The organism is Paractinoplanes maris, from assembly GCF_023544465.1.
Classification (GTDB): Bacteria; Actinomycetota; Actinomycetes; order Mycobacteriales; family Micromonosporaceae; genus Actinoplanes; species Actinoplanes maris.
In genome coordinates, this window is record NZ_JALPVL010000006.1 from 576,252 (window position 1) to 617,397 (window position 41,146).

The window sequence follows — 41,146 nt, forward strand, 5'->3', positions numbered from 1 at the left end:
CGGCGGCTGCGGGTGCGGCACGGCGGCCTGTGGCGGCATCGCCGGTGGCATCGCCGGCGGCGGAGGGTGCGGCACGGCCGCCTGCGGCGGCATCGCGCGCGGGTCCATGGTGGGCGGATAGGGCCCGGGTGGCTGTCGCGGTGCGGGCTGAGCTGGGGGATGCGGTTGCGGAGCGTGGGTCTGCGGCTGGGGGCCGGGCTGCGGAGGCGGTACGGCCGCGGCGCCGTGTGCGGGCGGTGCCGGAGCGGCCGGGCGGTAGATCGCGCTGTCGTCCGGCTGCCCGGGATCGGCCCGGCTCACCGGCGGCTGCGCGGGCGCGACCGGGACGGCGGCGGTGGCAGTGGCCCGCGGTGGTGCCGGGGCCGGTGGCTCGGCGGCCGGCGCGGGGCGCTGCGGCGGCTGTGACCAGGGCGAGTCGGGCGAACTGTGCACACCGGACTCTTCGCCGCCGGAGACGGGTGCGGCCGAGGCCGGCTCGTCCGGCACCGGCGCCTGCGGCTCGAGGTTGGGCCAGGCCTGCGTCGGCGGCGGACCCTGACGCGGGGGCACCGGGACGTGCGCGGGCGGCGGCACCGGCACGGTGACGGGAGGCGGCACCGGGATGCGCTCGCCGGGCCGATAGATCCCGGGAGCGCCGTTCGGCGGCGGTGGGGTCTGTGGCAGCTGGATGGGCGGGGGCGCCTCGTGCGGCACCGGTCGCCCGTGGACCGGCGCTTCCAGCTCCTCCGGGGCCCAGAACGGTTCGACATCCCGATCGGGTGGTGCTGGGTTGCCGGCCGCGCCCGGGACGTAGACGCGGTCAGCGCTTTCGTCCTCCACCGATGCCACTGATGCAACCCTCCCCGGATGCCGTGTCGTACCTGCGTCCTCCTTCAGCGTCGCACAGTAGGTCAGCTTGCGTACACCGCCCAGGCGCCGGCCTCGGTCCACCACGAGCGCTTGCGATTCATCGCCCCGCCGACCCCGTCGTCGAGGAACTGGATCTCGCCGTCGCGGGGCAGCACCGACACCGCGCGACCCCGCGCCCGGCGCACCTCGATGCGCACCTTGGAGCCGCGGAAGCGCTGCTTGACGATCGTCGGGACGGCCACCGCGACCTCGACCTGACCGTCCACCGCGTCGCCCTCGGCCAGCAGTCGCATGCCGGCGAACTCGGCGTAACCCGCGCTGTTGCCGATCGCGCAGGCCAGGATCGGGTCGTCGCCGTCGGACAGCACCGCGTCGTCGACCTCGACCCGGCCGCGCCACGGCACCGCGCGCCCGTCGTCGTCCATGCCACCGACCAGGGCACCGTCCACCGTGACCGATCCGCCGTCGTTGCGCAGCAGGTCGAGGCGCCGCACCGGGCCGTTCAGGACGGCCGCGGCCACCTGCTCCGGGGTGCGGGGTAGACCCAGCTGCGCGGCGAGGTCGGTGGTGTTGCCGGCGTCGAGCGGCAGGATGGCCAGCGGCGGCAGGTCCGGGACCGTACGACCGGTCGGCAGATCACCGGGTCGGCGGCTGGGCGGAGGAGCGTACCGCCGGACCAGCCGGCGCACGACGGCGCGCAACTGACCGTCGGTGGCCGAGGCCACCACCAGCCTGGTCTTGCTGTCGGCGTCCGGCCAGGCGAGGCCGTCGGGCCGGGCCGGGCCGTCGAGCCGGGCGAGGACCTCGTCGATCTCCTGGTCGGACGCCGCGGTGATGGTCTCGACCCGGGCCCCGGCCGCGGTGAGCGCGTCGGCGCACCGCAGCACCGGGACCCGCGGCGCACAGGCCGTGGCCGGCGTGCCGCAACCGCCGCACCCGGCACCGCAGGCGTCGCCGCCGGAATCCTGGCCCTCGGCCAGGCTGAGCAGCACGACGTCGTACATCTCAGGCCTCGCTCAGGACCGAGTGCCGCTCGATGACCTGGTCACGCGCCGGGCCGACACCGACCACCGAGATGCGCGCGCGGATGCGCTCCTCGACGAAGACGACGAAGTCCTGCGCCTCCTTGGGCAGGTCCTCGAACGAGCGGGCGCCGGAGATGTCCTGTTTCCAGCCCGGCATCGTCTCGAAGATCGGCAACGCGTGGTGGAAGTCGCTCTGGCTGATCGGCATCTCGTCGTGGCGGACGCCGTTGACCTCGTAGGCCACGCAGACGGGGATCTCGTCGAGGTCGTCGTAATTGTCCAGTTTGGTGAGGACGAAGTCGGTGACCCCGTTGATCCGCTGGGCGTACCGGGCCATCACCAGGTCGAGCCAGCCGATCCGGCGCGGGCGGCCGGTCGTGGTGCCGTACTCGTGCCCGACCTCCCGCAGGTGGTCGCCGAACTTGTCGTGGAGCTCGGTCGGGAACGGTCCCTCGCCGACGCGCGAGGTGAACGCCTTGAGCACCGCCACCACGCGGTCGATCCGGGTCGGCGGGATGCCGGAACCGGTGCACGCGCCCCCGGCCGTCGCGTTCGAGCTGGTCACGAACGGATAGGTGCCGTGGTCGACGTCGAGCAGGGTGGCTTGACCGGCCTCGCAGAGAACAACCTTGCCGGCGTCGATCGCGTCGGACAGCTCGAGCGCGGTGTCGCCGACGTAGGGCCGCAGGCGCTCCACGTAGGACAGCAGCTCGTCGACCACGTCGCCGGGCTTGACCGCCTGCCGGTTGTAGATCTTCGACAGCACCTGATTCTTGAAGGAGAGGGCCGCCTCGACCTTCTGCCGCAGGATCGATTCGTCGAAGAGGTCCTGCACCCGGACGCCGACCCGGTTCATCTTGTCGGCGTAGGTCGGCCCGATGCCCCGGCCGGTCGTGCCGATCCGGCGCGCGCCCAGATAGCGCTCGCTGACCTTGTCGAGCGTGCGGTTGTACGACGCGATCACGTGCGCGTTGGCGCTGATCCGCAACCGGGACGTGTCGATGCCGCGCGCCTCGAGACCGTCGATCTCCTGGAACAACACGGCCAGGTCGATCACCACGCCGTTGCCGATCACCGGGACCACGCCCGGCGTCAGGATGCCGCTCGGCAGCAGGTGAAGAGCGTATTTCTCGCCCTTGATCACCACTGTGTGACCGGCGTTGTTGCCGCCGTTGAACTTCACCACGTAGTCGAGCCGGTCGCCCAGCAGGTCAGTGGCCTTGCCCTTGCCCTCGTCGCCCCATTGGGCGCCGACCAACACGATCACCGGCACGTGCGTGAGCCTTCCGTCGAACAGTCGTACTCGGCAGAGGTCCGGGTACTGCCGAAGTTTACGCGACTGCCCTGCTGTGCGACGGGGGGAAGTGGCTCGCCGGTAGGATCGCCGGTCGTGCGCGTACTTGTGATCGGTTCCGGCGGGCGCGAACACGCCCTCGCCGTCGGCCTGGCCGCCGACCCCACCGTCGACTTTCTCGCCGCCGCTCCCGGCAACCCGGGCATCGCCCAGGTCGCCGAGCTGCACGAGGTGACGGCGACCGACCCGGCGGCGGTGGCGGCGCTGGCCGTCGAGCTGGCCGCCGACCTGGTCGTGGTCGGTCCCGAGGCGCCGCTGGTGGCCGGGGTGGCCGACGCCGTGCGGGCCAAGGGCATCGCCTGCTTCGGCCCGAGCGCGGCCGCCGCCCAGCTGGAGGGCTCGAAGGCGTTCGCCAAGGACGTGATGGCCGCGGCCGGCGTGCCGACCGCCCGGTCCTACGCGTGCACCACGCCGGACGAGGTGAGCCACGCGCTCGACGACCTCGGCGCACCCCACGTGGTCAAGAACGACGGTCTCGCCGCGGGCAAGGGCGTCGTGGTGACCGGCGACCGCTCCGCCGCCGAGCGGCACGCGGCCGACTGCGGCCGGGTCGTGATCGAGGAGTACCTGCCCGGTCCCGAGGTCTCGCTCTTCGTGGTCACCGACGGCACGGCGGCCGTGCCGCTGATGCCGGCGCAGGACTTCAAGCGGCTGGCCGACGGCGACGAGGGTCCCAACACGGGCGGCATGGGCGCGTACGCCCCGCTCGCCTGGGCGCCGGACGACCTGGTGCCCCGGGTGCTGGCCGAGACCGTCGAGCCGACGCTGGCCGAGATGCGCCGGCGGGGCACCCCGTTCGCCGGGCTGCTCTATGTCGGGCTGGCGCTCACCCCCGACGGCCCCAAGGTCATCGAGTTCAACGCGCGCTTCGGCGACCCGGAGACCCAGGTGGTGCTGGCCCTGCTGGAGACGCCGCTGGCCGGCCTGCTGAACGCCGCCGCCACCGGCACGCTGGCCGGCCTGCCGCCCCTGCGCTGGCGCGAGGGCTCGGCGATCACGGTCGTGGTGGCGAGCAAGAACTATCCCGGAACCCCGCGGACGGGTGACGTCATCGAGGGCGCCGAGGTGCCCGGGGTCATCCACGCCGGCACCGCCCGCCGCGACGACGGCGCACTGATCTCCGCCGGTGGCCGCGTGCTCAGCGTGACCGCGACCGGCCCCGACCTGGCCGCGGCCCGCGACGCGGCCTACGCCCTGGTCGCCGGCGTACGCCTCGACGGCGCCCAGTACCGCAAGGACATCGCGCTGGGCGCCGTCGAGGGACGCATCAAGCTTTAGACGCTCAGGCCTTCGGGATGTCGAAGAGCTTGGCCACGTTCGCGGCCAGGCCGAGGTCGCCCTTGGCCTTGATCTTGCCGGTCATGAACATCATCATCGGGTTGCCGTCGCCCGAGACGACCTTGAGGAACGTGACCGGGTCCATGGTCATGGCCAGCTTGGGCTCGCGGACCGGCTGGTTGGTGACCGTGCAGGCGCCGTTCTCGATCACCGTCTCGTAGGTGTCGCTCGCGCCGCCGGCACCACCGGTGATGATCCAGTGGATGACCGCCGTGGTGTTGCCGGCCTTCTCCGGGCGGAACAGGGTGGGCATCCGGTTGAAGACCTCGTCGAGGATCTTGGCGCGTGAGTCGCCGGCCATCACCTCGGCGATCTTCGAATCCGGCGTCGCCTTGACGAGCTGCGCGAACTCCTTCGGGCCGATGGAGGCGAGCGTGTCCGGGTTGAAATCAGTCATCGGTGGACCTTTCGGGATGTGCTCTCTACCTACTCGTCAGTAACTTTAGCGAGCATGCCGCTTCTTGGTGCAGTGTGCCACTCCCCAATAACCATTGGACAGTCGGCTCTCCGCTGCCTAGGCTTCCCAACATGTCTTTGGGAGATGGGGGCGGGCAGGCTGCCATGCGGGCCACGGCCCACCCCGTTCGGCTGCAGATCATGTCGTTGCTGACCGGTGCGCCGATGACCGCGGCCGAGGTCGCCCGCGAGCTCGGTCTCACCCACGCCAACGCGAGCTATCACCTGCGCACGCTCCGGTCAGCCGGGATGATCTTCGTCGCCGGCGAGGAGAAGATCCGGGGTGGCCTCGCCAAGCGTTATCGCTACGATGCCGCTCGCGACGCGGCGTCCGAGACCCCCGAGCAGAAACGGGCGTTGTTCGCGGCGCTCGGCAACGAGCTGGTCCGGCGTACGGCGTCGGGGAAGTTCGCCTCGAAGACCCTGCTCGGCGACGGTGAGTTCTGGGTCGATCCGGACAAGTGGCTCGACCTGCGTCACCGGTTCAAGGCCCTGGTCGCCGAGCTGCACGAGGCGGCCCAGCCGCCGCGCACCCCCGGCACCATCCACACCAGCACCACCGTCGCGATGTTCGAGATGGAGTCCCGTCATGAGTAGCGCCGCCCTCGCGCCGCTCCGCATCCCCGCCTTCCGGCTGCTCATCTCCGGTCGCACGATCAACGCGCTGGGCAACTCCTTCGCGCCGATCGCGCTCGCCTTCGCCGTCCTCGACCTGACCGGCTCGGCCACCGACCTGGGCCTCGTGGTCGGCGCCCGCACGCTGGTGAACGTTCTTTTCCTGCTCTTCGGCGGGGTGCTGGCCGACCGCCTGCCCAAAAATCTGCTGATGGTCGGGGCCAGCCTGGCCGCCTTCGTGACCCAGGCCGTCATCGCCGCCCTGGTGCTGACCGGCACGGCCACCATCCCGCTGCTGATCGTGATCTCGGCGCTCAACGGCATGGTCGGCGCGCTCGCCCTGCCCGCGACGTCGTCGATCCTGCCCCAGATCGTCCCGGCCGACATTCGTCAGCAGGCCAACGGGCTCAACCGGGTGTCGCTCAACACGGCCGCCGTGCTGGGCGCGCCGTTGGCCGGCGTGGTCGTCGCCGCGACCAACCCGGGCTGGGGCATCGCCGTCGACGCGGCCACCTTCCTGGTCAGCGGCGTGCTGTTCGCCTTCCTGCGGGTGCCCCCGCCGGTGCCGGCCGAGCCCGCCCCGGGTGTGACCGGCGACGAGCAGACCCCGGGAGAGGCGGCTGTCGAGCCGGCCCGGCCCAACATCTTCGCCGACCTGCGTACGGGATGGTCCGAGTTCCGCTCGCGCACCTGGCTCTGGGTTGTCGTGGCCGGTTTCTGCGTGCTCAACGCGGCCTGGAGCGGCTCGCTCTTCGTGCTGGGTCCGGTCGTGGCCGACGAGACGATCGGGCGCCGGGCCTGGGGCCTGGTGCTGGCGGCGGAGACCCTCGGCATGATCGTCGGCGCGCTGCTGGCGATGCGGCTGCGCATGCGGCGCATGCTGCTCTTCGGCGTCTTCAGCACGCTGTTCATGTCACTGCCGGTGCTGATCCTCGGTGTCTATCCGCACCTCTGGCTGCTCATCGGTGGCGCACTGGTGGCCGGGCTGATGGTCGAGCAGTTCGGCATCGCGTGGGAGACGACCATGCAGGAGCACATCCCGGCCGACAAGCTGGCCCGGGTGTATTCGTACGACATGGTCGGCTCTTTCGTCGCCATCCCGATCGGCGAGATGGCGGTGGGCCCGTTCTCGCACGTGGTGGGCGTGCGGTCGACCTTGATCGGCGCCACCGTGCTGATGACCCTCGCGGTGATCTTCATGCTGCTGAGCCGTGACGTGCGCACCTTGCCGCACAAGCTGCCGGAGCCGGACACCGGTGCCGTGAAAGAATCGGTGGCGTGACCATCCCGAACGTCCTTGCCGCTCGCTACGCCTCGACCGACCTCGTCGCCCTCTGGTCCCCGGAGGAAAAGATCCGCATGGAGCGCCGGCTCTGGCTGGCCGTCCTGCGGGCCCAGCGCGATCTCGGCGTGGCCGTTCCCGAGGGCGCCGTCGAGGCGTACGAGTCGGTGCTCGACCAGGTCGACCTGGGCTCCATCGCGGCCCGCGAGCGGGTGACCCGCCACGATGTGAAGGCCCGCATCGAGGAGTTCAGCGCGCTGGCCGGCTTCGAGCAGATCCACAAGGGAATGACCTCGCGCGACCTGACCGAGAACGTCGAGCAGCTCCAGATCAAGGCGTCGCTCGAGCTGGTCCGGTCACGGGTGATCGCCACGCTGGCCCGGCTCACCGAGCGCGCGGTGGAGTATTCCGAGCTCGTCATGACCGGCCGCTCGCACAACGTCGCGGCTCAGGCCACCACGCTGGGCAAGCGGTTCGCCTCGGCGGCTGAGGAGCTGCTGATCGCGTACGAGCGTCTCGACGACCTGATCGCCCGGTATCCCCTGCGCGGCATCAAGGGCCCGGTCGGCACCGCCGCCGACCAGCTCGACCTGCTCGACGGTGACTTCGACGCGCTCGGCGCCCTCGAGCAGCGGGTCGCCGGTCACCTGGGCTTCGAGCGGGTGCTCAGCAGCGTCGGCCAGGTCTACCCGCGCTCGCTCGACTTCGACGTGGTCTCGGCGCTGGCCCAGATCGTCGCCGGGCCGTCCTCGCTGGCCACCACGATCCGCCTGATGGTCGGTCAGGAGCTGGTCACCGAGGGCTTCAAGCCGGGCCAGGTCGGCTCGTCGGCGATGCCGCACAAGATGAACACGCGCTCGTCCGAGCGGGTCAACGGTCTGGCCGTGATCGTCCGCGGCTACCTGTCGATGGTCGGCGAGCTGGCCGGCGACCAGTGGAACGAGGGCGACGTCTCGTGTTCGGTCGTCCGCCGGGTCGCGCTGCCCGACGCCTTCTTCGCCACCGACGGCCTGTTCCAGACCTTCCTCACGGTGCTCGACGAGTTCGGTGCCTACCCGGCCGTGATCGCTCGCGAGCTCGACCGGTTCCTGCCCTTCCTGGCCACGACCAAGATCCTCGTCGGAGCGGTGCGCAAGGGCGTCGGCCGTGAGGTCGCGCACGAGGTGATCAAGGAGCACGCCGTCGGCGTCGCCCTGGCCATGCGGGAGAAGGGCGCCGTCGTCAACGATCTCTTCGACCGCCTCGCGGCCGACGGCCGGCTCGGGCTGACCCGCGGTGAGATCGACACCCTGGTCGCCGACCGGGCCGCCTTCGTCGGCGCCGCGCCCTCGCAGGTGCGGGCCGTGGCCGACCGGGTCGCGACCATCGTCGCGGCCCACCCGGACGCCGCGAAGTACTCGCCGGCGCCGATCCTGTAGCTCGCCGCTGGGGCACGGCGGAGACGATTGTCACGCCGCGCCCCGGCGGAACCCGGGTGGTGCGGTGGCGGGGCGACCGCCGCACCTCAGTCGATGGAGATCGATAGGCCGACCGTACGGTGGCCGTGCCGGGCGGCCAAGAATCCAGTTCGCACCTATCACCGTGCGATGACCCGGCAGTGCTTGAAGGCTTCATCGACGCAGTGGCTGAGATCACCCGCGAGTTGCCTGCTCAGCGCCCCCGGGGTCGCGCGCGTGACACCGGCCGACGATTCCGTAGCGTGGTTCACAAGGTAGGCTCCAGGTGCTTACACCTATCAGTCAGGAGTGCCCGTGGCTCGCGTCGTGGTCGACGTCATGCTCAAGCCGGAGATCCTCGATCCGCAGGGCCAGGCGGTTGCCAACGCGCTGCCCCGGCTCGGCGTCAACGATGTCTCGTCTGTCCGCATCGGCCGTCGGATCGAGATCGAGTTCGCCGGCGAGCCCGATCCCGACCGGGCTCGTGAGATCGCCGACAAGCTGCTCGCCAACCCGGTGATCGAGGACTTCACCATCCACGTCGTGGATGACGCCGTGGCGGAGGTTGTCTGAGCATGCGCATCGGTGTGGTCACCTTCCCGGGCTCGCTGGACGACGGGGACGCGGCCCGAGCCGCGCGCATCGCCGGCGCTGACGCCGTCCGTCTCTGGCACGGCGATCCCGACCTGCACGGCGTCGACGCCGTGGTGCTGCCCGGCGGCTTCTCGTACGGCGACGCGCTGCGCTGCGGCGCCATCGCCCGGTTCGCCCCGGTGATGGATTCGATCGTCGACGCGGCCCGGGGCGGTCTGCCGGTTCTCGGCATCTGCAACGGCTTCCAGATCCTCTGCGAGGCGCACCTGCTTCCCGGCGCGCTCACCCGCAACCAGCACCTCCACTTCCGCAACCGCGACCAGTTCCTGAGCGTGGAGTCGGCCGGCACCGCGTGGACCACCAGCTTCACCGCCGGGCAGGAGATCCTGATCCCGGTGAAAAACGGTGAGGGCTGCTACGTCGCCGACGAGCGCACGCTCGACCAGCTCGAGGCCGAGGGCCGCGTGGTCGCGCGTTACCTGCGCGGAAACCCGAACGGCTCGCAGCGCGACATCGCCGCGATCACCAACGAGGCCGGCAACGTCGTCGGCATCATGCCGCATCCCGAACACGCGGTGGAGACGCTGACCGGTCCGTCGCTCGACGGCCTCGGCTTCTTCACCTCCGTCCTGCGGGCCCTTGCCGGGCCGGCGGGAGTGAACGCAGGGGGACACCAGTAATGACGACGCAGCCGGACACGGCTACCAGCGGCGCGGTGTCGCCGCCGGCCGCGCCGAACCAGTCGCCGTCCGCGGCCAAGCCGACCGGCTTCGCCGCGACCGACGTGCTGGTCAACGAGTTCGACGGCGGACCCGACACTGTGCAGCGTGCGCTGAGCACGGCCGACGAGCTGCAGCCGCACACCGAGCTGGGCCTCAAGGACGACGAGTACGACCGGATCCGGCAGATCCTGGGCCGTCGCCCCACCGCCTCCGAGCTCGCGATGTATTCGATCATGTGGAGCGAGCACTGCTCCTACAAGTCGAGCAAGGTGCACCTGCGCCAGTTCGGTGACAAGGCGCCCCGCGACACCCGCATGCTGGCCGGCATCGGTGAGAACGCCGGCGTCGTGCAGATCTCCGACGAGCTGGCGGTCACCTTCAAGGTCGAGTCGCACAACCACCCGAGCTTCGTCGAGCCCTACCAGGGCGCGGCGACCGGCGTCGGCGGCATCGTGCGCGACATCCTGGCCATGGGCGCCCGCCCGATCGCGGTGATGGACCCGCTCCGCTTCGGTGCGGCCGACCACCCCGACACGGCCCGCGTGCTGCCCGGCGTGGTCGCCGGCATCGGCGGCTACGGCAACTGCCTGGGCCTGCCCAACGTCGGCGGCGAGATCGTCTTCGACCCCACCTATCAGGGCAACCCGCTGGTCAACGCGCTGAGCATCGGTGTGCTGCCGGTCGAGCGCCTCCAGCACAAGGAGGCGGCCGGCGTCGGCAACATCGTCGTGCTGCTCGGTGCGCGTACCGGCCGCGACGGCATCGGTGGCGTCTCCGTCCTGGCCTCGGCCACGTTCGACGAGGGGGCCGAGCAGCGCCGCCCGTCGGTGCAGGTCGGCGACCCGTTCATGGAGAAACTGCTGATCGAGAGCTGCCTGGAGCTCTACGACGCCGGCCTCGTCGCGGGCATCCAGGACCTGGGCGGCGCCGGTCTGACCTGTGCGCTCACCGAGACCGCGGCCGCGGCCGGCACCGGCATGCGGGTCTGGCTCGAGCGGGTGCCGCTGCGTGAGGCGTCCATGTCGCCCACCGAGATCCTGGCCAGCGAGTCCCAGGAGCGCATGCTCCTGATCGTCACACCGGAAAATCTGGCCAGTGTGCTCGCCGTCGCCGAGAAGTGGGGCGTGTGGGCCACCGCGATCGGTGAGGTGACCCCGGCCGGTGAGGACGGTTCGCCGGGCCGCCTGGTGATCAGCTGGAACGACCATGTCGTGGTGGACGTGCCCCCGGGCTCGCTCGCCGACGACGGCCCGGTCTACGCCCGGCCGATCCGTGAGCCGGCCGACTTGATACTGCTTCAGGCCGACAAGGCCGAGACGCTGCCCCGCCCGGCGACCGGCGACGAGCTGCGCGAGACGGTTCTGCGCATGATCGCCTCGCCCAACCTGTGCGACAAGACGTGGGTCACCGAGCAGTACGACCGCTACGTGCTCGGCAACACGGTGCTGGCCCAGCCGGAGGACTCCGGCGTGCTGCGCATCGACGAGCGCACCGGTCTCGGTGTCGCGCTGTCGGTCGACGGCAACGGCCGCTACGCCCGCCTCGACCCCTACGAGGGCGCCCGGCTGGCGCTGGCCGAGGCCTACCGGAACGTCGCCGTCACCGGCGCCGAGCCGGTCGCCGTGACCGACTGCCTCAACTTCGGCTCCCCGGAGGACCCGGCCGTGATGTGGCAGTTCGCCGAGGCCGTCCGCGGTCTGGCCGACGGCTGCCAGCAGCTGGGCACCCCGGTGACCGGCGGCAACGTGAGCTTCTACAACCAGACCGGAGCCGCGGCGATCCACCCGACCCCGGTGGTCGGCGTGCTGGGCGTCTTCGACGACGTCGCCCGGCGCATCCCGATGGGCTTCCCGGCCCCGGCCGGTGAGGTCGACCAGATCTTCCTGCTCGGTGACACCGCGTGCGAGCTCTCCGGCTCGGAGTGGGCCTGGGTCACCCACGGCCACCTCGGCGGACGCCCGCCCAAGGTCGACCTCGAGGTCGAGCGCCGGCTGGCCCAGCTGATGGCTCGCGCGTCGCAGGCCGGTCACGTCAGTGCGGCCCACGACCTCTCCGACGGCGGTCTGTCCCAGGCGCTGGTCGAGAGCTGCCTGCGCCGCAACGTCGGCGCCCAGGTCGCGCTGCCGGCCGACGGCAACTCCGCGTTCGTGCAGCTCTTCAGCGAGTCGGCCGGGCGCGCCCTGGTCGTGATCCCGCGCGGGCACGACAAGGCGTTCGTCGCTTTGGCCGCCGAGTTCGGCGTCCCCTGCACCCCGCTCGGCGCCACGTCGGCCGAGCCGGTGCTGGTGGTGCGCGACCAGTTCAGCCTGCCGCTCGACGAGGCTCGCGAGGCCTATGAGGGCACGCTGCCCCGTCTGTTCGGCGGCACGGCCGAGCTGGCCAACCGGCACGGCGACCCGGAGCACGCGGCCGACCCGACGGCGCCGGCCACGCCCGACCGGGGCAACGAGGTGCTGATCACCGCGGCATCCGGCGCGGCCATGGAGTCGGCCGCGCCGATCGAGGCGGACGGCATCCCGGCCGCCGCCGTGGCCGAGGTCAAGGAGCCGTCGGCCGGGCAGGACTGACAGCGACAGCAAAAGAGCCGGCCAGCTTTCGCTGGCCGGCTCTTTCATGTCCTGTGGGTGAGCTCAGTAGTCGTGACCGCCGCGCCGCGGAGCCGGCGCGTCCGGGTGTGGCTGTGCGCCGCTGGGCTGACCGCCACCACGCTGGTCGCGGCCGCCACCCTGGCCGTACTGCTGCTCGTCGTAGCCGGCACGCTCGTCGTAGCCGCCGCCCTGGTACGAGTCGTAGCCACCACGCTGCTCGGCCTGGTAACCGTCGTCGTAGCCGCCACCGTACTGCTGGGTGCCGCCGGCCTGCGGTCCGTAGCCGTTGTTGTCGAGGCCCTCGCCCGCGGCCCCCCACGATCCGTAACCGCCCTGGGCGGGCTGCTCCGGTCCGTAACCGCCGGCCGGGTAGCCGCCGGGCGCCTGTTCGGCGCCGTACTGCTGGGCGCCGTACTGGTTGGCTCCGTACTGCTGAGCGTCGTAGCCGGCGTCGTCGGCCTCGGGCCGATACATGCCGGTGGCCTCGCCGTACGCTCCGTAGTTGTCGGCCGGCGGAGCGGCAGCGCCGGCACCGTAGCCGTCAGCCTCCGGCGCCTGGCCGTACGAGGTCGGTTCGCTGTACTGCTGGGTGCCGCCGTACTGCTGCGTGCCCGCGCCGTACTGCTGGGTGCCGGCCCCGTACTGCGGCTGCGTGCCGCCGTACTGGTTGTCGTCGTCCCAGCCACCGGCCGGGGCGCCGGCGAAACCGCCGTGCTGCGGCAGCGGCACACCGTAGGGGTCGGGGAACTCGTCCTCGACCGCGGGCACCGGGCGCTGAAGCATGGTCGGTGCGTCGGCCATGGACGGCGCGCCGGACCGTGGCATCGGAGCGATCATGGTGGCGTCGTTGCCGCTGCCGACCGGCGCGCCGACGCGAGTGGCGTCGGTGAAACGACCGTGGCTCGGCGGCACGACTCCACCCGGGCCGGGCAGGCCGGTCGGGTCGTCGTCGTCTCCGTCGTTGTCGCCACCGTTGCGGCGGCGCAGCACGACCAGCACGATCGCACCGATGCCGGCCGCGACGAGCAGGACGCCGATGACGATGTAGAGCATCGACACGCCGCCGTCCTCGGTGGAGGCGGCCTGGTCGGTCTCCGGCTGGGTGACCGTTTCCTCGGGCGTCGTCGGCTCCTCGCTCACCTCTTCGGTGGGCGCGGCGCTGGTCGGCGTGGCGCTCGGGGTCGGCGTAGCCGAGGTCGGCACGACCGTGGACTTCAGCGTCAGGGACACCGAGAGGTTCTGCCCGGCCTGGCCGTCCCGCTGGATCTCGACATCTTCGAACCCCTTCTTGCCGGCGCCGATCGTGATGCGGCCGGTCGCGATCGGGTTGCTGTCCGAGGAGGTGAAGGAGAACCGGCCCGAGCCGTCCGAGGAACCCGTGAAGATCCGCCCGGTGCTGTCTTTCATGCCGACCGTGGCGCCGGCGATCGACTTGCCGTCCTGGTCCTTGACGCGGCCCGAGACCTGGCGCACGGTCTGCGGGCGGTCCGGGCCCTTGACGGTGATCTGCTGGCTGTCCCGGCCGGGCTGCTCGTTGGGCACCGAGGCAGTGATCTCGACCGTTACCTGCCGCGTCTCCCCGTCGTTGACCTTCGGTGCGGTGAGTTGCACGGAGAATTCGCGACCGTCGTTGTTGATCGTGGCCACCCGGCCGCAATCGGCACCGCGGCAGTCCATCCCGCCGCCGTTGACGTTGATCGTCGCCGGGGTCGGGCGGCCGCCGTTGTCGTTGCCATCGGCGACCTGGAACTTCATGGTGAGCCGGTCGCCCGAGAGCACCTCGGTCTGCAGGTCGGTGATCTGCACGTCGGGCGGGTCGGCGAGCGCCACCGCGGGGGCGACGAAGACTCCGCCGAGAACCACCGCCAGCAACGCACCGGCCTGGGCCGCCCGGGCTCGTAGGTGCGTTCTCACCATCCACCGCCTTCCGGTCGCACGGTCTCCCGGCCGAACTAGGGTGGCCGGTTACATCCCGCGACTAAAACACCGTCGGCCACTATGCCTTGTCATACGTCCATCGCGCGACCCAGGGCCGCGTGACAATCTTGTGGAAGAGAGTCGTATCGTCCCGACGTGTCCCCTGCGCACAATAAATCCGAGTCGGTCCGGCAAGCGTTGGACGCGCTGGACCGTGGCGTCGAACCCGAGAGATCCGTGCAGCGTGACGCTGTGCGAGCGCTCCTGGCCGAGTTGTCCCGCAAGGCCCCTGGCCGATCGGTGGAGGTCCGGATTCCGCCGTTCGGTGCGATTCAGTGTGTTCCTGGTCCCAGGCACACCCGCGGCACACCGCCCAATGTGGTCGAAGCCGATCCGATCACCTGGCTGCTCGTCGCCACGCAGCGTATGAGCTGGGCCGATGCGGTGCGTGACGGGCGATTGCGGGCCAGCGGCATTCGCACCGACCTGACCGAGTTCCTCCCGTTGACGGGGGAAACAGCCCCATGACCGCCCGGCGTCCCACGCTGTGAGCGCGAGCCCTGCCCCGCCCGCTCGCGTACACTGGTCGGTCGGACGGTCCAGCACTTTTTGGCAGCTCAGATGAGCAGACTGATGAGCTAATCAGCAAGAGGGAGCGACAGGTGCCCCGAGGCGACGGCCGGTTGACCGACGATCTCGACCCCCAGGAGCGTGGCCCCCAGGATGCCTGTGGTGTCTTCGGCGTCTGGGCCCCCGAGGAAGAGGTCGCCAAACTCACCTACTTCGGGCTCTTCGCTCTGCAGCACCGTGGCCAGGAGGCCGCGGGCATCGCCGTGAGCGACGGATCCGGCGTGGTGGTCTACAAGGATCTCGGTCTGGTGTCCCAGGTCTTCGACGAGCCCACGCTGGCCAGCCTGCGTGGCCACCTCGCGATCGGCCACACGCGCTACTCCACCACCGGCGGCTCCAACTGGGAGAACGCGCAGCCCACGATTCGCGCCACCACGGCCGGCACGACGATCGCCCTGGCCCACAACGGCAACCTGGTCAACACGGCCGAGCTGGCCCGCGAGGTCGCCGAGCGGGGTCTCGAGGTCGACAGCGCCACCTCCGACACCTCCCTGGTCACCACGCTGCTGGCCAGCCGCCCCGACCTGTCGGTCGAGGCCGCGGCGCTCGAGGTGCTGCCGGGCCTGCGCGGTGCCTTCAGCTTTGTCTTCATGGACGAGACCACCCTCTATGCCGCGCGTGACGCCCAGGGTGTCCGCCCCCTGGTGCTGGGCCGGATGGAGCGGGGCTGGGTGATTGCCAGTGAGACGGCCGCCCTCGACATCGTCGGCGCCAGCTTCGTGCGCGAGGTCGAGCCGGGCGAGATGATCGCGGTCGACGAGCACGGCCTGCGGTCCACCCGGTTCGCCGCGCCCGAGCCCAAGGGCTGCCTCTTCGAGTACGTGTATCTCGCGCGCCCCGACACCACGATCGCCGGCCGCAACATGTATTCGGCCCGCGTCGAGATCGGCCGCGTGCTGGCCAAGGAGCACCCGGTCGAGGCCGACCTGGTCATCCCGGTGCCCGAGTCGGGCACCCCGGCCGCGATCGGTTACGCCGAGGCCTCCGGCATCACCTTCAGCGCCGGCCTGACCAAGAACGCGTACGTCGGCCGCACCTTCATCCAGCCGTCGCAGACGATCCGCCAGCTCGGCATCCGGCTCAAGCTCAACCCGCTGCGCGAGGTCGTCCGGGGCAAGCGCCTGGTCGTGGTGGACGACTCGATCGTGCGCGGCAACACCCAGCGGGCTCTCGTGCGCATGTTGCGCGAGGCCGGCGCGCTCGAGGTGCACGTGCGCATCTCGTCACCGCCGGTGAAATGGCCGTGCTTCTACGGCATCGACTTCGCCACCCGGGCCGAGCTTCTGGCCAACGGGCTCGACAACGAGGGCATCCGCCGCTCGATCGGCGCCGACAGCTTGGGTTATGTTTCCCTCGACGGTCTCGTGCAGGCGACCGAGCAGCCGAAGTCCCGCCTGTGCATGGCCTGCTTCGACGGTCACTACCCGATCGAGCTGCCGGCCGGCAACCTGATCGGCAAGCACCTGCTCGAGGGTGTGGGCAAGCGGGCCTCGATGCCCTCGGCGACCGACGAGGCGGCCACCGCGGCCGTCGCCGAGCTCGAGACGGAGTACGACGTGCGCGAGCTGGCCGGTCAGGGCGGCGGCGCGTGACTTTGACGAACGAATCGCTAAGGGGAAAACGGTGACGCACGTGTCGGAGCGCAACAGTGCCGGGTCCAACGGCGCTGAGGGCGGCGACCGCAAACCCTGGTCGGCCGGCGGCGGCCGCGGGGTGCGCAAGCGCACGGCCACGTACGCCGACGCGGGTGTCTCGATCGAGGCCGGCGACCGGGCGGTCGAGCTGCTCAAGTCGAAGGTCCGCAAGACGACGCGACCCGAGGTCATCGGCGACCTGGGCGGATTCTCCGGCCTGTTCCGGCTCAACACGGCGAAATACAAGAGCCCGATCCTGGCCTCGTCGACCGACGGTGTCGGCACCAAGCTGGTGATCGCCCAGCAGCTCGACATCCACGACACGATCGGCATCGACCTGGTCGCCATGGTCGTCGACGACCTGGTGGCCTGTGGTGCCGAGCCGCTCTTTCTGCTCGACTACATCGCCTGCGGCGAGGTCGTGCCGGACAAGGTGGCCGAGATCGGAGCGGGCATCGCCGATGGCTGCCGTTACGCCGGCTGCGCGCTGCTCGGTGGCGAGACCGCCGAGCACCCCGGCGTGCTGCGCCCCGACGAGTACGACGTGTCGGCCACCGGCGTCGGCGTGGTGGAGGAGAGCGAGATCCTCGGCCGCGAGCGGGTCGAGCTGGGCGACGCGGTGATCGCGATGCGCTCCTCGGGTCTGCACTCCAACGGCTACTCGCTGGTGCGTCACGTGCTGCTCGGTGCGGGCCGCATGCGCCTCGACTCGGTCGTCGACGACTTCGGCAGCCAGCGCACCCTGGGCGAGGAGCTCCTCACCCCCACCAAGATCTACGCCAAGGACTGCCTGGGCCTGATCGAGGAGACCGACGTCCGCGCGTTCTCGCACGTGACCGGCGGCGGCATTCCCGGCAACCTCAACCGCATCCTGCCCGGTAACGCCGACGCGGTGGTCGACCGCTCGACCTGGCGCCCGCAGCCGATCTTCGACCTCATCCAGGCCAAGGGCCGGATCGAGGACTCCGAGATGGAAGCCACGTTCAACATGGGCGTCGGCATGTTCGCGGTCGTCTCGGCCGATGACGCCGACCGCGCCATGGCCTACCTGACCGGTCGCGGCGTCGAGGCGTGGCAGGTCGGCGAGATCATCGAGGGCACCGGCGAGGTGCAGATGATGGGGCAGTACACCCGCGGCTGAGGCCGGTTCCAGAGAGATCCGCGTGTGTCGATATGCGGCACATGCGGATCTTTTTCGTTTACGCGGCTGGACCCAGGGGCCTAGCCTCTGACGTGAGTTGTTCACGTGTTCGGCGGACGGGGGTGCGGCGTGACGCAGGTCTGGACCGGCATGAGCGGAATTTCGCCCGACCCGACCTATGTCGTGATGCAGCCGACAACTCTGTGCAACCTCGACTGCGCCTACTGCTACCTGCCGTTCCGCGCCGCCGACAAGCGGATGCCGGTCGAGGTGGCCCAGGCGGTCGCCGCCTCGGTCGACGGCTGGGCCCGGGGCGGGCGGTTCTCGGTCGTCTGGCACGGCGGCGAGCCCCTGGCGTCCGGCCGCGAACACCTGACCGCGCTCCTCGAGCCCTTCGGCGCCGGCGTCGAACACCACGTGCAGACCAACGCCACGCTCATCGACGACGCCTGGTGCGACTTCTTCGAGACCCACGACATGCGGGTCAGCGTCAGCGTGGACGGCCCCGAGGCGCGCAACGGCGAGCGGGTCACCCGGGGCGGCAAGCCGGCGTACGACCGGATCATGCGCGGGATCGAGACGCTGCGCCGCCGCGGCATCCCGTTCTCGGCGCTCTGCGTGGTCGGCGACCCGCGGCCCGGCGCCGCCACCGAGCTGTACGACTACTTCCTCGAGCTGGGCTGCGACGTGCTCGGCATCAACGTCGAAGAGCAGGAGGGCGTGAACACCCGGGCCAACGGTCACGCCGCGGCCGACGTCACGGCGTTCTGGGCCGAGCTCGTCACCGCCTGGCGGGCCGACCCGCGGATCCATCTGCGCGAGGTCGAGTGGTCGCTGCGGTACGTGGCGGCGGTGCTCGACGGCACGGCTGACGACCTGCTGCCCCGCCGGCTCGACCCGATCCCCACCGTGGCCCACGACGGCTCGGTGGTGCTGCTCTCGCCCGAGCTGGCCGGCTTCTCCGACCCCCGCTACGGCGACTTCACCAGTGGCAACGTGCTGACCACCCCGCTGGCCGAGATCCTGGCCGGCGCCACGGCGACACCGTGGATCGGCGAGTTCCTGCAAGGCGTGGAGTCCTGCCGTACGACGTGTCCGTATTTCGGTTTCTGCGGTGGAGCCCACGCGGCCAACCGCTACTTCGAGCAGGGCCGGTTCGACACCACCGAGACCGACCACTGCCGGAACAGCAAGATTCGCCTACTGGAGGGAGTGCTGGACCATGCCCGAGATCACGAGCCCTCGGCTGTCCGATGCTGAGGCGTCGGAGGAGCCCGGGATCGATCCGGTGACGGCACGGGTGCGAGACACCCGAGCGGGGCTGGCCGTGCTCCTCGACGAGGCGGAGCAGGCTCGGGGGGCCCGGGCGGAGAGCACGTCGGACGGGTCGGCAGTCTGCGCCTGGAACCACTTCGAGAACATCCCCACGTTCTACAACTGGAACAACCGGCCGCGGTGATATGGCTCCGCTTCGCTCCGCAGGCGATCGCCCCTGGGAGGCTGGTGAGCAGTGAGCCGATTTCCGGCACCGCTGTGCTTATGGCTCCGCTTCGCTCCGCGGCGATCGCCCCTGGGAGGCTGGTGAGCAGTGAGCCGATTTCCGGCACCGCAAAGAGCGCGGCGACGCAAATCGGCTCACTGCTCACCAGCGGGGCGATCGCAGTAGTTACCGATCCTCGTGCTCACGTCAGATGGCGCGGTTGAAGCGGGGCGTCTGCGCCTCGGCCACCGCTCAGGAGCGGGGATCGCAGTAGTTGCCGGTCGCGAGTGCGGTTGTGGTGGGGCGTCTGCGCCTCGGCCATCGCTCAGTGGCGGGTGATCGCGGGAGTTGTTGATCGCGAGTTGCGTCAGGTCGCACTGTTAAGCGGAGCGCCGGCGTCTTGGGTCACTGGTCAACGGCGTAGCCGGTCGCAGTGGTTGCCAGTTTGCTGGCTCGCGGTGGGTGGCGCGGTCGAAGCAGGGCTAGCGGCGTCGGGGGACGCCGTTAGTGGTTCGAAGCCCACGCGAGCAGAGGCCCGCGTGGGCTTCGGTGTTCAACCGTTGATGTTTACCGCACGCAAGTGACCACGACACACGTAAGCACGCGGTCTGCCGCGTGCCCTGTGCGATTCGGGGTCAGCGCCTTGTCGGCGACCAGGAGTCCTGATCGTCGTCAGCGTCGTCCTCGTCATCGTCGACGAACTCATCTTTGTCGTCGTCGAAATGACGGTCGGACTGACCGGCACCCGCCAGTTCGCGCTGCAAGGCGGTGAGGTCGGTGTTCGGGGAGTGATACTTCAACTCCCGGGCCACCTTCGTCTGCTTGGCCTTAGCACGGCCGCGCCCCATGGCTCGACCCCCTCGCACAGAATTCGGGGCAGCCCGAAGGCGGGCCCCGATGACGTTAGGCATCTCTCGTGGGTCTTACGGTACATGGGCGATGCCGTCTTCGGCACCTCGGGTTGCGTGTGACACTGCCGCGCGTCGCGGTTTTCCGTCCCGGAACACGCGGCAGGCACTAAACCGCTCTCTTTTCCCACCTCTGACCCCTCCGTTCGGCTGCCGGAACCCGTCCGTTCAGCCAGGGGCCGCTTGCTGGTTTCCGACCTCTCCGACCGGTGAAGTCGGCCGAGGGCCGGCGACGGGCGCCGCCGGACGACTCAGCTCGGGCAGACGACTCAGCTCAGATAGATGGAGCGCAGCCGGCCGACCTCGGCCATGCGCTGCTCGGCGAGCCGGTCGGCCGCGACCGCCGGGGCGACGCCCTCGGTGTCCGCCACCTGCAGGATCCGGCGGGTGGTCTCGAAGATGCCGGTGGCCCGCAGCTTGGCCCGCTCGAAGTTGAAGCCCTCGATCTCGTCGGCCACCTGGATCACGCCGCCCGCGTTGACCAGGTAGTCGGGCGTGTAGAGGATGCCCCGCTCGGAAAGCGTCTTCTCGATGCCGGGGTGGGCGAGCTGGTTGTTGGCCCCGCCGGTGACGACCTTGGCCCGCAGCACCGGCACGACGTCGTCGTCCAGCGCGCCGCCGAGCGCGCACGGGGCGTAGACGTCGAGGTCCGAGGTGATCAGCGCCTGGGTGTCGGCGACCAGCTCGATCTGCGGATAGGTCGTGCGGGCCCAGCTCAGCGCGGCCTCGTTGACGTCGGTGGCGATCACCGTGGCGCCGTCCTCGATGAGGTGGCCGGCGAGATATTTGCCGACCTTGCCGAGCCCCGCGACGCCGACCGTGCGACCGGCCAGGGTGGGGCGGCCCCAGGTGTGCTCGGCGGCCGCGCGCATGCCCTGAAAGACCCCCCAGGCGGTGAGGATCGAGGAGTCGCCGGCACCGCCGTGCTCGAGGCTGCGGCCGGTGACATAGCGGGTTTCCCGCGCGATGACGTCCATGTCCGGCACGTAGGTGCCGACGTCGCAGGCGGTGTAGTAGCGGCCGTGCAGCGACTCGACGAAGCGGCCGTACGCCCGCAGCAGCCCCTCGGACTTGGCCCGGGCCGGGTCGCCCCAGATGACCGCCTTGCCGCCACCGAGGTCGAGGCCGGCCAGAGCGTTCTTGTAAGCCATGCCGCGGGAGAGCTTCAACACGTCGGCGAGCGCGGCGTCCTCGCTCTCGTACGGATAGAAGCGGGTGCCGCCGAGCGCCGGCCCGAGGGCCGTCGAGTAGATCCCGATGATCGCCTTGAGGCCGGTCTGCCTGTCCTGGCAGAAGACGACCTGTTCGTGACCGGTGGCGTCGGTGCCGTCGGTGTCGAACACGCCCATGGCTGTTCTCCCTGATCTGGTGTGGGCCCTCGTGGGGCAGGTCGTTCCGGCTGGGGTGTGCCGGACATTTGCGAGCCTAGTCGGGTGCACCCCCGCGTGATTCCGTCCGCGCGGGAAGTTCCACACGGCCGATTTCGTGAAAGGATCGCGCCGTGCCGTCACTGTTCGCGTCGTACCTGAGGGTTTACGAACCGCTGACCGCCTTCGACCGCGACCGTCAGGTTTTCTGGCGCAAGTACGCCCGCGAGGGCCGTGCTCTCGGCCCGGTCGACGGTCCGGTCCGCCAGCGGTCGGCTGTGCTCGAGGCGCTGGGCGCCGGTTGGACCCGGCTGCCCGATCTGCCCGACGAGGCGTACGTGTTGCAGTGGGGCGACTCGCTGCTGGTCTGCCCGTGGAATCTGCGTCTGCGGGTCGCCGAGGCCGCCCTGAACGCGCGCGACGGGGTGCCCAGCGTGCTGGCCGACGCGTTCGTGCCGCCCGTGCTGGCCGGCCAGGCCAAGGCCGTCGTCGAGGACTGGCGCAGCGGGGCCAAGGTGCTCGAGCACGGCGTGCCCCGGGTGCACGAGCAGATCGCGACCTGGGGTGTGCCGCTGCGCTGGTTCGTCTTCGTCGACCTGGAGGAGCGGGTCATCGACCTCGCCGCCAAGCCGCGGACGCTGCGCTATCGCACCGAGATCTCCAAGGCCCGGCGGCGCGCGCACCGGGCGGTGGCCGTGTTGCGCAAATCGCTCGGCGACGCCCCGATCACCGAGGCGGTCGAGGAGGGCACGCGCTGGCTCGAGGAGTTCCATCCGCGCTCGATCGTCGAGCTCGACTACGGCGGCCTCGTCAACCTTCTGCCGGATGATGTTCTCGCTGGTGACGATTCACCCGGAGTGGTGGCGGCGGGTCTGTCGGCACTCTCCCGCGGCGACGCCGACGACGCCTCCGCCGCGTACGAGAAGCTGGTCGAACGGTGGCGTGCCGTCCAGCTTCTGGAGCGCTGCAACTGACCTGCGGAAATACGGCGATATGCCCACCGTGGGAACGCTCCCGAGGTGAATACTCTTCGTGATCACCGCTCGCCGAAGCGTGATAATCGGACTAAACGCGACACTATCTGGCGTAGAAAACACGTAAAAATCGGGCATGCTTCATCCATCTATCTGGGGACGTTCGTCCGTTCGGCCCATGTCGGACATCGGGGACTAGCCGGACCATGAGAGACGCACCGGCCGGCGGGACCCCGGCCGATGTTCTTAGGTACCTGTGGAGGAGTGACCGATGGCATCGCGTACGCATGATCCTGAGCCGCTACTAACTCCGGCCGAGGTGGCGTCGATGTTCCGTGTCGACCCGAAGACCGTCACCCGGTGGGCGAAGGCCGGCAAGCTGAGTGCGATCCGCACTCTGGGCGGCCACCGTCGTTATCGGGAGTCGGAGGTTCGTGCCCTGCTGCAGGGGCAGATTCCCACGCAGCGTCAGGGCGACTGAACCGATCTCAGTCGAAGCGAAAGATCGTAGCAAGGGGCGAGCGTCGGGGAAGACGATCGCCCCTTCTTCGTCTCCGCCACCAGAGCGGAAACGCGACGAGAGCGGAAACGCGACGAGAGCGGAAACGCGACGAGAGCGGGATGCGACCGGGGCGGGAACGCGACCAGGGCGGAACGCGGGTCAGACTGGGGTGACCGCGATGACGGTGATCCGGTCACGGTGGCCCATCAGGCGGTAGCGCAGTGACCCGAGGATGCCGGTCACCCAGTATTTACGGCCCAGCACCTTGGCGAAGTGATCACACTCGGCGTCGCTGACCACCCGGGCCGTGCCCTCGACCGTCTCGCCGCGCACGTTGCCGCGGAAATCGCAGGCGGCCACGGTGACCCGCGGGTTGTTGCGGACCCGCTTGACCTTGTACGACCGGGTCTCCGTCCAGATCGCCACGCCGGCACCGTCGGGCAGCACCCACACCGGCGTCGCCACCGCCGACCCGTCCTTGCGGAAAGTCGTCAGAAGGACGTACTTCTCCGAACCGAGTTGCTCCAGAGTGGCCATGCCCCAAGGGTAGTGACCATGGATGAGCCACCGATCGGCGACGTGTTCGGCGAGATGATCCGGGACGCGTACGCGGTGCGGACCGGCGTGGGACCACGACCGCTGGCCGGTGGACGGGTGCCCCGGCCGGTCATCGAGATCATCGAGCGCGACGACGGGCTGATCAACGGTGCGCCGGCCGACCACTACCTGGCCGAACCGGGGGAGTGGCAGCCGCACGACCACCGCGCGCTGCGACTCTGCCGCGGGCACGTGCTCGACATCGGCGTCGGGGCCGGTCGCACGGCGGTCGAGCTGCAGCGGCGGGGGATGGCGGTGACCGGGCTCGACACCTCGGCCGGGGCCATCGAGATCGCCCGCCGGCGGGGGCTGCGCGACACCGTTCTCAACACCGTCGACGCGTACTCCTCGGCCGACGCCCGGTATGACACGTTCCTGCTGCTCGGCAACAACCTCGGCCTGATCGAGAACGCGGAGCGGGCCCCGGTCTTCCTGGACGCGCTGGCCCGCCTGGCCAATCCGGGCGCCCGGATCATCGCGCAGGGCACCGACCCGTACGGCACCACTGATCCGGTGCACGTCGGCTATCACCGGCGTAACCGGGAACGGGGGCGGCTGGGTGGGCAGTTGCGGCTGCGGTTGCGCTACCGGCTGCTGGCCACCGACTGGTTCGACTATCTGAACTGCTCGCCGGCTGAGCTCAAGGAGCTGCTTGCGGGCACCCGGTGGCGGTTGACGGCGATCGACGACACCGACCGGCCGTACTACCTTGCCGTCATGGAGCTGTCGGAGTGACCGCGCTGAGCCGCGAGCAGGTCCGGATCAGCCGCCGGATCGCTCTCGTCCTGCGGCACCGGCCGGAGGCGGCCGGACTGACCCTGGACGCGAACGGCTGGGTGCCGGTCGACGATCTGCTCGCCGCGCTGGGCATCGCCCGGGCCGAGCTGGACGCGGTCGTCGAGCACAACGACAAGTCGCGGTTCGCGGTCGCCCGCCGGGACGACGGGGCCGACTGGATCCGGGCCAGCCAGGGGCACTCACGCCGGGTGGCCGTGGATCTCGATCTGCCGCCGGCCGACCCGCCCGCGGTGCTGTTCCACGGCACGCCCCGGGTCAACCTCACGTCGATCATGAGTGAGGGCCTGCGGTCGCGCAGCCGCCACCACGTCCATCTCTCGCCCGATGTGCCGACCGCGCTGATCGTCGGTCGCCGCCGCTCGGCCGACGTGGCCGTGCTGCGGGTGGCGGCCGGGGAGCTGGCTGCGGCCGGGCATCTGTTCCACCGCAGCGCCAACGGGGTCTGGCTGACGACCGAGGTGCCGGCGCGCTACCTCCGGCTGGAACGCACCAGCCCGTGACATCCGTGCCGCGGACCGGCCGCCCCACCTGGAGGCGGCCGTCCGCGGTCAGACGGTCGGCGGGTGCCCGCCGTCGCCGTCGACGATGTGGTCGGGGTTCCCGTCCTCGTCGAGGTCGACCATCGTGATGTCGACCTTGCCGTCGCCGTCGGTGTCGAACTGGAAGAGGTCGGGCTTGCCGTCCCCGTCGGTGTCGGACACCCACACATCGGTCTTGCCGTCGCCGTTGGCGTCCTGGGCGATGAGGTCGACGCGGTCGTTCCCGCGCGTCTCGACGATCTCCTGCGGCTCGGTCATCAGGCCTCCCGGCATATCGCGTACACGGTCGCAGGGAAGAGTAAGACCCAAGTCACAGCGCCGCGAGCCGAGTGACGCCGGTAACGTTCATCGAATGGACATAGCGGCCGACAGCGTGCAGGACCTCTTCACCACCGGCGGCGGCGGATCGCTCGGCGAGCGGATGGGCATCCAGCTCAGTGAGGCCTCCGCCGAGCGGGTCGTCGGCACCATGCCGGTCGAGGGCAACACCCAGCCGTATGGTTTGTTGCACGGCGGCGCGTCCTGCGTGCTGGCCGAGACGCTGGGGTCAGTGGGTGCGGTCATGCACGGTCAGACCGTCGACCGGCCGTTCGCGGTGGGCGTCGACATCAATGCCACACACCACAAGTCGGCGCGTTCGGGAGTGGTCACCGGTGTCGCCACCCCGGTGCACCGCGGGCGCACGATGGCGACGTACGAAATCGTCATCACCGACGACAGCGGCGAGCGGGTCTGCACCGCGCGCATCACCTGCCTGCTCCGCGGAGCGTGAATTCCGTGGTCCCGGCGGGCAGACCTTGACCGTTCCACGTACCTTCTTTCACGTGACCGAGGTACCACAGCACGCTGTCGACGACGCGGCACTCGTGCTTCAGAGTGCGCTGAGCGGCGACAGTGACGCGGTGGTGGGCACGTTCGACTCGGTCGTCGACCGCTCGGGCATCGTCGGGGCCTACGACGTGGCCTGGTGCCTGGCCGCGACGATGGTCGGCCAGGTGCCCTCGGGCGGCGCGTGGACGCTCGATTTCCCCGGCATCGACGACGCGCGGTACGACAAACGCTGGGTGGCCCGCTTCGTCAGCGCGTATGTGAACGGCGACATCCCGACCGGCGAGGCGCTCTTCGGTGCCGCGATCGCCGACGGCCAGCTGCCCGACTGCCTGCTCGCGCTGGCCGGGTCGACGGTGGCGACGTTGCGCCACCGCGCGGCCTGAGCCCGGTCAGCGTCCTTTGAGATAGAGCGCCTTGGCGTATTGGGCGGTCGCCGCCTCGTTGTACATCGACGCCAGCGACATGTAGAACTCGTGGTCGGCCAGCGCCGACTGAGCCTGGGACGTGCTCTTCCAGCGGATCGCCGCGTCCACCTCGGACAGGCCGCGGGCCTTGAACTGCCGGCGCATCGCCATCCGGCCGGCCCGGAACTGCTCCTGGGCCGCCTCGGCGCTCTTCATCGCGGCGAAGGCCTTCTCGCTGAGCGCCTCCGCCATGCTCCAGGCAGCCTGTTCAGCCGCATTCGTGAATGTCAGCACGCCGTCCTCCTCCACCCGCCGAGCCCTGACAAGACCTGCAGCTCACTCTTATCGACTACACAGCGGCCTTCAAGCCTTCGGACGGTGCCAGCTTCGCGGCCGATCGCGCACGGCTCTGTCAGGATCCAGGGATGTTGCTGCTGGTGGATCTGGACAACACGCTCATCGACCGGACCGGAGCCTTCGTGGCCTGGGCCCGGGAGCGGTTCGGCGAGGCCGAGGTGGCCTGGCTGACCGAGCAGGACCGGGACGGCTACCGGAAACGCGAGGAACTCGCCGAGGCGATCGCCGCACGCTACCGGCTGGACGCCCGGGAAGCGCTGGTCGAGCTGCGGGCCGGCATGGTCGAGCACCTGGCGCCCGACCACGCCGCGTACGACATCGGCGGTGGTGCCGCGGCGGGGCTGCGGACCGGGTGGGTCTCGGCCGGTCGGTCGTGGCCGGACGACCTCCCCTATCGCCCGACCGTGACCGGCGCCGACTGCGTCAGCACGTTGCGGGCGCTGACCGCGGCGTGACCCGCGCAGGACCGCCTGTCCCGTCACACCCTGATGTCAGGGCTCGAGGTCGATCGCGGCGGCGAAGGAGCCGTCCATCTGGAACGGCACCGATTCGTGTTCGTGCACGACCAGCCAGCGACCGTCGATGCGGCGCAGGCCGAGCGTCACCCGATACCAGAGGGTGAACGCGTCGGTGGTGCCCTTGGGGGTCGCGCTCAACGAGTCGATGCTGGTCGCGAAGGCCACGTCGCCGTCGACGGTGATCTCGAGCTGGGTGACCTCGCGCCGTGGCGGCGCCTCGAAGGTGGCCAGCCACTGCTCGACCTGGGTCGGGTCGGTGGTGTCGACCTTCTCGCCGAGCGGCGGCGCGAGGCTGTACTGCATCACCTCGGGCGCCGAATAGGCCAGGTGGCCGCGCACGTCGCCCGCGCTGAGCCGGGCCGCCCGGCCCTCGATCACTTCACGGATCTCCCGCATGTCGTGCTCCTCTCGAAAGAAACTTCCACCGGGACGTCGAAGCCGGGCGGGCGGCTTCGACATGCTGAGTGAGGCAAAGGAGAAGACTCGTGAAGTATCTGATTCTCATCCAGTCGAACCCGCGCAGTCTGGCCGTCTGGGACACCCTGTCCGACGACGAGCGGACCGCTTTCGGCCGCGGGCACCTGCAGTTGAACGAAGAGATGGCCGAGGCCGGGGTGCACGTCGCCGGTGAGGGTCTGGCCGATCCGTCGCTGGCCCGGTTCGTCTCGGTCCGCAACGGCGAGACGATCGTCTCGGACGGGCCGTTCGCCGAGGTCAAGGAACACCTGGCCGGCTTCTACCTGATCGACGTGCCGAGCTTGGAGGACGCGATCGGATGGGCGGCCAAGGTCCCCGACGCGGCGAACACCGAGGTCGAGGTGCGGCCGATCCTGGACATGAGCGGGTGGGAGTTCTGACGCTGGAAGAGGTGCTGCGGGCTGCCGCGCCGCACGTGCTGGGCGCGGTGGTGCGTCGTTACGGCGACTTCGACACCAGCGAGGACGCGGTGCAGGAGGCGTTGCTGGCGGCCGCCCGGCAATGGCCGTCCGAGGGCCGGCCCGACGATCCGCGGGCCTGGCTGATCCGCGTCGCTTCGCGCCGGCGCATCGAGCTGCTGCGCAACGAGGAGGCCCGGCGTCGGCGCGAGGCACTGCCGGCGGATCCGGTTCCTTCCGTACGCGGTGACGACGAACTGACCCTGCTGGTGCTCTGCTGCCATCCGGCCCTGACGGCGGTCTCCCAGGTCGCGCTGACACTGCGCGCGGTCGGCGGTCTGAGTACGGCCGAGATCGCCCGCGCCCTGCTCGTGCCCGAGGCGACCGTCGGCCAGCGGATCAGCCGGGCCAAGAGCAGGATCCGCGAGGCGGGCGCCCGTTTCGAGCTGCCCGGCAACCTCGGGGAGCGCCTTCCCGGCGTACGCCAGGTGTTGTATCTGATCTTCAATGAGGGACACACGGCGAGCTCGGGCTCGTCGCTGCACCGCGTCGAGCTGAGCACCGAGGCGATCCGCCTGACCCGGCAACTGCACGCCCGCCTGCCCGAGGACGGCGAGGTGGCCGGCCTGCTGGCGCTGATGCTGCTCACCGATGCCCGCCGCCCGGCCCGCACCCGTCCCGACGGCGCCCTGATCCCCCTGGCCGAGCAGGACCGCAGCCGGTGGGACCGCCCCGCGATCGACGAGGGCATCGCCATCATCACCACGGCGCTGCGCGACACCGCCGTCGGTCCGTTCCAGCTGCAGGCCGCGATCGCCGCGGTGCACGCCGAGGCACCGTCGGCCGGTGACACCGACTGGCCGCAGATCCTGCAGTTGTATCGGCTGCTGGACGCGCTGGCCCCGGGCCCGATGGTGACGCTCAACCGGATCGTCGCGCTGGCCGAGGTCGACGGCCCGGCCGTGGCTCTGCGGGCGCTGGACGAGGTGGCCCTGACCGGTCATCACCGGGTCGCCGCCGTGCGCGCGCACCTGCTCGAACGCTCCGGCGACCGGGCCGCCGCCCGCGACGAGTATCTGCTGGCCGCCCGGCAGACCCTGAGCCGGCCCGAGCAGCGCTACCTGGAGTCGCGCGCGTCCCGGTTGCGCTGAGATCTCTTGCGGGGGGCGGCCGAGCGCGGCGGCTCGGCGCGCATCTGATCGCGGACGCGGCCCATCAGGTCGCCCAGTGTGCTCACGTCCTGATCGCTGAGCGGCGCGAACACCAGTCGCCGGACCAGCTCGACGTGACCCGGCAGCACGCGGTCGATCCGCTCGCGGCCGGCGTCGGTGATCGTCACGACGGTCGCCCGATCGTCTCGCGGGTCGGGGGCCCGGGTGATCAGAGCCGCCTTCTCGAGCAGGCCGGCCTGGTAGGTGAGACCGCTGCGGCTGTAGACGACTCCGTCGGCCAGCTCGGTCATGGTCAGCCGGCCGTCGGCCCCGAACAACCGCATGAGCAGCTGGAACTGGATGTAGCTGAGGTCGCCGTCGGCCTTGAGCTGCTGCTCGACGGCGTGCTGGAGCAAGCTCGCCGCCTCGACGAGCGCGAAGTAGGCCCCCAGTTGTCTGGGCGGCAGTCCCGGCATGGACCCAGGTTAGGCGATACGAAGTCGAAGCATCACGTGAGAGGAGGCCGGCGTGCATAACCACCCCGCCGACGGGGGAAAGCAGCGTCCGGCCTGGGGAAAGCGAAGGGCGCGGAGCCCGCCGACCTCGACGTTTTGACGGACGCAACGAGTCGGCGGGCCCCGCTGAGACCCGCCCGGGCGTACCGGGCGGGGCTACGGCCGCAGCCACACCGCCTCATCTCGGTGTGACTCGAGCGGCCCCGGGTAGTCGAGGCCACGCCGGACGTTGTCCGGCAAGCGCCACGGCTGATGCACGGCGCCGCCCTCGATCCCCTTGAGTTCGGGTACGTAGCGCCGAACGTACACGCCTTCGGGGTCGAACCGCTGCGCTTGCCGGATCGGATTGAACTTGCGGTAGGGCCGGGTGTCGTTGCCGGTGCCCGCGACCCACTGCCAGTTGCCCGAGTTGTTGGGCACGTCACCATCCAGCAGCCAGCGGAAGAACCACTGCACCCCCGGTCGCCAGTCGACGCCGAGATGCTTGGTCAGGAAGGCCGCGGTGATCAGCCGGGCCCGGTTGTGCATCCAGCCCTCGGCCCGCATCTGACGCATCCCGGCGTCGACCACCGGCACCCCGGTCGTGCCGTCCTGCCAGTGCCGCAGGGCGTCCTGGTCGTCGCGCCACTCGGTGTCGCCGTTCGGCCGCAGCGGCTTGGTCGACAGCTGCGGGAAGGCCAGCGCGACCTGGTAATAGAAGTCACGCCAGCACAGTTGCCGCACGTAGTCGTCGGCGTCCTGCTCGATCGCGGCCCGGGCCAGCTCCACAGGGGACAGACAGCCGAACCTCAGGTACGGGCTGAGCCGGCTGGTGCCGTCGGCCGGCATGTCGTTGTGCAACTCGGGATACGGGCCGATGTGCCGCAGCCAGGTCGTGAGCCGTCGCCGGGCCTCGGTCTCGCCGCCCGTGGCCGCGTCCGGTGACTCGCCTGCGGGGATCGCCGGGAGCAGGCCGGTCTCCAGTCCCTCCGGCAGCGTGATCCTGGTCGGCGTGGCCACCTGGTCCCGCCATTGCGCCGCCCGCCAGACCCGGTGGTAGGGCGAGAACACCCGGTAGGAGGCGCCGCCCCCGCCGGGCCGCAGCTCGCCCGGGTTCACCACCGTCAGGCCGGGGAACAACCGCAGCGCGATCCGGTGCCGCTCGCACTCCAGCCGCATCCGTTCCTCGCGGCGCCGGGCGTAATGGCTGACGTCGGCGGCCATCCCGATGCCCTCGGCGCCGATCGTGCGGGCCAGCTCGATCGCCTCGGCCACCGGGTCGCCCGACCGGATCACCAGGTCGCCGCCCTTGTCGCGCAACGACGCCCGCAGGTCGGCCAGCGACTGGTGCAGGAATCGGGTGCGGTTGGGCGAGAGCTTGCCCAGCTCCGGGTCGAGCACAAAGAGCGGCACCACCCGCTCGGCGTTGGCGCAGGCCGCGGCGAGGGCGGGGTTGTCGTGCAGGCGCAGGTCCCGGGTGAACAGGACAACGGCGATCTTCATCTCAGGCGGCCACCCGCACCGGGGTGCCGGCCTTGGTCAGCAGGCTGCGCACCGCGACCGCGGCTCTGCGTCGATTCGGCACGGTGGCCCGGCCGGCGAAGACGTCGTAGTCGTTCGCCTCGATCTCCTCGAGGATGCCGCCGTAGAGCGCGAACGCCGTCCGCATGCAGGCCTGCGAGGCCGGCTCCAGCATGACGATGCCGGGGGCGGCGGCCGCGTAGTGCTCGCGGGCGACCCCGATCTCGTACCGGACGAGGTCTTTGATCTCGGGGGTGGCCACCCCGCGCGCGAGGTCGTCGCGGGTCACGCCGAACCGGCCGAGGTGCGATTCGGGCAGGTAGACGCGGCCGCGCTCGAGGTCCTCGGCGATGTCGCGGATGAAGTTGGTGAGCTGGAAGGCGAAGCCGAGCTGACGGGCCGGCTCGCGGGCGGCGGCCGGGTCGCGCGACCCCAGGATCGGCAGCATCATCGTGCCGATCACGGCGGCCGAGCCCTCCATGTAGTCGAGCAGGTCGTCGTAGGTGGCGTACGAGGTCTCGGTGAGATCCATCGCCATACACCTCAAGAACGACGCGAAGTCGTCGATGGCGAGATCGAAGACCGCGATGGTGTGCAGCACCGCGGGCAGCAGCGGGTCGTCGACCGGCTCACCGCGCAGCCCGGCGACGAAGGCGCCCGACCACTGGTTCAGCCGGGCCGCGCGCTCGGCCGCGGGCAGCTCCGAGGTTTGATCGACGATCTCGTCGGCATACCGGGTGAATCCGTAGAGGGCGTGCACGTGCCGCCGTTTCCAGGCCGGAAGGAGCCTGGTCGCCAGGTAGTAGGTGCGCCCGTGGCGCTTGTGCAGCTCACGGCAGCGCTCGTAGGCAGCGGCCAGATCGATGTCCACGGGAAGCCTCCGGAGAAAAAACGACGCACGAATCGACGCAACTTCAAAGTAAGGGTACGGTACTGCTCGTGGCCAACGACATGCTCGAGGGAAACCTGCACCGGGGTATACCCCGCCAGGGCGCCTCGCCGCACGCGCTGATCGACGCGATCCAAGGGACGCTCGCCGACTTCCTGGCCACCCAGATCGCCTCGCTCGACTCGATCGACCCGGCTCTCGGCCGGTTCGCCCGCACCGCTCGCGAGCTGGTGCACGCCGGCGGCAAGAGGCTGCGGCCGGTCTTCGCGTACTGGGGCTGGCGGGGGATCGCCGGACCCGCCGCGCCGGTCGAGCCGGTGCTGCCGGCCTTCGCCGCTCTCGAGCTGATGCACACCTTCGCCCTGGTGCACGACGACGTGATGGACGACTCCGACACCCGCCGGGGCCGGCCCACCGCACACCGCATCTTCGCCGGTCAGCACGAGGACGACGGCAGCGTCGGCGACTCCGGGCGGTTCGGTTCGGCCGCCGCGATCCTCATCGGCGACCTCTGCCTCGTGTGGGCCGACCAGCTGCTGGCCCGCGCCGACGCGCCGCCGTCCGTGCGCGCCTGCTACGACCGCATGCGGGTCGAGGCGATCGCCGGGCAGTATCTCGACGTTCTCGGCGAGAGCCAGCCCGGTGCCTGGTCGGTCGACCGCGCTCTGCTGGTGGCCCGGCACAAGACGGCCAGCTACACCGTCCAGCGCCCGCTGCAGCTCGGGCTCGCCCTCACCGGCACCGCCGAGACCGATACCCATCAGGCGTACGGGAAATACGGTCTCGCCGTCGGCGAAGCGTTCCAGCTCCGCGACGACCTCCTGGGTGTCTACGGCGATCCCACCGTCACCGGCAAACCGACGAGTGACGACCTGCGCACCGGCAAGCCGACCACCCTGCTCATGCTCGCCCGCAAGCTGGCCACCCCGGCTCAGCGCGCCGAGCTGACCCTAGACCCCGCCGGAGCCGTCAACCCCGCCGATGGCTCCGGCGGCTTTACCAACGCCCAGATCGAGCGACGCGCCCACATCATCACCGAGACCGGCGCACCCGCCCGGCTCGAGGGCATGATCCAGGAGCGCGTCGCCGACGGCGTGGCCGCGCTGGCCCAGGCCCCCATCCATGAGGAAGCGCGTGCGGCGCTCATCGAGCTCGCGGTTCGTGTCACGCACCGCCCGGCATGATGTTCACCCGGAGGTACACACGATGAGAACCGTGACAGGACCCACCGACCACGTGGTCGTGGTGGGCGCCGGCTTGGCCGGCTTGGCCTGCGCTCTGCATCTGGCCGCGGCCGGACGACAGGTGACGGTCGTCGAACGCGAGGCCGTGCCGGGCGGCCGGGCCGGCCGGCTCAACCTTCAGGGGTACGAGTTCGACACCGGCCCCACCGTGCTGACCATGCCCGAGCTGATCGCCGAGCCGCTGGCCGCCGTCGGCGAGAACCTGTCCGACTGGCTCGAGCTGACGCCGCTCGACCCGGCCTACCGGGCCTACTACCCGGACGGGTCGACGCTCGACGTGCGCACCGACACGGTGCGGATGGCGGCCGAGATCAGCCGGGTCTGCGGCCCCCGCGAGGCCGACGGCTACCTGCGGTTCGTCGATTTCGCCCGGCAGCTGTGGAAGCTCGAGCGCAACCACTTCATCGACAAGAACCTGGACACCCCGCTCGACCTGGTCAACCTCAACCTGCTCAAGCTGCTGGGCATGGGTGGCTTCCGGCGGCTCCAGCCCAAGATCAACCAGTACTTCCGTGATCCCCGCACTCAGCGGATCTTCTCCTTCCAGGCCATGTACGCGGGTCTGGCGCCGCACGACGCCCTGGCCATCTACGCCGTGATCGCCTATCTCGACTCGGTGGCCGGCGTGTTCTTCCCCAAGGGCGGCATGCACGCCGTCCCCCGGGCACTGGCCGGCGCGGCCGAGAAACACGGCGTGACGTTCCGCTACGAGACCACGGTCACCGAGGTCGAGACGTCGAACGGCCGGGCCACCGCGGTGATCACCGCCGACGGGTCGAGGATCCCGGCCGACGCGGTCGTCCTGAACCCCGACCTGCCGGTCGCCCAGCGCGACCTGCTGCCGCAGCGGCGGCAGCGCAACCTCACCTACTCACCCTCTTGCGTCGTTCTGCACATCGGCTCCCGGCAGGGATACAGCAAGATCGCGCACCACAACATCCACTTCGGATCGAAGTGGCGCGGCACGTTCCAGGAGGTCATCGACCGGGGGCTGCTGATGAGCGACCCCTCGCTGCTGGTCACCAACCCCTCGCAGACCGATCCGGCCGCTGTCCCCGACGGGCGGCACAGCTACTACGTGCTCGCCCCCACCCCCAACCTCGTCGCCGGCCCGATGGACTGGCGCGGCGGCCTCGGCGAGCGGTATGCGGCGTCGCTGGTCCGCACGCTGGAACAGCGCGGCTACATCGGCTTCGGCGACGGCATCGAGGTGCAGCAGATCATCACGCCCGCCGACTGGGAGGACCAGGGCATGGCCGCCGGCACGCCGTTCGCGGCCGCCCACACATTCGCCCAGACCGGCCCGTTCCGCCCCAGCAACCTGCACCCTGGCCTCGAGAACGTGGTCTTCACCGGCTCCGGCACCCAGCCCGGCGTGGGCGTGCCGATGGTGCTGATCTCCGGCAAGCTGGCCGCCTCGCGCATCACCCGGGTGGCGTCGTGACCGCACGCGAGGCCCATCTGGTCGAGCTCGTCGACGCCGAAGGCCAGGCGGTCGGCACCGCCACCGTCGCTGATTCGCACCAGGCGCCGGGCCGGCTGCACCGGGCGTTCTCGGTGTTCCTGCGCGACGAGTTCGGACAGGTGCTGTTGCAACAGCGGGCGGCCGTGAAGACGCGGTTCCCGCTGCGCTGGGCGAACACCTGCTGCGGGCACCCGCTGCCCGGCGAGGCGGTCGAGGAGGCGGCGGCCCGGCGCATGGTCGAGGAGATCGGGGTGACCGGCGTGCCGCTGACCGAGGTGGGCGTCTACGCCTATTACGCCGAGGATCCGGCGACCGGCCGGGTCGAGTACGAGTACGACCACGTGCTGGTGGGCGACCTGCCCGCGGGCGCGCACCCCGCGCCCGACCCGGACGAGGTGGCCGGCCTGCGGTGGGTCTCGGTGCCGGCGCTCCTCGGCGACATGGAGAGCGACCCCCGGTCGTACGCGCCCTGGCTCCTCGGAGTCACTCAGCGTCTCGCGCATGACGACCGTTCCGTCCAGCCCGATGGCCGGTGAAGGACTGACCGCCGGGGCCGTGGCCCGTCGCCTGGGGGTAGCAGTCACGACACTGCGTACGTGGCACCAGCGGTACGGCTTGGGGCCCAGCGAGCACGTGCCCGGCCACCACCGGCGCTACAACGGGCAGGACCTCGACCGCCTGCAGGTGATGCGGCGGCTCACCGCCCAGGGAGTCACCCCCGCCGAGGCGGCCGCGTGGGCGCAACGCATGCCGCTCTCCGCGTCTCCGGACGACCTTCCGGCCCGGTCTGCCCGCGACGGCGGCGGGCACGCCATCCCCCTGGGCCCGGCCGACCCCGCCGCTCGCGGCTTGGCCCGGGCGGCCATGCGGCTGGACGGGCCGGCCATGCGGGAGATCCTGGAGACGGTGATCGCGGAGCGCGGTGTGGTCCGCGCCTGGGACGAGGTGGCCATGCCGGTGCTGATCGGCATCGGCGAGCGCTACGAGTCGACTCAGCGCTTCATCGAGGTGGAGCACATGATCTCGCGGGCGGTGACCGAGGTCCTGGGATCGGTGACCCGCCCCGACAGCTCGATCTCGCCCAAGGTGCTGCTGGCCGCGGCCGACGAGGAACAGCACACGTTGCCGTTGGAGGCCCTGGCCGCCGCCCTGGCCGAAGCCGGAGTGCCCTGCCGCCTGCTCGGCCCGCGTGTGCCCCCGGCCGCCCTGGCCAATGCGATCGACCGCACCGGCCCGACCGTGGTCGTTCTGTGGTCGCAGACTCCATCGAGCTCCGACCCGGGCCAACTGGCCCGGGTCGCCTCGTCGCCCCACCCGCCCCTGCTGACGGCGGCCGCCGGCCCTGGCTGGCCGGCCCCGTTGCCCGACGGCGTGGTCCAGCTCACCAGCCTGGCCGACGCCGTCGCCACCGTCGTCGCCGCCACCCGCTGATGTTTGCGCTGGTCAGGGCGTCGCTCCTCGAAAAGGGATACCGGTTTGGAGAGCGGGCGGTGGATCACGTATGCTTTCCAAGCCTCAAGCGGGGGCCCGGTTGGGGTCAAAGCCGAAAAGTGTCGCAGGCATGCGATACTGACGGCGTTGCCCTCATCGTCTAGTGGCCCAGGACGCCGCCCTTTCAAGGCGGTAGCACGGGTTCGAATCCCGTTGGGGGTACTGGTAGGTTAGCGGAAGGCCTTCGCTAGACTGGCCAGGCAGTACGAAAGACAGAAATGAATAGCAAGGTCCTGTGGAGCAGTTGGAGTGCTCGCCGCCCTGTCAAGGCGGAGGTCGCGGGTTCAAGTCCCGTCAGGACCGCAAAGCAAGAGCAAGGCCAGGTAGCTCAGTTGGTACGAGCGTCCGACTGAAAATCGGAAGGTCGGCGGTTCGACCCCGCCCCTGGCCACCAGGCCTCTCGCCGGGCACTGAGCACCGTCCACCTGCGGAAACGCACGGTGGACGTTTTGCTATCCGGCCTGCCGCGTGCTTACCGCGATGGGGCAGTTCGCTCACGATTGCTCACAGCCCGCCTTGACGGCCTGTGCCGGGTCAGCAGGCCTACCGCTTCCTCCACCCGGGCCGCCGTCGTCGTCCGCTTCACCCGGTGGGGGTGAGGCGCCGTCGGGCGTCGCCCCGGTAGGCCTACGACATGAGGGTGAACGTCGACAATTTCGTACGTGCAGAGACTCATCGAATGTTCTTCGATCTTCAGCGGGACGCCGGCGGCGTGAACCGGTTCCTGCACAACCGCGAACCCGCCTCCGTTGATCGGCAGACCGTCATTCGGCTGAATCGCGACACGCTCTACAGCTTCGCCGTGGTCGACATCTCGGAGGGGGCCACGCTGTCCTTGCCGGACCCTGAGCGTCGCTACGTCTCGGCGATGGTGGTCAACGAAGACCACTACGTCAACCGCGTAATCCACGAACCGGGGGACCACCAGCTCACGGCGAAGGAATTCGGCACGCCGTACGTCGTCGTCGCCGTGCGCACCCTGGCCGACCCGCGTGACTCCGATGACATGGCCACGGCCAAGGCGTTGCAGGACGGCCTGCGCCTCCATGCGACAGCCGCGCAACCGTTCGAATCACCGAAGTACGACGTTGCCAGCCTCGACCACACGCGCTCCGCGCTGCTGGCCCTTGCCGCGGGGATGGATTCCTTCGAGCGCAGCTTCGGACGCAAGGAACAGGTCAACCCGGTACACCACCTCATCAGCACGGCAGCCGGCTGGGGCGGACTTCCCGACGCCGAAGCCGCGTACGTCGGCGTGGCGCCCGACCTGCCTGTCGGTGAGTACAGCCTCACCGTTGAGGATGTGCCGGTTGACGGCTTCTGGTCGATCTCGGTCTATAACGCCGACGGCTACTTCGAGCCCAACGCGCGGGGCGCCTACAGCGTCAACAGCATCACTGCCGCCCGCAACGACGACGGCACCGTGACCGTCCTCTTCGGCGGCGACGGCGACCCAGCCCGCAACTCACTGCCCATCACAGACGGCTGGAACTACCTCTTGCGTCTCTACCGGCCGCGTCCGGAGATCCTCGACCGCACCTGGAATTTTCCAAGCTTGACAACGAAATAGCGGCGGCCCCAGGCGTTTCTGCCCTGTGGTGGTTCGCCGCCTGGGAGCGTGCGATCCGCCTTCTTCCCCGACCCGCCGCGATCCGAGCGGCGCGGCGGCACGCGAGTGACCGCGCCTCCGGCGACCGGGGCCGGGGTCCTTGTGCCGGCCCGGGCGGTGCCCACGACGCCGGCCTCGAAAGGGCGACGTCGCGGGCACCGACCGCGGAGACGAGCCGTGAGTGTGGCGGGCACCAGCCCTGGACCGCCACCGCTCCCTCGCGGCTCACTCCGGTGAACCCTCATTCCGCGGAGGTTCAGAATCGGTCGCGCGCGGCGGCGCATGAGAACTTTCAGCGAGGCAATGCGGCGTCGATGCGGTCGAGGACCGCGAAATCGCTCAGGCGCCGGCTGACGTAGGCGATGGCCAGGCCCCGCGCCGGGTCGGCGTAACCGGCCGAACCGCCCAGCCCGCCGTGACCCCAGGTGCCGTCCGGCTCCAGCTGCACGCCGAGACCCCAGGTGACCTCTTCACCGATGAAGAGATCCGGCCCGGTGTATTGCGGCAACGCCACCGCGGGCAGCGAACCGTCGAGCACGGCGGCGTAGAAGCGGGCGACGCCGGTGGCGCTCGCGTGCAGATTGACCGCGGGGACCGAGGCCCGGCGCCACCCGGGGCTGTTGACGACGGCCAGGTCGCGGGCGCCCGGCGGGTTGGCGATCGCCCGGCTCTTCGGCGAGCCCGGGGTTCCGGCATTGCGGGCCGGCCAGCCGGGAGCGTCGAATTCGAGCTCGGCGCAGCGACCCATGTCCTTATCGGACAGAGCGAACCCAAAATCGAAGCGGAGCTCCTCGGCGACGAATCGGGCCGGCGTGCGGCCGTCGACCCGGCGCACCAGTTCGCCGAGCAGGTGGCCGTAGGTCAAGGCGTGCTCGGCGGCCACCTGGCCCGGCTCGTACTCCGGGGTGGCCTCGGCCAGATCGGCGCAGAGCAGATCCCAATCACTGAACGCGGACGTCGGTCGCGGCACCGGGAAGGACGGCAGCCCGGCCGTGTGGGACAGGACCTGGCGTACGGAAGCCGGGGTCTGAAAGGACGGCCAGTAGGCCGACATCGGCGCATCGAGATCGATCAGTCCGCGCTCGGCGAGCAGGACCACGGCCATGGCGATGACCGGTTTGCCGGTCGAATAGACATTGACCAGCGTGTCCGGTTGCCACGGGTCGGTGCGGGCCACGTCGCGCCAGCCCTCGACCAGCTCGACCACCGGTTCGCCTTCGCGCAGGACGGTCAGCGCCGAGCCTCCGCGCGGCTCGGTGGCGAAGGCCTCGGCGACTGCTTCGAAACCCGGTGCGATCACGTCAGCGATCCCTTTCCAGCAACCTCAGATTCCGTACGCCGGTGGCGCCGGCGACCCGCAAGGTGCGCCCGATCCGGCGGTCCCCGACCACGATCATGTGCCGGTGGCGGGGAAGGCCGGCCGCCGCCCGGACGATCATGGCAGCCGCGCCGTCGTCGAGCGACCGCAGATGTCCGAGGTTCAGATGCACGTCCGGGTCCAGCCGCACGGCCTCGGCCAGCGCATCCCGCAGCGCGTCGGCGCGGCTCACGTCCAGCGCACCCGACACCCGGATGCCGGGCGGCACGTGTTGACGGCAGATCCGCAGCTCGGCGTCCTCGTGATAAACGGCAGCGGCCACCGTACGCGGGTGGGTCCTCGACGCGTAGGCCAGCGTCACCGGATCGAACGCCTCCCGGTCGTACTCGCACAGCGCGGTGAGCCCGCCGTCCGTGAACAGCTTGGCCACCTCGTTCTCGAAGACCAGCAGCTGCTCGGCACCCGCCTGCGGACGCGCCGCCCAGCACATGTCGAGGCTGACGCGCAGCCCCCGCGGCGCCTGATCGACCTCGGCACTCAGCCGGCGCACCATTGCCGTCGCGTTCGGAGCCGACCCCGCTCCCCACAACTCCTCGACCGCAAGCACCACCTCGCCCGCTCGGATTCCGCGCTGACGCAGATCCGCGGTCACCGGCGCATCGGTGAAGCAGAGCACCCGCTCGCCCCGCTCCAAGCCGGCGCTCACAAAGGCGGCGAGGAGGTCGAGCCGTTCCTCGGGTTCGGAATAGGTGAGACAGGCGTGATCACCGGGCTCGAGCTGATCCACCGCTGCCATGACGCTCTCCCTCCCACCCCGGCCCTGTTACCCGTGCCCGATCCCGGCCAAGCCCGTCCCGAGGTTTCGCCCGCTTTCCCCTGGGAACCGTCACGTCATGCAGCTGTTCAACCGGTTGGAGACGAACCGTTCGTTCGACGGCGTGATCGAGAAGATCCAGACGGCGATCGTGTCGGCGCCCGAACGCGTACGGGATGTGCTGCACGGGGTGTGGCTCGGTCATCCCCTGCATCCGGTCATGGTGCAGGTGCCGGTGGGTGCCTTCATCTCGGCCGGGGTGCTCGACCTCCTGCCGGGTCAGCGGCGGGCGGCCACCACGCTGATCGCCATCGGTACTGCGACCGTGGCTCCGGCGGCCGCGGCCGGCTGGACCGACTGGTCGCAGATGACCAAGGACAAGCAGCGCGTCGGCCTGGTGCACGCCACGGCCAACGTGGTGGCGGTCAGTCTCTATGCGGCCTCGCTGGTGGCGCGGTCGCGGGGGCGTTCCGGGCGGGTGCTCAGCTATGCCGGCCTGTCGGTGGCTGGGCTGGGTGCTTATCTCGGCGGCCACCTCTCGTACGCCCGGGGTGGCGGCATGAATCAGGCGGCGCCCGACCTCAACCGGGTGCCGGCCGAGTGGACCTCCGTGGGATCGCTGGCCTCCCTCCCCGAGGGCAAGCCGGCGGTGCGAACCCTGCCCGACGATGTGCCGGTGCTGCTGTGGCGCCAGGGTGACCAGGTCACCGCGATGATCGAGCGTTGCGGTCACGAGACCGGGCCGCTGGGTCAGGGCGAGGTGGTCGGGCACGGGGACGACGCCTGTGTGGTGTGCCCCTGGCACGGCAGCACGTTCCGGCTCCGGGATGGCGTCGCTGTCCACGGTCCGGCGGCCAACGATCAACCCCTGCTTCGCGTACGGGTCGAGGCCGGCCAGGTGGAAGTGGCCCAGCCTTGACCGTTTCCCGGCGCTGAGCTGGCCATATGCGAGACACTGGTACCCGATTTGGAGGCCAGGCAACGCCCGTGTAATGTTTTGCGAGCCGGCAGGGAAACGGACGAGGCAGCGGAGAGATCCGCAGCGGCCGTCCTGCCAAATCCTACGAACTTCGGATCGCAGCCACGCTGTGCTCCTGGACCGTGGGGTTTACTGGGACGAAGCGGCACCAACCGGGAGATACCGGTTGACAACGCCAGGAAGACCCAGTAAAGTTGAGCGAGTGCCCCGGGGCGGTTGACCGGGTGTGGTTGTTCTTTGAGAACTCAACAGGGTGCTTGATAAGCCAGTGCCAATTAGTAATACCCCGGCCGGCTTACTCCTTTCTTCGGATAGGGGTGTCGGTTGGAGATTCCTTTGGCAACATTATGTTGCCGGGACGCTTTTCCAAAGATTTTGTTGGAGAGTTTGATCCTGGCTCAGGACGAACGCTGGCGGCGTGCTTAACACATGCAAGTCGA

General features: G+C 70.4%; 43 protein-coding genes, 3 tRNA genes and 1 rRNA gene (1 of these 47 running past the window's edge). 31 read left to right on the top strand and 16 right to left on the bottom strand.

What is annotated here, in order from left to right:
- From NAG42_RS20525 to NAG42_RS20535, 3 genes are all read right to left on the bottom strand, one after another.
- Positions 1–819, bottom strand: partial view of a MinD/ParA family ATP-binding protein gene (locus NAG42_RS20525; protein WP_250032157.1) — the beginning only. The gene continues 987 nt to the left of window position 1, outside the view; 819 of the gene's 1,806 nt are visible here — the first part of the coding sequence; the start codon lies at positions 817–819; the stop codon falls past the left edge of the window.
- A 71-nt stretch (positions 820–890) separates the two neighbouring features.
- Positions 891–1,853 carry a diacylglycerol kinase family protein gene (locus NAG42_RS20530; protein ID WP_250032060.1) on the bottom strand — a complete coding sequence of 321 codons (963 nt, stop codon included), beginning with the start codon at positions 1,851–1,853 and terminating at the stop codon, positions 891–893.
- Between the two features lies 1 nt (position 1,854).
- Positions 1,855–3,147, bottom strand: coding sequence for an adenylosuccinate synthase (locus NAG42_RS20535; RefSeq protein ID WP_250032061.1), 1,293 nt, complete (start codon positions 3,145–3,147; stop codon positions 1,855–1,857).
- A gap of 117 nt (positions 3,148–3,264) precedes the next feature.
- On the opposite strand from NAG42_RS20535, the gene purD reads away from it, so the two are divergent.
- Entirely contained in the window at positions 3,265–4,506 is a 1,242-nt protein-coding gene (gene purD, locus NAG42_RS20540) for a phosphoribosylamine--glycine ligase (RefSeq protein WP_250032062.1), read from the top strand.
- 4 nt (positions 4,507–4,510) lie between these two features.
- Here the strand turns inward: purD and NAG42_RS20545 are convergent, their stop codons facing one another.
- The gene (locus tag NAG42_RS20545; protein WP_250032063.1) at positions 4,511–4,963 is read right to left on the bottom strand and encodes an SCP2 sterol-binding domain-containing protein; all 453 of its coding nucleotides are present in this window, start codon (positions 4,961–4,963) and stop codon (positions 4,511–4,513) included.
- Positions 4,964–5,094: 131 nt separating this feature from the next.
- On the opposite strand from NAG42_RS20545, the gene NAG42_RS20550 reads away from it, so the two are divergent.
- The 6 genes from NAG42_RS20550 (at position 5,095) to purL (ending at position 12,238) form a co-directional block, all read left to right on the top strand.
- A complete protein-coding gene (locus NAG42_RS20550; RefSeq protein WP_250032064.1) occupies positions 5,095–5,619 on the top strand; it encodes an ArsR/SmtB family transcription factor in 525 nt (174 codons plus the stop codon).
- Entirely contained in the window at positions 5,612–6,919 is a 1,308-nt protein-coding gene (locus NAG42_RS20555; protein WP_250032065.1) for an MFS transporter, read from the top strand. The genes NAG42_RS20550 and NAG42_RS20555 overlap by 8 nt, the downstream gene beginning before the upstream one ends.
- On the top strand, positions 6,916–8,337 hold the full coding sequence (gene purB / locus NAG42_RS20560) for an adenylosuccinate lyase (protein ID WP_250032066.1): 1,422 nt from the start codon (positions 6,916–6,918) through the stop codon (positions 8,335–8,337). The genes NAG42_RS20555 and purB overlap by 4 nt, the downstream gene beginning before the upstream one ends.
- Positions 8,338–8,670: 333 nt before the next feature.
- Positions 8,671–8,928 (top strand): phosphoribosylformylglycinamidine synthase subunit PurS, encoded by a 258-nt coding sequence (gene purS, locus NAG42_RS20565; protein WP_250032068.1) that lies wholly within the window; start codon positions 8,671–8,673, stop codon positions 8,926–8,928.
- Entirely contained in the window at positions 8,925–9,629 is a 705-nt protein-coding gene (gene purQ / locus NAG42_RS20570; RefSeq protein WP_250032159.1) for a phosphoribosylformylglycinamidine synthase subunit PurQ, read from the top strand. The genes purS and purQ overlap by 4 nt, the downstream gene beginning before the upstream one ends.
- Positions 9,629–12,238, top strand: coding sequence for a phosphoribosylformylglycinamidine synthase subunit PurL (gene purL / locus NAG42_RS20575; RefSeq protein ID WP_250032070.1), 2,610 nt, complete (start codon positions 9,629–9,631; stop codon positions 12,236–12,238). Before purQ ends, purL begins: the two co-directional genes overlap by 1 nt.
- 63 nt (positions 12,239–12,301) lie before the next feature.
- Here purL and NAG42_RS20580 read toward each other — a convergent pair whose 3' ends face one another.
- Positions 12,302–14,176, bottom strand: coding sequence for a carboxypeptidase-like regulatory domain-containing protein (locus NAG42_RS20580; protein ID WP_250032071.1), 1,875 nt, complete (start codon positions 14,174–14,176; stop codon positions 12,302–12,304).
- Between the two features lie 156 nt (positions 14,177–14,332).
- On the opposite strand from NAG42_RS20580, the gene NAG42_RS20585 reads away from it, so the two are divergent.
- The 5 genes from NAG42_RS20585 (at position 14,333) to amcA (ending at position 19,040) form a co-directional block, all read left to right on the top strand.
- On the top strand, positions 14,333–14,704 hold the full coding sequence (locus NAG42_RS20585; RefSeq protein WP_250032073.1) for a sterol carrier family protein: 372 nt from the start codon (positions 14,333–14,335) through the stop codon (positions 14,702–14,704).
- Positions 14,705–14,838: 134 nt separating this feature from the next.
- Positions 14,839–16,398, top strand: a complete 1,560-nt coding sequence (purF, locus tag NAG42_RS20590) for an amidophosphoribosyltransferase (protein ID WP_250032075.1) — start codon at positions 14,839–14,841, stop codon at positions 16,396–16,398.
- A gap of 31 nt (positions 16,399–16,429) precedes the next feature.
- A complete protein-coding gene (gene purM / locus NAG42_RS20595; RefSeq protein WP_250032077.1) occupies positions 16,430–17,581 on the top strand; it encodes a phosphoribosylformylglycinamidine cyclo-ligase in 1,152 nt (383 codons plus the stop codon).
- A gap of 150 nt (positions 17,582–17,731) precedes the next feature.
- A complete protein-coding gene (amcB, locus tag NAG42_RS20600) occupies positions 17,732–18,841 on the top strand; it encodes a cyclophane-forming radical SAM peptide maturase AmcB (RefSeq protein ID WP_250032161.1) in 1,110 nt (369 codons plus the stop codon).
- Positions 18,804–19,040 (top strand): multiple cyclophane-containing RiPP AmcA, encoded by a 237-nt coding sequence (amcA, locus tag NAG42_RS20605; protein ID WP_250032079.1) that lies wholly within the window; start codon positions 18,804–18,806, stop codon positions 19,038–19,040. The genes amcB and amcA overlap by 38 nt, the downstream gene beginning before the upstream one ends.
- Before the next feature lie 656 nt (positions 19,041–19,696).
- On the opposite strand, the gene NAG42_RS20610 is transcribed toward amcA, so the two are convergent.
- Positions 19,697–19,909, bottom strand: coding sequence for a DUF3073 domain-containing protein (locus NAG42_RS20610; protein WP_250032080.1), 213 nt, complete (start codon positions 19,907–19,909; stop codon positions 19,697–19,699).
- A 329-nt stretch (positions 19,910–20,238) separates the two neighbouring features.
- A complete protein-coding gene (locus NAG42_RS20615) occupies positions 20,239–21,318 on the bottom strand; it encodes a Glu/Leu/Phe/Val family dehydrogenase (protein ID WP_250032082.1) in 1,080 nt (359 codons plus the stop codon).
- Between the two features lie 152 nt (positions 21,319–21,470).
- Here NAG42_RS20615 and NAG42_RS20620 point away from each other — a divergent pair, with 152 nt between their 5' ends.
- Both NAG42_RS20620 and NAG42_RS20625 read left to right on the top strand, forming a co-directional pair.
- Positions 21,471–22,310: a DUF8083 family protein gene (locus NAG42_RS20620; protein WP_250032083.1), complete on the top strand. Its 840-nt coding sequence runs from the start codon at positions 21,471–21,473 to the stop codon at positions 22,308–22,310.
- A 271-nt stretch (positions 22,311–22,581) separates the two neighbouring features.
- Positions 22,582–22,791 carry a BldC family transcriptional regulator gene (locus NAG42_RS20625; protein WP_014687221.1) on the top strand — a complete coding sequence of 70 codons (210 nt, stop codon included), beginning with the start codon at positions 22,582–22,584 and terminating at the stop codon, positions 22,789–22,791.
- A 180-nt stretch (positions 22,792–22,971) separates the two neighbouring features.
- Here the strand turns inward: NAG42_RS20625 and NAG42_RS20630 are convergent, their stop codons facing one another.
- On the bottom strand, positions 22,972–23,349 hold the full coding sequence (locus NAG42_RS20630; protein ID WP_250032084.1) for a PPOX class F420-dependent oxidoreductase: 378 nt from the start codon (positions 23,347–23,349) through the stop codon (positions 22,972–22,974).
- A gap of 18 nt (positions 23,350–23,367) precedes the next feature.
- Between NAG42_RS20630 and NAG42_RS20635 the strand changes: the two genes are divergently transcribed.
- Positions 23,368–24,144, top strand: a complete 777-nt coding sequence (locus NAG42_RS20635) for a class I SAM-dependent methyltransferase (RefSeq protein WP_250032086.1) — start codon at positions 23,368–23,370, stop codon at positions 24,142–24,144.
- On the top strand, positions 24,141–24,707 hold the full coding sequence (locus NAG42_RS20640) for an RNA 2'-phosphotransferase (RefSeq protein WP_250032087.1): 567 nt from the start codon (positions 24,141–24,143) through the stop codon (positions 24,705–24,707). The genes NAG42_RS20635 and NAG42_RS20640 overlap by 4 nt, the downstream gene beginning before the upstream one ends.
- Before the next feature lie 48 nt (positions 24,708–24,755).
- Here NAG42_RS20640 and NAG42_RS20645 read toward each other — a convergent pair whose 3' ends face one another.
- Positions 24,756–25,004: a hypothetical protein gene (locus tag NAG42_RS20645; RefSeq protein WP_250032088.1), complete on the bottom strand. Its 249-nt coding sequence runs from the start codon at positions 25,002–25,004 to the stop codon at positions 24,756–24,758.
- 94 nt (positions 25,005–25,098) lie between these two features.
- Between NAG42_RS20645 and NAG42_RS20650 the strand changes: the two genes are divergently transcribed.
- Positions 25,099–25,518, top strand: coding sequence for a PaaI family thioesterase (locus NAG42_RS20650; protein ID WP_250032089.1), 420 nt, complete (start codon positions 25,099–25,101; stop codon positions 25,516–25,518).
- A 52-nt stretch (positions 25,519–25,570) separates the two neighbouring features.
- The gene (locus NAG42_RS20655; RefSeq protein WP_250032090.1) at positions 25,571–25,960 is read left to right on the top strand and encodes a hypothetical protein; all 390 of its coding nucleotides are present in this window, start codon (positions 25,571–25,573) and stop codon (positions 25,958–25,960) included.
- 6 nt (positions 25,961–25,966) lie between these two features.
- Here NAG42_RS20655 and NAG42_RS20660 read toward each other — a convergent pair whose 3' ends face one another.
- The gene (locus NAG42_RS20660) at positions 25,967–26,275 is read right to left on the bottom strand and encodes a hypothetical protein (protein ID WP_250032091.1); all 309 of its coding nucleotides are present in this window, start codon (positions 26,273–26,275) and stop codon (positions 25,967–25,969) included.
- A 131-nt stretch (positions 26,276–26,406) separates the two neighbouring features.
- Here NAG42_RS20660 and NAG42_RS20665 point away from each other — a divergent pair, with 131 nt between their 5' ends.
- Positions 26,407–26,793: a hypothetical protein gene (locus NAG42_RS20665; protein WP_250032092.1), complete on the top strand. Its 387-nt coding sequence runs from the start codon at positions 26,407–26,409 to the stop codon at positions 26,791–26,793.
- 36 nt (positions 26,794–26,829) lie between these two features.
- Here NAG42_RS20665 and NAG42_RS20670 read toward each other — a convergent pair whose 3' ends face one another.
- Positions 26,830–27,252 carry a nuclear transport factor 2 family protein gene (locus NAG42_RS20670; RefSeq protein WP_250032093.1) on the bottom strand — a complete coding sequence of 141 codons (423 nt, stop codon included), beginning with the start codon at positions 27,250–27,252 and terminating at the stop codon, positions 26,830–26,832.
- Between the two features lie 89 nt (positions 27,253–27,341).
- Between NAG42_RS20670 and NAG42_RS20675 the strand changes: the two genes are divergently transcribed.
- A complete protein-coding gene (locus NAG42_RS20675) occupies positions 27,342–27,713 on the top strand; it encodes a YciI family protein (protein ID WP_250032094.1) in 372 nt (123 codons plus the stop codon).
- On the top strand, positions 27,701–28,882 hold the full coding sequence (locus NAG42_RS20680) for an RNA polymerase sigma factor (protein WP_250032095.1): 1,182 nt from the start codon (positions 27,701–27,703) through the stop codon (positions 28,880–28,882). The genes NAG42_RS20675 and NAG42_RS20680 overlap by 13 nt, the downstream gene beginning before the upstream one ends.
- On the opposite strand, the gene NAG42_RS20685 is transcribed toward NAG42_RS20680, so the two are convergent.
- From NAG42_RS20685 to NAG42_RS20695, 3 genes are all read right to left on the bottom strand, one after another.
- Positions 28,849–29,358 carry a MarR family winged helix-turn-helix transcriptional regulator gene (locus NAG42_RS20685; RefSeq protein ID WP_250032096.1) on the bottom strand — a complete coding sequence of 170 codons (510 nt, stop codon included), beginning with the start codon at positions 29,356–29,358 and terminating at the stop codon, positions 28,849–28,851. The two genes, NAG42_RS20680 and NAG42_RS20685, sit on opposite strands and share 34 nt — an antisense overlap.
- A gap of 195 nt (positions 29,359–29,553) precedes the next feature.
- Positions 29,554–30,879 carry a cryptochrome/photolyase family protein gene (locus NAG42_RS20690; protein ID WP_250032097.1) on the bottom strand — a complete coding sequence of 442 codons (1,326 nt, stop codon included), beginning with the start codon at positions 30,877–30,879 and terminating at the stop codon, positions 29,554–29,556.
- Position 30,880: 1 nt separating this feature from the next.
- Positions 30,881–31,768: a phytoene/squalene synthase family protein gene (locus NAG42_RS20695; protein WP_250032098.1), complete on the bottom strand. Its 888-nt coding sequence runs from the start codon at positions 31,766–31,768 to the stop codon at positions 30,881–30,883.
- A gap of 68 nt (positions 31,769–31,836) precedes the next feature.
- On the opposite strand from NAG42_RS20695, the gene NAG42_RS20700 reads away from it, so the two are divergent.
- The 8 genes from NAG42_RS20700 to NAG42_RS20735 all read left to right on the top strand — a co-directional run bounded on the left by NAG42_RS20700 (position 31,837) and on the right by NAG42_RS20735 (position 37,556).
- The gene (locus tag NAG42_RS20700; RefSeq protein WP_250032099.1) at positions 31,837–32,970 is read left to right on the top strand and encodes a polyprenyl synthetase family protein; all 1,134 of its coding nucleotides are present in this window, start codon (positions 31,837–31,839) and stop codon (positions 32,968–32,970) included.
- Between the two features lie 22 nt (positions 32,971–32,992).
- Positions 32,993–34,474: a phytoene desaturase family protein gene (gene crtI, locus NAG42_RS20705; RefSeq protein WP_250032100.1), complete on the top strand. Its 1,482-nt coding sequence runs from the start codon at positions 32,993–32,995 to the stop codon at positions 34,472–34,474.
- Positions 34,471–35,031 (top strand): isopentenyl-diphosphate Delta-isomerase, encoded by a 561-nt coding sequence (gene idi, locus NAG42_RS20710; protein WP_250032101.1) that lies wholly within the window; start codon positions 34,471–34,473, stop codon positions 35,029–35,031. The genes crtI and idi overlap by 4 nt, the downstream gene beginning before the upstream one ends.
- On the top strand, positions 35,021–35,926 hold the full coding sequence (locus NAG42_RS20715) for a MerR family transcriptional regulator (protein ID WP_250032162.1): 906 nt from the start codon (positions 35,021–35,023) through the stop codon (positions 35,924–35,926). Before idi ends, NAG42_RS20715 begins: the two co-directional genes overlap by 11 nt.
- A gap of 149 nt (positions 35,927–36,075) precedes the next feature.
- Positions 36,076–36,148: transfer RNA gene (locus NAG42_RS20720), tRNA-Glu, on the top strand.
- Positions 36,149–36,215: 67 nt separating this feature from the next.
- A tRNA-Asp gene (locus NAG42_RS20725) sits at positions 36,216–36,289 on the top strand.
- A 14-nt stretch (positions 36,290–36,303) separates the two neighbouring features.
- Positions 36,304–36,380: transfer RNA gene (locus tag NAG42_RS20730), tRNA-Phe, on the top strand.
- A gap of 285 nt (positions 36,381–36,665) precedes the next feature.
- Positions 36,666–37,556: a DUF1254 domain-containing protein gene (locus NAG42_RS20735; protein ID WP_250032102.1), complete on the top strand. Its 891-nt coding sequence runs from the start codon at positions 36,666–36,668 to the stop codon at positions 37,554–37,556.
- Between the two features lie 331 nt (positions 37,557–37,887).
- On the opposite strand, the gene NAG42_RS20740 is transcribed toward NAG42_RS20735, so the two are convergent.
- Together NAG42_RS20740 and NAG42_RS20745 are read right to left on the bottom strand one after the other, a co-directional pair.
- Complete coding sequence (locus NAG42_RS20740; RefSeq protein WP_250032103.1) at positions 37,888–38,895, bottom strand: serine hydrolase domain-containing protein; 1,008 nt, start codon at positions 38,893–38,895, stop codon at positions 37,888–37,890.
- 1 nt (position 38,896) lies between these two features.
- The gene (locus NAG42_RS20745; protein WP_250032104.1) at positions 38,897–39,709 is read right to left on the bottom strand and encodes an MEDS domain-containing protein; all 813 of its coding nucleotides are present in this window, start codon (positions 39,707–39,709) and stop codon (positions 38,897–38,899) included.
- Positions 39,710–39,806: 97 nt separating this feature from the next.
- Between NAG42_RS20745 and NAG42_RS20750 the strand changes: the two genes are divergently transcribed.
- The gene (locus NAG42_RS20750) at positions 39,807–40,646 is read left to right on the top strand and encodes a Rieske (2Fe-2S) protein (protein WP_250032106.1); all 840 of its coding nucleotides are present in this window, start codon (positions 39,807–39,809) and stop codon (positions 40,644–40,646) included.
- A 435-nt stretch (positions 40,647–41,081) separates the two neighbouring features.
- A 16S ribosomal RNA gene (locus NAG42_RS20755) occupies positions 41,082–41,146 on the top strand; the annotation flags it as partial.

Excerpts from the sequence above, each read along its gene's own strand:
- NAG42_RS20530 (WP_250032060.1), bottom strand. The coding sequence starts at position 1,853 with ATGTACGACGTCGTGCTGCTCAGCCTGGCCGAGGGCCAGGATTCCGGC.
- NAG42_RS20545 (WP_250032063.1), bottom strand. The coding sequence starts at position 4,963 with ATGACTGATTTCAACCCGGACACGCTCGCCTCCATCGGCCCGAAGGAG.
- NAG42_RS20550 (WP_250032064.1), top strand. The coding sequence starts at position 5,095 with ATGTCTTTGGGAGATGGGGGCGGGCAGGCTGCCATGCGGGCCACGGCC.
- NAG42_RS20555 (WP_250032065.1), top strand. The coding sequence starts at position 5,612 with ATGAGTAGCGCCGCCCTCGCGCCGCTCCGCATCCCCGCCTTCCGGCTG.
- purL (WP_250032070.1), top strand. The coding sequence starts at position 9,629 with ATGACGACGCAGCCGGACACGGCTACCAGCGGCGCGGTGTCGCCGCCG.
- NAG42_RS20580 (WP_250032071.1), bottom strand. The coding sequence starts at position 14,176 with ATGGTGAGAACGCACCTACGAGCCCGGGCGGCCCAGGCCGGTGCGTTG.
- amcB (WP_250032161.1), top strand. The coding sequence starts at position 17,732 with ATGAGCGGAATTTCGCCCGACCCGACCTATGTCGTGATGCAGCCGACA.
- amcA (WP_250032079.1), top strand. The coding sequence starts at position 18,804 with ATGCCCGAGATCACGAGCCCTCGGCTGTCCGATGCTGAGGCGTCGGAG.
- NAG42_RS20610 (WP_250032080.1), bottom strand. The coding sequence starts at position 19,909 with ATGGGGCGCGGCCGTGCTAAGGCCAAGCAGACGAAGGTGGCCCGGGAG.
- NAG42_RS20615 (WP_250032082.1), bottom strand. The coding sequence starts at position 21,318 with ATGGGCGTGTTCGACACCGACGGCACCGACGCCACCGGTCACGAACAG.
- NAG42_RS20625 (WP_014687221.1), top strand. The coding sequence starts at position 22,582 with ATGGCATCGCGTACGCATGATCCTGAGCCGCTACTAACTCCGGCCGAG.
- NAG42_RS20630 (WP_250032084.1), bottom strand. The coding sequence starts at position 23,349 with ATGGCCACTCTGGAGCAACTCGGTTCGGAGAAGTACGTCCTTCTGACG.
- NAG42_RS20635 (WP_250032086.1), top strand. The coding sequence starts at position 23,368 with ATGGATGAGCCACCGATCGGCGACGTGTTCGGCGAGATGATCCGGGAC.
- NAG42_RS20645 (WP_250032088.1), bottom strand. The coding sequence starts at position 25,004 with ATGACCGAGCCGCAGGAGATCGTCGAGACGCGCGGGAACGACCGCGTC.
- NAG42_RS20650 (WP_250032089.1), top strand. The coding sequence starts at position 25,099 with ATGGACATAGCGGCCGACAGCGTGCAGGACCTCTTCACCACCGGCGGC.
- NAG42_RS20665 (WP_250032092.1), top strand. The coding sequence starts at position 26,407 with ATGTTGCTGCTGGTGGATCTGGACAACACGCTCATCGACCGGACCGGA.
- NAG42_RS20670 (WP_250032093.1), bottom strand. The coding sequence starts at position 27,252 with ATGCGGGAGATCCGTGAAGTGATCGAGGGCCGGGCGGCCCGGCTCAGC.
- NAG42_RS20685 (WP_250032096.1), bottom strand. The coding sequence starts at position 29,358 with ATGCCGGGACTGCCGCCCAGACAACTGGGGGCCTACTTCGCGCTCGTC.
- NAG42_RS20690 (WP_250032097.1), bottom strand. The coding sequence starts at position 30,879 with ATGAAGATCGCCGTTGTCCTGTTCACCCGGGACCTGCGCCTGCACGAC.
- crtI (WP_250032100.1), top strand. The coding sequence starts at position 32,993 with ATGAGAACCGTGACAGGACCCACCGACCACGTGGTCGTGGTGGGCGCC.
- NAG42_RS20715 (WP_250032162.1), top strand. The coding sequence starts at position 35,021 with ATGGCCGGTGAAGGACTGACCGCCGGGGCCGTGGCCCGTCGCCTGGGG.
- NAG42_RS20735 (WP_250032102.1), top strand. The coding sequence starts at position 36,666 with ATGTTCTTCGATCTTCAGCGGGACGCCGGCGGCGTGAACCGGTTCCTG.
- NAG42_RS20745 (WP_250032104.1), bottom strand. The coding sequence starts at position 39,709 with ATGGCAGCGGTGGATCAGCTCGAGCCCGGTGATCACGCCTGTCTCACC.
- NAG42_RS20750 (WP_250032106.1), top strand. The coding sequence starts at position 39,807 with ATGCAGCTGTTCAACCGGTTGGAGACGAACCGTTCGTTCGACGGCGTG.